The organism is bacterium SCSIO 12827, assembly GCA_024397995.1.
Taxonomy (GTDB): Bacteria; Pseudomonadota; Alphaproteobacteria; order Rhodospirillales; family Casp-alpha2; genus UBA1479.
In genome coordinates, this window is record CP073746.1 from 2,295,202 (window position 1) to 2,352,872 (window position 57,671).

At 62.7% G+C, this 57,671-nt stretch carries 49 protein-coding genes and 2 pseudogenes (1 of these 51 running past the window's edge); 16 read left to right on the plus strand and 35 right to left on the minus strand.

Going from position 1 to position 57,671, the window contains the following annotated elements:
* Together KFF05_10795 and KFF05_10800 are read left to right on the plus strand one after the other, a co-directional pair.
* Positions 1–2,065, plus strand: partial view of a GAF domain-containing protein gene (locus KFF05_10795; GenBank protein UTW50449.1) — the 3' portion only. It extends 308 nt beyond the left edge of the window; the window shows 2,065 of its 2,373 coding nt (coding positions 309–2,373); its start codon lies off the left edge, out of view; its stop codon occupies positions 2,063–2,065.
* Positions 2,066–2,168: 103 nt separating this feature from the next.
* Positions 2,169–4,853, plus strand: a complete 2,685-nt coding sequence (locus KFF05_10800) for a bifunctional acetate--CoA ligase family protein/GNAT family N-acetyltransferase (protein UTW50450.1) — start codon at positions 2,169–2,171, stop codon at positions 4,851–4,853.
* Here KFF05_10800 and KFF05_10805 read toward each other — a convergent pair whose 3' ends face one another.
* A complete protein-coding gene (locus KFF05_10805) occupies positions 4,854–7,211 on the minus strand; it encodes an adenylate/guanylate cyclase domain-containing protein (GenBank protein UTW50451.1) in 2,358 nt (785 codons plus the stop codon). It lies immediately after the preceding gene.
* Positions 7,212–7,523: 312 nt separating this feature from the next.
* Between KFF05_10805 and KFF05_10810 the strand changes: the two are divergent.
* From KFF05_10810 to KFF05_10825, 4 genes and pseudogenes are all read left to right on the plus strand, one after another.
* Positions 7,524–9,353: pseudogene (locus KFF05_10810) on the plus strand (ATP-binding cassette domain-containing protein).
* A 654-nt stretch (positions 9,354–10,007) separates the two neighbouring features.
* Positions 10,008–11,324 (plus strand): HlyD family type I secretion periplasmic adaptor subunit, encoded by a 1,317-nt coding sequence (locus tag KFF05_10815; GenBank protein UTW50452.1) that lies wholly within the window; start codon positions 10,008–10,010, stop codon positions 11,322–11,324.
* A 186-nt stretch (positions 11,325–11,510) separates the two neighbouring features.
* Positions 11,511–12,305: a MotA/TolQ/ExbB proton channel family protein gene (locus KFF05_10820; GenBank protein ID UTW50453.1), complete on the plus strand. Its 795-nt coding sequence runs from the start codon at positions 11,511–11,513 to the stop codon at positions 12,303–12,305.
* 51 nt (positions 12,306–12,356) lie between these two features.
* Positions 12,357–13,214 carry an OmpA family protein gene (locus tag KFF05_10825; GenBank protein UTW50454.1) on the plus strand — a complete coding sequence of 286 codons (858 nt, stop codon included), beginning with the start codon at positions 12,357–12,359 and terminating at the stop codon, positions 13,212–13,214.
* A gap of 98 nt (positions 13,215–13,312) precedes the next feature.
* Here the strand turns inward: KFF05_10825 and KFF05_10830 are convergent, their stop codons facing one another.
* From KFF05_10830 to KFF05_10845, 4 genes are all read right to left on the minus strand, one after another.
* Positions 13,313–14,143 (minus strand): MBL fold metallo-hydrolase, encoded by an 831-nt coding sequence (locus KFF05_10830; GenBank protein UTW50455.1) that lies wholly within the window; start codon positions 14,141–14,143, stop codon positions 13,313–13,315.
* Positions 14,144–14,277: 134 nt separating this feature from the next.
* Positions 14,278–15,042 (minus strand): SAM-dependent chlorinase/fluorinase, encoded by a 765-nt coding sequence (locus tag KFF05_10835; protein ID UTW50456.1) that lies wholly within the window; start codon positions 15,040–15,042, stop codon positions 14,278–14,280.
* 143 nt (positions 15,043–15,185) lie between these two features.
* A complete protein-coding gene (rpoH, locus tag KFF05_10840; GenBank protein UTW50457.1) occupies positions 15,186–16,070 on the minus strand; it encodes an RNA polymerase sigma factor RpoH in 885 nt (294 codons plus the stop codon).
* A gap of 419 nt (positions 16,071–16,489) precedes the next feature.
* A complete protein-coding gene (locus KFF05_10845) occupies positions 16,490–17,314 on the minus strand; it encodes a VacJ family lipoprotein (GenBank protein ID UTW50458.1) in 825 nt (274 codons plus the stop codon).
* Between the two features lie 321 nt (positions 17,315–17,635).
* Between KFF05_10845 and KFF05_10850 the strand changes: the two genes are divergently transcribed.
* Positions 17,636–18,280: an ABC transporter substrate-binding protein gene (locus KFF05_10850; GenBank protein UTW50459.1), complete on the plus strand. Its 645-nt coding sequence runs from the start codon at positions 17,636–17,638 to the stop codon at positions 18,278–18,280.
* A 77-nt stretch (positions 18,281–18,357) separates the two neighbouring features.
* The gene (locus KFF05_10855) at positions 18,358–18,984 is read left to right on the plus strand and encodes an ABC transporter substrate-binding protein (GenBank protein ID UTW50460.1); all 627 of its coding nucleotides are present in this window, start codon (positions 18,358–18,360) and stop codon (positions 18,982–18,984) included.
* A gap of 2 nt (positions 18,985–18,986) precedes the next feature.
* Here the strand turns inward: KFF05_10855 and KFF05_10860 are convergent, their stop codons facing one another.
* From KFF05_10860 to KFF05_10870, 3 genes are read right to left on the minus strand one after another with little or no spacing between them, the layout of a single operon-like run.
* Positions 18,987–20,045 carry a flippase-like domain-containing protein gene (locus tag KFF05_10860; GenBank protein UTW50461.1) on the minus strand — a complete coding sequence of 353 codons (1,059 nt, stop codon included), beginning with the start codon at positions 20,043–20,045 and terminating at the stop codon, positions 18,987–18,989.
* Positions 20,042–22,660 (minus strand): MMPL family transporter, encoded by a 2,619-nt coding sequence (locus KFF05_10865; protein UTW50462.1) that lies wholly within the window; start codon positions 22,658–22,660, stop codon positions 20,042–20,044. The genes KFF05_10860 and KFF05_10865 overlap by 4 nt, the downstream gene beginning before the upstream one ends.
* The gene (locus KFF05_10870) at positions 22,657–23,280 is read right to left on the minus strand and encodes a CDP-alcohol phosphatidyltransferase family protein (protein ID UTW50463.1); all 624 of its coding nucleotides are present in this window, start codon (positions 23,278–23,280) and stop codon (positions 22,657–22,659) included. The genes KFF05_10865 and KFF05_10870 overlap by 4 nt, the downstream gene beginning before the upstream one ends.
* 147 nt (positions 23,281–23,427) lie before the next feature.
* On the opposite strand from KFF05_10870, the gene KFF05_10875 reads away from it, so the two are divergent.
* Entirely contained in the window at positions 23,428–24,186 is a 759-nt protein-coding gene (locus KFF05_10875; GenBank protein ID UTW50464.1) for a phytanoyl-CoA dioxygenase family protein, read from the plus strand.
* A gap of 6 nt (positions 24,187–24,192) precedes the next feature.
* On the opposite strand, the gene KFF05_10880 is transcribed toward KFF05_10875, so the two are convergent.
* Together KFF05_10880 and KFF05_10885 are read right to left on the minus strand one after the other, a co-directional pair.
* The gene (locus tag KFF05_10880) at positions 24,193–24,975 is read right to left on the minus strand and encodes a phosphocholine cytidylyltransferase family protein (protein UTW50465.1); all 783 of its coding nucleotides are present in this window, start codon (positions 24,973–24,975) and stop codon (positions 24,193–24,195) included.
* A 128-nt stretch (positions 24,976–25,103) separates the two neighbouring features.
* Positions 25,104–26,105, minus strand: a complete 1,002-nt coding sequence (locus KFF05_10885) for an NAD-dependent epimerase/dehydratase family protein (GenBank protein UTW50466.1) — start codon at positions 26,103–26,105, stop codon at positions 25,104–25,106.
* A gap of 170 nt (positions 26,106–26,275) precedes the next feature.
* Here KFF05_10885 and ispH point away from each other — a divergent pair, with 170 nt between their 5' ends.
* Both ispH and hpnH read left to right on the plus strand, forming a co-directional pair.
* Positions 26,276–27,235 (plus strand): 4-hydroxy-3-methylbut-2-enyl diphosphate reductase, encoded by a 960-nt coding sequence (ispH, locus tag KFF05_10890; protein UTW50467.1) that lies wholly within the window; start codon positions 26,276–26,278, stop codon positions 27,233–27,235.
* A gap of 16 nt (positions 27,236–27,251) precedes the next feature.
* On the plus strand, positions 27,252–28,388 hold the full coding sequence (hpnH, locus tag KFF05_10895) for an adenosyl-hopene transferase HpnH (protein UTW50468.1): 1,137 nt from the start codon (positions 27,252–27,254) through the stop codon (positions 28,386–28,388).
* A 12-nt stretch (positions 28,389–28,400) separates the two neighbouring features.
* Here the strand turns inward: hpnH and KFF05_10900 are convergent, their stop codons facing one another.
* From KFF05_10900 to KFF05_10930, 7 genes and pseudogenes are all read right to left on the minus strand, one after another.
* Positions 28,401–29,087 carry a hypothetical protein gene (locus KFF05_10900; GenBank protein ID UTW50469.1) on the minus strand — a complete coding sequence of 229 codons (687 nt, stop codon included), beginning with the start codon at positions 29,085–29,087 and terminating at the stop codon, positions 28,401–28,403.
* Between the two features lie 13 nt (positions 29,088–29,100).
* Positions 29,101–31,068 (minus strand): annotated as a pseudogene (shc, locus tag KFF05_10905) (squalene--hopene cyclase).
* A gap of 131 nt (positions 31,069–31,199) precedes the next feature.
* Positions 31,200–32,465: a hydroxysqualene dehydroxylase HpnE gene (gene hpnE, locus KFF05_10910; protein ID UTW50470.1), complete on the minus strand. Its 1,266-nt coding sequence runs from the start codon at positions 32,463–32,465 to the stop codon at positions 31,200–31,202.
* 8 nt (positions 32,466–32,473) lie between these two features.
* On the minus strand, positions 32,474–33,343 hold the full coding sequence (gene hpnD / locus KFF05_10915) for a presqualene diphosphate synthase HpnD (protein UTW53677.1): 870 nt from the start codon (positions 33,341–33,343) through the stop codon (positions 32,474–32,476).
* Positions 33,344–33,403: 60 nt separating this feature from the next.
* Entirely contained in the window at positions 33,404–34,588 is a 1,185-nt protein-coding gene (locus tag KFF05_10920) for a glycosyltransferase (GenBank protein UTW50471.1), read from the minus strand.
* Positions 34,589–34,598: 10 nt separating this feature from the next.
* Positions 34,599–35,510 carry a squalene synthase HpnC gene (gene hpnC / locus KFF05_10925; protein UTW50472.1) on the minus strand — a complete coding sequence of 304 codons (912 nt, stop codon included), beginning with the start codon at positions 35,508–35,510 and terminating at the stop codon, positions 34,599–34,601.
* Between the two features lie 57 nt (positions 35,511–35,567).
* Positions 35,568–36,194 (minus strand): ABC transporter substrate-binding protein, encoded by a 627-nt coding sequence (locus tag KFF05_10930; protein UTW50473.1) that lies wholly within the window; start codon positions 36,192–36,194, stop codon positions 35,568–35,570.
* A 183-nt stretch (positions 36,195–36,377) separates the two neighbouring features.
* Between KFF05_10930 and KFF05_10935 the strand changes: the two genes are divergently transcribed.
* Positions 36,378–36,926, plus strand: a complete 549-nt coding sequence (locus KFF05_10935; GenBank protein UTW50474.1) for an HD domain-containing protein — start codon at positions 36,378–36,380, stop codon at positions 36,924–36,926.
* A gap of 18 nt (positions 36,927–36,944) precedes the next feature.
* Here the strand turns inward: KFF05_10935 and KFF05_10940 are convergent, their stop codons facing one another.
* Positions 36,945–38,249 (minus strand): FAD-binding oxidoreductase, encoded by a 1,305-nt coding sequence (locus KFF05_10940; GenBank protein UTW50475.1) that lies wholly within the window; start codon positions 38,247–38,249, stop codon positions 36,945–36,947.
* Positions 38,250–38,357: 108 nt separating this feature from the next.
* Between KFF05_10940 and KFF05_10945 the strand changes: the two genes are divergently transcribed.
* Together KFF05_10945 and KFF05_10950 are read left to right on the plus strand one after the other, a co-directional pair.
* Positions 38,358–39,767: an FAD-binding oxidoreductase gene (locus KFF05_10945; protein ID UTW53678.1), complete on the plus strand. Its 1,410-nt coding sequence runs from the start codon at positions 38,358–38,360 to the stop codon at positions 39,765–39,767.
* Between the two features lie 122 nt (positions 39,768–39,889).
* Positions 39,890–40,438 carry a hypothetical protein gene (locus KFF05_10950; GenBank protein ID UTW50476.1) on the plus strand — a complete coding sequence of 183 codons (549 nt, stop codon included), beginning with the start codon at positions 39,890–39,892 and terminating at the stop codon, positions 40,436–40,438.
* Positions 40,439–40,508: 70 nt separating this feature from the next.
* On the opposite strand, the gene KFF05_10955 is transcribed toward KFF05_10950, so the two are convergent.
* The 7 genes from KFF05_10955 to comD form a co-directional block, all read right to left on the minus strand.
* Positions 40,509–40,796, minus strand: a complete 288-nt coding sequence (locus tag KFF05_10955; GenBank protein ID UTW50477.1) for a type II toxin-antitoxin system RelE/ParE family toxin — start codon at positions 40,794–40,796, stop codon at positions 40,509–40,511.
* On the minus strand, positions 40,783–41,040 hold the full coding sequence (locus tag KFF05_10960; GenBank protein ID UTW50478.1) for a type II toxin-antitoxin system ParD family antitoxin: 258 nt from the start codon (positions 41,038–41,040) through the stop codon (positions 40,783–40,785). The genes KFF05_10955 and KFF05_10960 overlap by 14 nt, the downstream gene beginning before the upstream one ends.
* Before the next feature lie 94 nt (positions 41,041–41,134).
* Positions 41,135–42,223 (minus strand): Ldh family oxidoreductase, encoded by a 1,089-nt coding sequence (locus tag KFF05_10965; GenBank protein UTW50479.1) that lies wholly within the window; start codon positions 42,221–42,223, stop codon positions 41,135–41,137.
* A gap of 65 nt (positions 42,224–42,288) precedes the next feature.
* Positions 42,289–43,332: an Ldh family oxidoreductase gene (locus KFF05_10970; GenBank protein UTW50480.1), complete on the minus strand. Its 1,044-nt coding sequence runs from the start codon at positions 43,330–43,332 to the stop codon at positions 42,289–42,291.
* Positions 43,333–43,337: 5 nt separating this feature from the next.
* The gene (locus tag KFF05_10975) at positions 43,338–44,270 is read right to left on the minus strand and encodes a hydroxyacid dehydrogenase (protein ID UTW50481.1); all 933 of its coding nucleotides are present in this window, start codon (positions 44,268–44,270) and stop codon (positions 43,338–43,340) included.
* 157 nt (positions 44,271–44,427) lie between these two features.
* The gene (gene comE / locus KFF05_10980) at positions 44,428–44,991 is read right to left on the minus strand and encodes a sulfopyruvate decarboxylase subunit beta (protein ID UTW53679.1); all 564 of its coding nucleotides are present in this window, start codon (positions 44,989–44,991) and stop codon (positions 44,428–44,430) included.
* 2 nt (positions 44,992–44,993) lie between these two features.
* Entirely contained in the window at positions 44,994–45,491 is a 498-nt protein-coding gene (comD, locus tag KFF05_10985) for a sulfopyruvate decarboxylase subunit alpha (GenBank protein UTW50482.1), read from the minus strand.
* Positions 45,492–45,766: 275 nt separating this feature from the next.
* Here comD and KFF05_10990 point away from each other — a divergent pair, with 275 nt between their 5' ends.
* Positions 45,767–46,510, plus strand: coding sequence for a GntR family transcriptional regulator (locus tag KFF05_10990; GenBank protein ID UTW50483.1), 744 nt, complete (start codon positions 45,767–45,769; stop codon positions 46,508–46,510).
* Between the two features lie 9 nt (positions 46,511–46,519).
* On the opposite strand, the gene KFF05_10995 is transcribed toward KFF05_10990, so the two are convergent.
* Entirely contained in the window at positions 46,520–46,951 is a 432-nt protein-coding gene (locus tag KFF05_10995) for a cyclic nucleotide-binding domain-containing protein (GenBank protein ID UTW50484.1), read from the minus strand.
* A gap of 222 nt (positions 46,952–47,173) precedes the next feature.
* Positions 47,174–47,737 carry a hypothetical protein gene (locus KFF05_11000; protein UTW50485.1) on the minus strand — a complete coding sequence of 188 codons (564 nt, stop codon included), beginning with the start codon at positions 47,735–47,737 and terminating at the stop codon, positions 47,174–47,176.
* Positions 47,738–48,537: 800 nt separating this feature from the next.
* On the opposite strand from KFF05_11000, the gene KFF05_11005 reads away from it, so the two are divergent.
* Positions 48,538–49,119 (plus strand): hemerythrin domain-containing protein, encoded by a 582-nt coding sequence (locus tag KFF05_11005; protein ID UTW50486.1) that lies wholly within the window; start codon positions 48,538–48,540, stop codon positions 49,117–49,119.
* A 7-nt stretch (positions 49,120–49,126) separates the two neighbouring features.
* Here KFF05_11005 and KFF05_11010 read toward each other — a convergent pair whose 3' ends face one another.
* The 8 genes from KFF05_11010 to KFF05_11045 all read right to left on the minus strand — a co-directional run bounded on the left by KFF05_11010 (position 49,127) and on the right by KFF05_11045 (position 57,361).
* Positions 49,127–49,864, minus strand: a complete 738-nt coding sequence (locus KFF05_11010; GenBank protein ID UTW50487.1) for an SDR family oxidoreductase — start codon at positions 49,862–49,864, stop codon at positions 49,127–49,129.
* Positions 49,865–49,872: 8 nt separating this feature from the next.
* Entirely contained in the window at positions 49,873–51,369 is a 1,497-nt protein-coding gene (locus tag KFF05_11015) for an aldehyde dehydrogenase (protein ID UTW53680.1), read from the minus strand.
* A gap of 90 nt (positions 51,370–51,459) precedes the next feature.
* Positions 51,460–52,494 carry a HAMP domain-containing histidine kinase gene (locus KFF05_11020; GenBank protein UTW50488.1) on the minus strand — a complete coding sequence of 345 codons (1,035 nt, stop codon included), beginning with the start codon at positions 52,492–52,494 and terminating at the stop codon, positions 51,460–51,462.
* A 116-nt stretch (positions 52,495–52,610) separates the two neighbouring features.
* Positions 52,611–53,027: a nuclear transport factor 2 family protein gene (locus tag KFF05_11025; protein UTW50489.1), complete on the minus strand. Its 417-nt coding sequence runs from the start codon at positions 53,025–53,027 to the stop codon at positions 52,611–52,613.
* A 32-nt stretch (positions 53,028–53,059) separates the two neighbouring features.
* Positions 53,060–53,668, minus strand: a complete 609-nt coding sequence (locus KFF05_11030; protein ID UTW50490.1) for an aldehyde dehydrogenase — start codon at positions 53,666–53,668, stop codon at positions 53,060–53,062.
* Positions 53,669–53,683: 15 nt separating this feature from the next.
* On the minus strand, positions 53,684–54,205 hold the full coding sequence (locus KFF05_11035; protein ID UTW50491.1) for a phosphonopyruvate decarboxylase: 522 nt from the start codon (positions 54,203–54,205) through the stop codon (positions 53,684–53,686).
* A 97-nt stretch (positions 54,206–54,302) separates the two neighbouring features.
* The gene (locus KFF05_11040; protein UTW50492.1) at positions 54,303–56,276 is read right to left on the minus strand and encodes a TRAP transporter permease; all 1,974 of its coding nucleotides are present in this window, start codon (positions 56,274–56,276) and stop codon (positions 54,303–54,305) included.
* Positions 56,277–56,341: 65 nt separating this feature from the next.
* Positions 56,342–57,361 (minus strand): TRAP transporter substrate-binding protein, encoded by a 1,020-nt coding sequence (locus KFF05_11045; GenBank protein ID UTW50493.1) that lies wholly within the window; start codon positions 57,359–57,361, stop codon positions 56,342–56,344.
* Positions 57,362–57,671 lie beyond the last annotated feature (310 nt).

A 57,671-nucleotide genomic window follows, 5' to 3' on the forward strand; every position in this document is an offset into this window, starting at 1 on the left:
CGTCGCCCAGGGCAATTTCCAGCGCGAAATCCGCATCCTCAACAACACCGGGATTGCTGGCGCCGTGTTCACTTCAGGTATCGGCGAGACCATCGACGACGCCTATCAGGACAAGCGCTTCAACCGCTCCGTCGATGAACAGACCGGGTTCAAGACCGACACGATCTGCGCCGCCCCGGTGAAGACGGTGAAGGATGAAATCATCGGCGTCGTGCAGTGTCTGAACAAGAAAAACGGTGAGGCTTTCGACGACGACGACCTGGCGTTGCTTGAGGCCATCACCACTCAGGCAGCCGTCGCCCTGCAGAGCACGCAATTCGTCGAGAGCATGAAGAAAAGCCGGGAACAGGAAATGAAGTTCCTGGATATGGTCTCGGACGTTACGTCGAACCTGGAACTGGGCTCGTTGCTGTCGCGCGTAATGTCCGAAGCGACCCGCATGCTGTCGGCAGATCGCTCGACCCTGTTCCTCAACGACGAAAAAACCAACGAGTTGTTTTCCCGCGTCGCCATGGGGGATTCCTTAGGCGAAATACGTCTGCCCAATCATCTGGGCATCGCCGGGGCCGTGTTCTGTTCCGGCGACACCATCAACATTCCCTACGCCTACGCGGACCTGCGCTTCAACCCGGCCTTCGACAAGAAGACGGGCTATTTCACGCGCTCGATCCTCTGCGTGCCCGTGGTCAACAAGGCGGGCAAGATGATCGGCGTGACCCAGGTCCTGAACAAGCGTGGCGGGCCGTTCACGGAAGAGGACGAAACGCGGCTCAAGGCGTTCACGGCGCAGGTCTCCATCGCGCTGGAAAACGCCAAGCTGTTCGAAGACGTCCAGAACATGAAGAACTACAACGAAAGCATGCTGGAAAGCATGTCCAACGGCGTGGTCACCATCGACGAGGACGGCAAGGTCGTAACCTGCAATGCCGCGGGCCTGCGCATCCTGCAGTGTGAGGACGAGGACGACATCATCGGCAAGGAGGCGAAAGAGTTCTTCGCCATCGAGAACCCCTGGATCAACGAGCGTCTGGACCTTCTGGAGGAAACCCAGGAGCCCGACATCACCATGGACCAGGAACTCAAGCAGGGTGCTGAAACCAAGTCCGTCAACGTGCACTTCCTGCCGCTCACGACCGAGGAAGGCAAGAAGCTCGGCTCTATGCTGATGCTTGAGGACATTTCCTCGGAAAAACGCATGAAGTCGACCATGTCGCGCTACATGGACCCGGGCCTGGCCGACCAGTTGATGAAGGGCGGCGAGGACATCCTGGGCGGCAAGAGCCTGGAAGCGACCATCCTGTTCTCGGACGTGCGCAGCTTCACCACCCTGACCGAAAGCTTAGGCCCGCAAGGCACGGTGCAGATGCTGAATGAATATTTCACCATCATGGTGGACTGCATCTCGCGCGAGAACGGCATGCTCGACAAGTTCATCGGCGACGCCATCATGGCCGGGTTCGGCGTGCCACTGCCGCTTGAGGATTGCGAAGACCGCGCACTCCGCGCCGCCATCGCCATGCTCCGCGAACTGGACGAATGGAACGTGACCCGCGTGAAAAAGGGCGACATGCCCATCGACATGGGCATCGGCCTGAACACGGGCAACATCGTTTCCGGGAACATCGGATCGCCCAAGCGCATGGACTTCACCATGATCGGTGACGGCGTCAACCTGGCCGCGCGCCTGGAAAGTGCGTGCAAGCAGTATTCGGCCAGATTGCTGATCTCGGAATTCACCTACCGCAAGCTCAAGGGCACCTACCGCATCCGCGACATCGACAAGGTCATCGTCAAAGGCAAGACCGAACCGGTCGGCGTCTATGAGGTTCTGGACTTCCACACGGACGAAACCTTCCCCAACCTGATGGAGGCGGTGAACCACTTCAAATCCGGACGCGGCCATTACGACAAGGGTGATTGGGACAAAGCCACCAAGGCCTTCAAGGAAGCCATTGCGCTTAATCCCAACGACAAGCTGGCGGAAACCTATATCGAGCGTTGCGAGCTGTTGAAATCGGACCCGCCCGCCGACTGGAACGGCGTCTGGGTCATGACCTCGAAATAACGGGGTCCGGTCCACTGCCCGTGTCCTTCCATCATTTCCGATCTGTGATCGCTCTGCAACATTCCAAAGCTACCATCGGCGGCAGATCAACACGCGCGGAACCATGACCGTCAGAAACCTCAGAAAGCTGTTCCACCCCACCTCCGTCGCCGTGATCGGCGCGTCCGAGCGCAAGGGGGCTGTCGGCAATCTGGTCATGCACAACCTGCTCGAAGGCGGCTTTGATGGCCCCATCATGCCGGTCAATCCGAAGCGCCGGGCCGTCGCCGGCGTCCTAACCTACCCGGACATTGCAAGCCTGCCGGTGATCCCCGACCTTGCGGTCATCTGCACACCGCCCGCCACCGTGCCGAAGATCATTGATGCGCTGGGCCAGCACGGCACCCGCGCCGCCATCGTGCTGACGGCCGGGCTCGGGGCCACCCAGGCGTCCGACGGCCGCGGCACGGCACAGGCCGAGGTTTTGGCGATAGCGCAAACCTACGGCATGCGCCTACTGGGTCCCAACTGTCTCGGCCTGCTGGTGCCGGGGATCGGGCTTAACGCCAGCTTCGCCCACCTGCCTGCCCTGTCCGGCAACATCGCCTTCGCCAGTCAGTCGGGCGCCATGTGCACGGCCGTGCTGGATTGGGCACGGGCGCGGGGTATCGGGTTTTCCCATTTCATCTCCATGGGCGACGCGCTGGATACGGATTTCGGTGACGTTCTCGACTATCTGGGCAGCGATCCGGGCACGCGGGCGATCCTGCTATACGTGGAATCGATCCATGAACGGCGCTCCTTCATGTCGGCCGGGCGGGCGGCGTCACGCAACAAGCCCGTCCTGGTCATCAAGGCGGGGCGCAGCGATGCCGGCGCACGGGCCGCGCAATCGCATACCGGCGCCCTGGCCGGAAGCGACGCCGTCTACGACGCCGCCTTCCGCCGCGCCGGCATGTTGCGCGTCGACACCATCGAAGAAATCTTCGCCGCCGTCGAAACCCTGGCCCGGGCGCCGAAGTTCCCCGGCGACCGGTTGGCCATCGTGACCAACGGCGGCGGCATCGGTGTGATGGCGGTCGACCGGCTGGCGCAAACTGGCGGACGATTGGCCGAATTTTCCGATGCCACGCTGGCCGCCCTGGACAAGGTTCTGCCGGCATCCTGGTCACACGGAAATCCCGCCGACATCATCGGCGACGCGCCGCCGGAACGCTATGCCGCCGCCATGCGGACCGTGCTGGCGGCGAAGGAAGCGGATGCCGTTCTGGTCATGCACGCGCCGACGGCGACGGCATCCAGCACCGCCGCCGCCCAGGCGGTCATCGATGTGGCGAAGGAAACCAAGGCCCCCGTGCTGGCCAATTGGGTCGGCCAGGAAGCGGTCGCACCCGCCCGCAAAATGCTGCGCGATGCGGGTGTGCCGACCTATGACACGCCGGGCGAAGCCATCGGCGCCTTCATGCATCTGATCACCTACAAACGGAACCAGGAGATGCTGACGGAAACGCCGACGTCCCTGCCCGCCCAGTTCAACCCGGCATCGGCGGTCGCGCGGGTGATGATCGAAGGTCATCTGGCCAGCGGCGACGCCATGATGAGCGAACCGGCCGCCAAGTCGGTGCTTGCGGCCTACGGCATCCCGACGGTGGAAACCCATATCGTCACCACGCCCGCGGAAGCCGCCGTCAAGGCACAGGCCATGGGCTTCCCCGTGGCCTTGAAGATCCTGTCACCGGACATCACCCACAAGTCGGACGTCGGCGGCGTCGACCTGTTCCTCGACACGGCGGAGGCGGTCACGGCCTCTGCGGAACACATGCTGAAGATCATCGGCGAGAGGTTTCCCGACGCCCGCATCGAAGGCTTTACCGTACAGCGCATGGCCGACCGCGCGAAGGCACACGAACTGATCATCGGCGTCACCTGCGACGCGATCTTCGGGCCGGTCATCCTGTTCGGCCAGGGCGGCACGGCGGTCGAGGTCATCGCCGACCGGGCGGTGTCTCTGCCGCCGCTCAACATGCATCTGGCGCGCGACCTGGTGTCCCGCACCCGCGTCTGGCGCCTTCTGCAGGGCTACCGCGACCGCCCGCCGGTGAACATGGATGCCCTCTGTCTGACCCTGGTCCAGATATCGCAGATGATCGTCGATATCCCCGAGATCATGGAATTGGATATCAATCCGCTGCTCGCCGATGAAAACGGCGTGCTGGCGCTGGACGCCCGCATCCGCGTCACCCGCCCCACGGGCGACCGGTCGCGCGACCTGGCGATCCGCCCGTATCCGGCAGAGTTGGAGGAACCCTTCACCTTGCACAACGGCCTTGAGGTCTTGCTGCGCCCGATCCGGCCCGAGGACGAACCTGAGCATCGCGAATTTCTCAGCCAACTGACGCCCGAGGATATCCGCTTCCGCTTCTTCGGCTTGGTCCGCGAATTCCCCCATTCGGAAATCGCCCGCCTGACGCAGATCGACTACGACCGGGAAATGGCCTTCATCGCCTCCGCCCCCAAGGCCGACGGCTCGGGCCGCGAGACCCTGGGCGTCGTGCGCACGGTCACGGACCCGGACAACGAAACCTGCGAATTCGCGATCATCGTGCGCTCGGACCTCAAGGGTCAGGGCCTGGGTTACAAGCTGCTGGACAAAATGATCGGCTATTGCCGGGCGCGCGGCACGAAGACCATGACCGGTCAAGTCATGGCGGGAAATCACCCCATGCTGGACATGGTGCGGGCACTGGGATTCCGCGTGAAAAGATTGGAAGACGAGCCGGTGATGGAGACGACCCTGGACCTTGCCTGATTACTTGCTGGTGGCGACGAACACGCCGTTCCAATCGGCCGGCGGCGGGTTGACCATGTATTCGTCGATGCGCTCGTCATAGATGTCGCAAAGCGCCTCAAGGTCAGCCTCGAGGTCCCAACATTTCGGATAGGCCCTGATCTCCGCGACCATGCGTTTCGCGGTCTCGAAATCCATGGCCCGGTAGGTATCCATCATCTCTTTGATCATGCCCTGCACCTTCCGGAACTCCGGCTTTTGCAGCACATCCGTGTCCCCCAGGAGACCGTAGATATAAGTTCCCTCGGTCTTGCCCTTGACCTGAATGAAATCGAGATCGATCGTCGCCAGTTCGTCCTTCACCGCTTCATTCGTTGACGGCCCAAGGACGACGTTCATGCCATAGGTCTTGCTTTGGCCCTCCAGGCGGGCCGCCAGGTTGACGCAATCCCCCAGTACCGAATAGTCGAAGCGCTGATCCGACCCCATGTTGCCGACAACCGCCGGGCCGGAGTTCAAGCCGAGCCCGACCTTCAGCGGAATGTGCTTGCGGCCTTCTTCCTTGGCCTCGATTTCCAGGCGCGCGTTCAAGGGCTCCATTTCGGCCAGCATGGCCAGCGCCGAACGGCAGCCGTCCATGGCGTGGTTCGGGTTGTCCAAGGGCGCGTTCCAGAACGCCATGATGCAGTCGCCCATGTACTTGTCGATGGTGCCCTTGCGCTGCAGGATCGCATTGGTCAGCGGCGTCAGCAGTTTGTTGATCAGGGCGGTCAGCCCAACGGGATCGAACTGTTCCGAAATCGTCGTGAAGCCGCGCACGTCGCAAAACAGCAGCGTCAGCTCGCGCATTTCACCGCCCAGTTTCAAGCTATCGGGATTGTTGGCCAACTGCTCGACCATGTCCGGTGACAGGTAGTGGGCGAAGGCGCCACGCACCTGTTTCTTCGACGCCTCTTCGCGGACGTAGTTGAGATAGGTCAGCGTGGAATACAGAAGGAAAATGGCGACCAGGGTGAAAACCGCGTCGATCAGCATTCGGTATTCGGCGAAGGCATGCCAGCTTCCGAACCCGACGCCGGCCGTGGTCACGCCGAACACCATGAAGGTCCAGAGGGCGCCGACCCAAGGTACCAGGACGATCATCGCCAACCCGCCGAACAGGATAACCGATAGTTCCAAGCCTCGGGCGAAGTTGGGACGGGTCAGGTAGGCCTTGTTAAGCACGGTTTCGATGATCTGCACATGGACCTCGACCCCCGGAATGTTGCTTTCCGTCGGGATGGACCGAATATCCTTAAGACCAATGGCGCTGGTGCCAAGGATGGTCAGCTTGCCTTTGATCATCGCCGGGTCGGCGGTGCCGTTCAGCACATCCACGGCCGATACGTACTTGGCCTTGTCGGACTTCGAGAAATAGGGCCACATTCGGCCGTTCTGATCCGTGGGAATTTCCAGGCCCCGGGCGATGCCCAGCGATTTGATACCCGCCTGATCGACCTTGACCAGGATCGTCGGCCGTCCGGTGGCGAGGCGCAGCATCTCGACGCTGAGTGCGGGGAACATATCCTTGCCCTGAACGAACAGTGATGGAATGCGGCGGATGATGCCGTCCTGTTCGGGAATGATCGAGAAAATGCCGTGCCCACCGAACCGCCCGCCGGCCGCCTGTTCGATGATCGGCACGTTGCGCACCAAAGCCGGGAAGCTGGGCAGCAGATCCAGGGGATCGGGCACGTTGGGCCCGTATTTGCGAATGGCGATGGATTTCTTCACCGGTGGCAGCTTGACGCCTTCAAGCTCGTTTTCCACGGTCGACTGGCCCAGCACGACGCGCGAGCGCTTGATGGTTTCGGCGAAGATTTCATCGTTGGATTTGAACTGGCGGATCTTGTTCTTGGTGTCTTCGTCCAAACCTTTCAGCGATTCGGCGATGGCAGCCGGATTCATTCTGTCGGGTTCGGCGAAGACAATATCGAAGGCCACCACCACGGCGCCCATCTTCATCAGGTTTTCGACCAGTTGTGCCAAGATGTTGCGCGGCCACGGCCATTGGCCGACCTCGCCCAGGCTTTTTTCGTCCAGATCGATGATGGTGACGGGTTTGCGCTCAGGCGGCGGAATTTCGCGCGGCTTCATCTGCTGAAAAAAGTCGAAGCCCTTCAGGCGCATGAACTGAACGGGCTTGGGATCGGCAATGTAAAGCGCAAGGAAGCCGAACAGCAGGACATAGCCGACAACACGTTCCAGCCGGACAGCGCCCCGGAAGAACCGATAGAGCCCACGGCCGATGGCGCGCAGAATGCGCATCGCCACGCCGGGCTTGTTCGGTCCTTTCGGTACCGTCGGCGGGATAACGTCCGCGCGGCCTTCGTCAGGCAATTCTGAGCTCCCCTTTCTCGCCCCTCCCCGGTTTCGTCTTGGACGCTTCCGGGCAGGCTACTCCCGTCCCCTGACGGCACCGGCAATTGGTTGTGCCCGGCATTCCGCCCGCAATGTGGGAGTTACCGCCACATTATCACAGGTTCCCGCCCATGCCGCCAGCCCGAAAGCCCACATACGCGGAAATTCAGAGCATCGAAACGCCGTAAATCCGGGCCGTTCGGGCTGCGTCATACGCGCATCCCCTGTTCATCCCGTGTTTACCATCATACATTAGTCTGACGCTGGGATATTAGGAGCAGCGGGAATTCCATGGCGGAACCCAACAATACGGCGTGGCTGAAGCCCTTCGTCAAATCACTCATGCCGACCTTCCGAGAGGTCGTGCTGATGTCGGCCTTCATCAATCTGGTGGCCCTGGCGACGCCTGTGTTTTCCATGCAGGTCTTCGACCGCGTCGTGTTCCATAAGGGCATCTCGACCCTGTGGGGATTGGTCATCGGCATGATCGCCGTGATCATCTTCGACTTGGTATTGAAGCTGGCACGATCACGCGTCATGCAGACCGTGGCGCTGCGCGTCGACGTGCTGGTCGGCCGCCAGTTGTTCGATAAGTTGATGTCACTGCCCCTGTCCGAACTGGAATCCAAGCCCGCCGGCCATTGGCAGGGTCTGTTCCGCGACGTCGATACGGTGCGCAACACGCTGTCCGGCGGCTCGGCCGTGCTGATCACCGACCTGCCCTTCGTCCTGATGTTCCTGATCCTCATCATCGTCATCGCGCCGCCCGTGGCGCCGGTGCTGCTGGTCATCCTGCCGCTGTTCATGTTCGTCGCCTGGAAGTCGGGTAACGTCATGGCCGCCGCCAACCAGGAAGAACGCCAGTCCTCCATCTCGCGCGATCAGTTGATCGCGGAAATGATCCAGGGACGAACCACCATCAAGGCCCTTGCCCTCGACCAGGCCATGCGCCCCCATTGGGAGCAAAGCCACGCCGACAACATCGAGAAGTCGGCGGTGCGCGGTGCCAAGACCGATTTCTATTCGAACCTGGGCGGCTCGCTGACCATGTGCACGACGCTGCTGATGACGACCGTCGGTGCGCTGGCCATCGTCAATCAGGAAATGACCATGGGCTCGCTGATCGCGGCCAACATGCTGTCGGGCCGGCTGCTTGGTCCCCTCAACCAACTGGTCAACCAATGGCGAACATTCAATTCGTTCAAGCAGGCCGCCGACCGCCTGGGCCAGACCTTTGATACGACCAGCGAACGCTCGGAGTCCGAGATCGAATTGGAAGCGCCCAAGGGCGAGCTGCGCACGGAGAACGTCGTCTTCAATTACGTCGAAGGCACCAAGCCGATCCTCAGCAACGTCACCATAAGCCTGCCCGCGGGCGGCATTCACGCCCTTGTCGGGCGCAACGGGTCCGGCAAGACGACGCTGTTGAAGGTGCTGCAAGGCCTGTACCGGCCAACCAGCGGCCGCGTTCTGCTCGACGGTGCCGACATTGCCCAGTTCACGCGCCACGAACTGGCCGACTGGATGGGCTACGTGCCGCAGGAATGCGTGCTGTTCGCCGGCACCATCCGCGACAACATCGCCCACCGCCATGCCGACGCCTCGGACGAGCAGGTCATCAAGGCGGCGACCCATGCGGGCGTTCACCACTTCATCATCGACATGCCGGATGGCTACGCCACCGATATCGGCGAAGCGGGCTCACGCCTGTCGGGCGGCCAGCGTCAACGTATCGCCGTCGCCCGGGCCCTACTGGGTGATCCATCCGTCTTGATGATGGACGAGCCGTCGGCCAGCCTGGACCGCCAGGCGGAGCAAGCCCTACGGGATACCTTGCGTGAAATTTCCAAGACCCGCTCCGTCATCCTGGTGACCCACAGCCCGATCCTGCTGGCCGCCTGTGACGATCTGATTGCCCTTGACCAGGGCCGCGTGGCGCTGGCCGGGCCGTCAGCGGAAATCCTGCCGCGCCTGTTCGGCCAACAGCCCATGGAACGCCCGCCCGAAGACGCCGTGAAAAGCGACGCACCGAAGCCCGATGCCGGCAAGCCTAAGGCGCCCGAGGCCGCCGCCCCGGCCAAGCCTGCCGCGCCAAATGCGACGCCGGCCGCACCCGCAGCCGCCAAGGCGCCCGCCGCACCCGCAACGCCCGCCCCCGCCAAGCCTGCCTCCGCCAAGCCAACAGGCGCGACAGCCGCAAAACCGCCCATGCCCGACATGTCCGCCGCCCTGGCCAATGCCGCCCGTCAGGCCGCCCAGGGCGGGAAACCGCCTGCCCCTGGCGGACGCGTCGAACCCGTGCCGCCCAAGCGCCCGGCCCCCGCCACGGCACCCTCGCCTGCGCCAAAGCCGGCACCGCAACCGGTCGCTGCTCCGACGGCCCCTGCGAAACCGGCACCGGCGCCCCAGGCCGCGCAACGCCCGGCGCCGGCCGCATCGGCGCCGCGTCCCGCAGCACCTGCGCAACCGGCGGTGAAGCCAGCCCCGACCCAGACGGCGCCGCAAGCCATACCGCAGGCAACGCCGCGTCCAACCGCCCCTGCACCCGCCCAACCGGCGGCCGCGGCCAAGCCACGGGCTCAAACGCCCGCACAGGCCCCTGCTCCTGCTCCTGCTCCTGCCCCGGCACCTGTCCCCGCCAAACCGGCAGCCAAGGCATCTACCGCTTCAAGTAACGACCCATACGCTGATATACTGAAAGCCATGGAGCACGAGCGCGGCCCGCGGTAGGCCGGGAACTTTCCCGGATAACCGTGCCGGCGCTGGAGCCGAGACATGCAACACCAAGCGAACCCGCCCATTGCCTCTCCGTTGGATGAGCTGTTGGTCAAACGGCCGATGCCGTCCTTGCGCGTTGCGGCTTGGCCGATCATGATTCTGATCACGGCGGTGCTGACTTGGGCCAACTTCGCCAAGCTGGACGAGGTTTCCGTCGCCTTGGGCAAGGTCGTGCCGCTGGGCAAGACCAAGGTTGTCCAGCATCTGGAAGGCGGCATTGTTCAGGAAATCTACGTCTCCGAAGGCGATACGGTGTCGATTGGCCAAGATCTTCTGCTGCTCGATCTGGCGTCGGGCGGCACCAACCGCGAGGAACTGCAGGTTCGCCTCGACAGTGAGTTGGCGGCGCGCGCGCGCCTCCAGGCCGAGGCCGAGGGCCGCAAGCTCAAATTCCCGCGATCCCTGGAAACCCGGCAGCCTGCCCTGGTCGAAGCCCAGCGCCAGGCCCATGATGCCCGCCAGCGCGAATTGAAGGCGTCGATCAGCGTGCTGACGTCGCAGATCAAGCAACGCGAACTGGACGTCAAGGAAATGCAGGCCAAGAAAAAGGCGACGGAGCGTAACTACTCCCTCGCCCGGGAACGCTTGGCCATGTCGGCATCACTGCTAGCCGAGGGCCTGACGGCGCGCATCGAGCACCTGAAGCTGGAGGCCGAGGTCGAAGACCTGGACGGCCAGTTGAAGGGTCTGGTGCCGGCCATCCCCCGCGCCCAGGCGGCGGTCGAGGAAGCCAGAAAGCGCGTGTCGGAATCCGAAGAAGGGTTCCGCCGCGAAGCGCGCGAGGAACTGAACAAGGTCGAACAGTCGATCGCCCGCATTCAGGAACTGATCTCCGAAGCCGAAAAACAAGGGGCCCGATCTGCGATCAAAAGCCCGATCAACGGGATCGTTCAGAAGATGGTCGTCAACACGGTCGGCGGCGTCGTCAAAGCCGGTGAGCCGATCATGGAAATCGTGCCCACGGGCGACAAGCTGGTCGTCGAGGCGCGCCTGAACCCCACGGAACGCGGCTTCATCGTCGAAGGCCAACCCGCCGTGGTCAAGATTTCCACTTATGATTTCGTGCGCTACGGCGGCCTGGACGGCCGGGTGATCGCCGTCGCCCCCGACGCCTCGACGGACGAAAACGGCGCGCCCTACTTCCGCGTCGTGGTTCAGACCGACAAAACCTACCTTGGGAAAACCAAGGATCTTCTGCCGATCACGCCCGGTATGGAAGCCACCGTCGATATCCACACGGGTCGCAAGTCGGTCATGGATTACCTGATCAAGCCCGTCCTGAAGTTGAAGGACGAAGCCTTCCGCGAACGCTGACCCTGGCTCTGTCAGCGGCTGCCCGGTCACGCTCGGTTCCCGGGCCCGGACGACGCTGAACACGCTAACTATTTGTTATTTTGTGCCAATCTATTATAAACGATAGTCACTAGGGGAGTTCACCGCACACCGCCCGAGCCATTGTTGGTGAGGTACGGCGCGCGTTGGTAGGGGTCCGGGGAAGACATGTCGTTTACCACACTCGTCGGGTTGCTGGCCGCATTCGGCCTGTTCATCGGCTCAGTCATGATGAGCACCGACAATTTCCTGATTTTCCTAAGCCTTTCGAGCCTTTTAATGGTTGTCGGCGGCACCCTTTCCGCGACGTTCATCTCTTATGAGCCCCGCTACGTCATGCTGTCGTTGAAGCTGATTTGGCGCATCCTGTTTTCGCCCAAGGTCGGGCGTAACGTGCTGAAGTCCGAGGTTGGGCGAATCATTCGCTGGGCCTACACGGTTCAGAAAAGCGGCCCACCGGCGCTTGAGGCCGAGGCCAAGAAAGCGGTACGCGGCGACAAGTTCTTGAAATTCGGCGTCGATATGGTGATTTCCGGCTACACCGGCGAGGAAGTCCGCGAAATCCTGACCAACGCCATCGAATCGACCTTCGGGCGCAATACCGTGCAGGTCGACATCCTGCGCAGCATGGGCGGTGCCGCGCCGGCGTTCGGCATGATCGGGACCCTGGTCGGCCTGATCATCATGCTCGACAACCTGGGCGGCGATCCGACGCAGCTGGGCGCAGGCCTTGCGGTTGCGCTTTTGACGACCCTCTACGGCGTCATGTTCGCCCGCATGATTTTCATTCCCGCCGCGACCAAGATTCAACAGCGCGAGGAAATCGTGCGTTTCCGCAATTACCTGATCGCCGAGGGACTGTCGCTTCTGGCCGACAAGAAGAACCCCCGCTACATCGCGGACCGCATGAACAGCTTCCTCGACCCGGCCATCCACTTCAACATCGACAAAATGAAGAGGTAGCCATGCCACGGCAGGTATTTACGCACTTGCCGGTCTGCGCGGGCTGACGCCATGGGAGTTCCTGTCAAACTCGTTCCCCAAGAGGAAAAAGAAGACTGGCTGGTCACCTATGCCGATGCCATCACGCTGCTGATGTGCTTTTTCGTGATGATGCTGACCTTCGCCGAGTTCGACATTCCCGCCTTCGAGGAAGCAGCCGCCGCGATCAAGGATAAGATCGGATCGTCCGACGACAACGCATCGCCCACCGAAAAGCTGAAGATCGACCTGGAAGACGTCGTGTTCCAGATGCAGGCCGACCGCGCCGTGCAGGTATCCAAGGACTCCAAGGGCGTGGTCATCGAATTATCGTCCGGCGCCTTCTACAAGCCCGGCTCGGCCGAATTGCGCGAAGAAGCCGTTCCCTATCTGGAAAAGATCGCCCAGACGATCAGCGCGCCGCGCTACGCCACCTACAACGTTCAAATCGAAGGCCACACCGACGACGAACCCATCTCGACGGAACGCTTCCCGTCAAACTGGGAATTATCGACGTCGCGCGCGGCGACGGTCGTCCGATTCTTCGCGGACCGGCAGTTTGTCGATCCCCTGAAGATGAGCGCCACCGGTTTCGCCGACCAGAAGCCGAAGGTGCCGAACCGCACCGAGGAAGGCGTTCCGATCCCGGAAAATCAGATGACCAACCGGCGCACGTCGATCCGCGTGACCGCAATGTCCCTGAAGGAGCGCGAAGTCTGGTACCAGCACCTTGCCATTATTCGCGCCAAGGCCGAGGCGGAGAAGCGCGCCAAGGAACAGCAGGGCGAAGGACAGCCGCCGCAGGAAGGCCAAGCCCCGCAGGAAGGCCCGATACCCCAAGAAACACAAGCCCCCGCCGCCGAGAGCCAGCCGGCCCCCGCACAGCAATAAGGGCGTCGCAACGGGCCGGTGAAGGCCGGCGCGAACAATCCAATCTCAATTGATGAAGCTCGGATTCGGCGCTTACGCGTCGGCCGCGGGCCGGACGATCACTCGATGATCAGTTCCATGCCTTCGCGGCAGACGAAGTTGCCTTCCCAGGCCGCCTCGGCCTCAACCGCCAATTTGTCCATGAAGGCATCGTCGTGCTCCGGATCATGGTGGAAGATCGCCATACGCTTGACGTTGGCAGCCCGGCACAGGCGCATGCCCTGATTCCAGGTCGAATGGCCCCAGCCGACCTTGGCGGGAAATTCTTCCTCGGTATAGGTGCTGTCATAGATCACCAGATCAGCGCCTTCGATCAGACCCAGGATGTTTTCATCCAACGTCCCCGGTATGTGTTCCGTATCGGTGACGTAGCAGATCGCCGCACCATCGTGTTCAACCCGATATCCGGTGGCGCCGTTGGGGTGGTTCAGAGGCGCTGTCTTGACCGTAATGTCCGACGGCAGGGAAAAACTATCGCCCGCGTCGAAGTCCTCGAACCGCAGCTTGGCCTGCATAGCCTCCAGCGGCACTGGGAACATCGGGTTATGCATCTGGGTCGACAGGATGTCCTGAATGCCCTCGTCGCCGCGGCTTTTCAAATGGCCGGCCATGATGTGGATGGCGTACTCGGGATTATAGGCAGGCACGAAGAACGGAAACCCGTTGATATGGTCCCAATGGGTGTGGGTCAGCAGTAAGTGGGAGCATTTCGAGCCGGACTGAAGAAAGGAGTTGCCGTAGGACCGGATGCCGGTGCCCGCGTCCATGACGAATCGGTAATCACCCGCTTCAACTTCAATGCAACTGGTGTTGCCGCCATACTTCATATGCTGCGGCGTGGCGCAGGCAATGCTTCCTCTAACTCCCCAAAATTTCAGACGGATGGCCATGATCTCATGCAGACTTTCGCGGTCTGTTCACGCGCGTGAACGAACGCAGCGGTAAACTCCCTTGCGGACAGGCCCTCGGTGGCACACGGCTTTATCTGTACCTTTGCGGTACGGTTAATTCCCTGTATAGGCCATCAAGTAACGGCTGTCACAGATTGATTTCCAACGACACGAACCCCCGTTCCGACCGACAATCCCAGGCGCCGGTCCGCCCGCCCTCGATTACAGGCGATTTCGACCAGACCGCTCGAATTCGCATACCAGAACAAGCTGTCCGGCGGAACCGAGGCGAAGGTCTTTTCGCCTTTGATTTCAACATTGTGAACTAAAATTCGGTGGTTTGGCGAGAGATTTTCCGCGCGCATGCCGGAAATTGCATTGCCATAGCCATCGACGTATACAATTCGCTCTAATTCATCCGGCCAATCGGGCCGATCGATCTCCTGCAGAGCGATTTGCCGACCCTTTCGCGCATCGTCGAAGATGTCGTCTACGGCGATCTCCGCCGCCACCGGCGCGAACAGGTCGCGGCCGTGAAAACTGGCTGAAAGCTTTTCCGGACGCCAGGTAATTTCCCATGCCCGCGCCACAGCCGCCCGACGAACCGTCAGCGCGAAAAGACCGTTGTCGGGCCCGATGAACCAGCAACCGTCCGCTTCCACGACCAGCGCACGGCGATCCGTTCCCACACCCGGGTCGACGACGGCCAGAACCACAGCCCCGGGCTTGAGATCCCCCACCAACGCAGCCAACAGATAGGCGGAAGACTGGGGATCGAAGGGCGGCGCATCATGCATCAGGTCGACCACTGGGACACCGGGTGCGCCCATGTGCAGGACAGCCTTCATCTGCCCCACGTAGGGACCTTGGAAACCGAAATCGGTATACAGGACAAGCATGACACGGAGGCTCTCAAACGCATTCTGACAGACTGTTTGGACCCTAACAGATACCCCGAACGCAATCACCCGGCGCCGCATTTTGCGGCGCCGGGTGCGCTATGGGTATTCATGGCACGAATGCGCCTAAGACAGGCTGGTCCCTAGACGGCGCCAACCGTGTCGGCAAGGGCCCGAGTTACGTGCTTCTGGACCTTTTCAAAGGCCCGGTTTTCGAGCTGACGCACCCGTTCCCGGCTGATGCCATACTGGGTGCCCAAGTCCTCAAGGGTCGCGGGCTCGTCCGTCAGGCGGCGTTCAACGAAGATCTCGCGCTCGCGCTTGGGCAGGGCCGCCATGGCTTCCTGAACCAGGGTCCGGCGGAAGTTGCCTTCTTCCGTGTCGCCGAACATGGCTTCCGGGCTGGGGCGATCGTCGACCAGGGTATCCTGGAATTCGACGGCCCCCTCTTCCTGGGTCACCGGAGCGTTCAAGGACATGTCGCGGGCCGCAAGACGCCGGTTCATGTAGGTGATGTCATCGGTCGACACCCCGACTTCCTCGGAAATGCGCCGGGCGTCTTCAGGGTTCAGTTCACCCGAATCCATGATCTTCAGACGGCCCTTCAGGCTGCGCAGGCTAAAGAACAGCTTTTTCTGCGAAGAGACGGTGCCCATCTTGACCAGGGACCATGACTTCAGGATGTATTCGGTGATCGCCGCCTTGATCCACCACATGGCGTAAGTGGACAGACGGAAACCGCGCTCCGGCTCGAACTTCTTCACGGCCTTCATAAGGCCGATGTTGCCTTCGGAAATCAGATCCGCGACCGGCAGGCCGTAGCCCCGGTACCCCATGGCGATCTTCGCCACCAGGCGCAGGTGCGAAGTAACCAGCATGTGGGCGGCGTCAACGTCGCCATGCTCGGTCCAGCGCAGCGCTAACCTCTGCTCCTCTTCCTTCTCCAAAAGGGGGAACTTCCAGATCTCGCGGAAATACTGGCTCAGGCCTCCTTCGGTCGGAACGGCAGGTACTGTCATCGTTGTCATTTTCTCTTCTTCCCTGTTGGGGCGGTGTGGGGCCGCCCAAGGACATGATTTGAGTTCTAGATTTCGAATACGGCGGCTCTATGGCAGGTCAGGGGCATGCCGAAGGCATTTCCCGACGCCGGGCGGCGCGCGGTAAGCGCTGCGTTCCGCAGAAACGGACGCATATCCAGACACAAGGCCAAATACAGGGAAGGATGAAATCGTGCGCTCAAAGCACAGGTACGCGTTCATGCCTTATCCTCCTTATGAAGCAATATGGCGTCTTCAGACGATAACGGCCTGTCGGCCGAAACGCCTGTCCTGCCCGCCGTTAAGCCGGGCAATTCAGGGCTGGCCCCATACGGGCACCAACCTCGTTACTATAGCGAGACTCGTCTGAAATTTCAAGATTTCAGGGAAAATCCCCAGGCCGCGACCCGTTACTGGACGGTCTGATCCAGCTTCGCGAACGAGGAATCCAGTCCGCCACCAGCGGGCAGTTCGCTGCGGATTTCCGGCGCAAGATCGGGAATCGGCGGCAGGTCCAGATTCTGGCCATTGGAGATTTCCGCATTGCGCTTCTGGCGATAGAGCGAGCGGATCGCCGCATAATAATCGACCGAGGTCTTCTTGATCTGGTCCAGTTCCTCGACCACATCGGCATATTCCAGAAGGCCGTCGACGACATCAAGGGCCAGGTCGACCTCATCCGCATCGACATTGTCCAGATAGTAGCCCAGCGGATCGAAATAGCTGTCGATCAACAGGCGTCCGATCGCATCGCGCGGATTGGACGGCCCCAGGATCGGCAATACGACATAGAAGCCCTCGCCCACGCCCCAAACACCCAGGGTCTGGCCGAAATCCTCGCTGTGCTTCTGAAAGCCCATCTCGGACGCCATATCGACCATGCCGGCCATGCCGACCGTCGTGTTGAGGAACGTGCGCATGAAAGTCACCAGCGCGCGTTCGAACTCGAACTGCAGCACGTCGTTGACGAAGGTGATCGGCGACGACAGATTGTCGAACATGTTCTTGAGGGCCTGACGCCCGGTCGCCGGAACCGTTGAATTGTAGGTATTGACGATCGGCCGCAGAAGGCCTTCCTGCACCCCTTCGTTGAAGGAGAAGATGACCCGGTTCACGCTTTCCAGCGGATCATTGCCGTTATCGTCCGCCTGGGACAGCTGGATGTCCGACTGCGCGACCAATCCGCCCTGGTACGACAGAACCCGCGCTTGATCATCCGCCTGAGCAGTTCCCAAGAACAAGCCAGCCGCAAAAATCGCGCCGATCGCGAAATTTCGAAACCTACCGGTCAAAACCCAGCCCCATTTCCTCGTCACGACCACCTTACTTCGGCGGTCGGTTGAATCTGCTTGGCAATGTGACATGCTCAGGCACGCCATCTGTTGCCGTGAAGTAATAAGTGAAGTTGCCACCCCCCGCAACCGATTCAAAGTAATTTATTTACCGTTGACCGCTAACTAAATCGTGATTTCAGCGTGTGCCCAGGCCCAACGCCAGGGTGCTTGAACCTCTGGGAAAAATGCATATCCTGACACACCAGGGAGGCGCTCATAATCATGACCCCACTTCGCCGACAGGCCGTTAAGCTCGTACTCGCATGGGTGCTTATCGCCTTTGCCATGGCACCTTCGATCGTCCGCGCCGACACACCTGAGGCTGTTGTCGATGCGTTCCACAGCGACCTCCTCGCCGTCATGAAGGACAGCGATAATCTAGGAGTTTCAGGTCGTTATACGAAATTTCTCGATCATCTTGACCGCTATTTCCATATGCCCTTGATGGTCAGCTTCGTATCCGGCACGCATTGGGCCAAGGCCGATCAGGACGCTCGTCGCAAATTGAATGATGCCGCACGGCGCCTAAGCGCCGGTGAGCTTGCCGTGCTGTTTTCCGGATACGGCGGCGAAACCTTCAAGACGGTCGGCACGCGGCCCATCAAGGATGGTTCCGTCCTGGTTGAAACGGAATTGGAACGAAAGTCGGATTCGAACGTAAAAGTGACTTATCGCCTGCGCAGGTTCGACGAAAAATGGCGAATCATCGATGTTCTTCTCGACGGCACCATTTCGCAGCTCATCAAACGCCGGGACGAATATCGCCGAACCCTTGAAGACAGCGGGATCGCCGGCTTGACCAACCTGCTGAACGCAAAGGCGGACGAAATTCTCGCATCCGGCCGCACGGCCAAGGCCGGAAAGTAAAACGCCATCGCCGGGGGCATCGCCCCTGGCATGGCCGCGAAACCCGGCTTAAGTGTTCGCCTATGCGCAATCATTCGATGTCCATGTCCCTCACCGCCCCCATCATCGCGATCATGTTGCTGATCACGGGCACCATTCCCGCTGCGGCTCAGGCGACACGGACCAATCAGGCCGTTGAGGTGGTTAGCGCTTTCCATGCCACGCTGCTGGACGTCATGAAGCGCGCGGACGCACTCGGCGTGAAGGGCCGCTTCGAGACCCTGGCACCAGCCGTGGACAAGGCCTTCCACCTTGATCTGACAGCGCGTCAGTCGGCCGGCCGGCGGCCGTGGAAAGACGCCACGCAGGCGGAGCAGGCAGCGCTGCTCGACGTGTTCCGACGGTGGACCATCGGCACCTATGCCAATCAATTCGACGGCTGGTCCGGTCAAGCCTTCGTCGATCACGGCCAAAAACCGGGCCCGCAGAAAGGCACCGTGCTGGTCGAGACGGAACTGACCGGCAAGGAACCGGTCACGCTGACCTATCTTATGGTGCTCAAGGATGGACGCTGGGGCGTTTATGACGTTCTGGTGCGCCGTGGCACAACGTCAATCAGTCAGCTCGCCAAGCATATTTCCGAATTCAAGAGCATCGTCAAAAACGGCCTGCCCGCCCTGACCGATGCCCTGCAGGAAAAAACCCGGGTTCTTCTCGGCGGCTAGGCTCAGCCCGACGGCTGACCGTTACCTTCACCATCTCCGTCCTCGCTGCCGCGTTCGGCCGATTTCAGCAGACCGCGCAGGGAGTAGATCGACCCCAACGCGAATCCCCAGACCACGAAAACGATTTCACGGATGCGCTTGACCGCCGCCAAAGCCACGCCGGCCTCCGGCGACCCCGTGACGGCGCCGGCCAGAACAATCAATGCGCTGTCCTGGGTCCCCAAATTGGCCGGCACGAAGAAGGTCGCGGCACGCACCATCTGGTTCACGGATTCGATGATGAGGGCTTCGCCCGGCGTTACCGGATGGCCGAGGAAATAGAGAATCGCGTAGGTTTCCGCCGCCCCGACCACCCAGTTGGTAAGCGCGAGCAACACCGCCGGCACAAATCGCCAAGGACGTTCCGCATAGAAATGATGCAGCCGGTCCTCGACGTCGTGGATATGGCCAAGGACGGCGTTGATGCGCGCGCCCAGCCGCGTCCGTCCCAGGCGGGTGCCCGTGCGGGAGGTCGCGCGGAATTTCTGGACCGCGAACAGGACCCCAATCCCGAAGGTCAGGAACAGGAACCCGCCCAGCGCGAAGGGGCCGTATCGCCCGCCGACCTCGTGACCGGCCAGCAAGACCAAGCCAATCAGCATGAAGATGACCAAGCCGATCAGGTTGACCGTGCGTGCGAGAATGATCGACGCCGTGCCCTCACGATAGCTGACCGCATGGTGGCGCTTCAGCAAAACGCCCTTGATCGGCTCGCCACCAAAGCCGCCGGCCGGCAGCACGGTATTGAAGGCCTCGCCGACCATGCGGATACGCCACACGATATAGGACCAGCGCAGCGTCAAGGGCAGGCGCAGGATGGCCAAGTGCCAGGACAGGCTGTCGATATAGAAGGCCGCGAGATAAATCATGAAGGCCGCCGCCAATCCCTGCCAGCCCATATCAAGAATGCTGGCGAGGGCAACCTTGAAATCAACCTCGGCGACCACCCAGGCCAACAATGCCACGCCCAGCCCGACATAAAGCCAAGTCAGAAACCGCGTCACAGACCGGCCGCCGGTCATGTCCGCTCCCGGCCGCGCACCGCGAGCAGCGCCGGCAGTAGGACCAGGGTGCAGATCAGGGTCAAGGTAATCGCAATGGTCAACAGCACGCCCATGCTGGCCGTACCGGGATGGCCGGACAGCGCGATGGACCCGAACGAGCCGATGGTGGTGAGCGCGCTGAACAGCACGGCACGCGGAGTCGAAGTCGCGAAGGCATCGCCCGCCGCCATATCACCGTCGGCGCGTTCCTGGCGGTCACGCAGGACAAGGTGGATGCCGCTGGCGACGCCGAGTCCGAACAGCAGCGGCAGGACAATGATGTTGGCAAAGTTGAAGGGCACCTGGAACACGACCGAGCATAGCACCGTCAGCACCGCCGCCAGCCCCAGAGGAGCAAAGACGAAGGCCACGTCACTGACCCGGCGCAACAACAGGCCGAGCAGGATCAGGAGCGCCGTCACCGCGATGGCCCCGGCCTCAACGAAGGCCGACAGCACCGCCCGCCCCGCCTCGTAGATCGTGACCGGTGCACCCGACGCATCGGGGGTGACCTTGCGCAGCGCCGCGACGAACCGTTCGACGGCGTCGGGATCACGCAGGTCGTCGGCGGGAATGATTTCGAGCCGCGCCTGCCCGCCCGGCGCGACATAGCGCGCGCGGATATCAGTCGGCAGATCGGTCAATGTGAACGGCTCAGGGCTCAAACTGCCCCGCAGGCGTTCGACGGCGTCGGGGAATACGGCGAGAAGCCCCTGCCCCAGTCCTGCCAGGCCCGCGTCGTCGAGGGTCTTCAGCAGCACTGCCAAACGCCCGGCCGCGCGGGCAAGGTCCGGCCCCGCATTGGTGGCGTCCAGATTTGCCAAGGCCGCCCTCAGACTTTCGGCGGCGGCGCGGCGACGCATCGGGTCTCTGTCCCCCGTGCCGCCACCGGTCGCCAGCGACGGCAGCATGAACAGGGCAAGGTCGCGGACGATCTCGGCTTTTTCCTCTTGGTCGCCCGGCACGAAGCTCAAGACGGAGGCGACGCCCTTGACCTCGGGCAGGGCGGTGAGGCTTTCGGCCAGTCCGCGCGCCGCGTCCACATCGGGGGCCAGCACCGTGGCGCTGTAGGTCGACGCCCCCTTCTCCGCCGCCAGTTCATGGATCACGGCGACCGATTCCAGGTTTCGGTCCTGCAGGTTCAGGGGATCGAAATCGAACCGCGCCTGCGGTACGGCAGCCAGGCCGATAACCACCGCCGCCATGGCACCGATCAGCACCCGACGGGGATGACCTTGCAAGGCACGGCGCGCCCGGTCGGACCATCCCGCATGACCATCCCGAAGGACCGCCACGGCGGGCATCAAAGTCAGCAAGGCGGGCAGCACGGTCAGGTTGGCGGCCAAGGCGATGAACATGCCCGATCCCGCGATCAGGCCCAATTCAGCCAGGCCCACGTAATCGGTCGGCAGGAAGGAATAAAAGGCGATGGCCGCCGCGACGGCACACAGCGTCAGACCGCCGCCGCCCGCCGCCGCCGTCGCCTCCAGCGCCGCCCCATTGTCATGGCCCCGGGCGCGATGCTCCCGATAACGCAGCGCGAAGTGGATACCGAAATCGACGCTGAGCCCGATGAACAGCACGGCGAAGGCCACGGAAATCAGGTTGAGGGCCCCAAGCGCCCAGATCGCGAACCCGGCCGTCCAGATCAGCCCCAGAATCAGGGTCGCCAGCACGGCGACGACCATACGCAGCGACCGCAGGCCAAGAACCAGCAGCACCAGAACCAGGGTAAACGACAACATCCCGGCCAAGCCCATGCCCTGCTCGACGCTTTTCAATTCATCCTGCTGCAGGGCGGCAGAGCCGGAGATGCGCAGGCGCACGGGCCCCGTCCCGTCCAACGTCAATTCCCGGCGCAGGTCCTTGAGGGCGGCGATCGGCTTGCCCGCCGGCTGCAACGATGCGAAATCCAACGGCGGCTTAAGCACGATGAACCGCCGCGCCGTCGCGTCATCTTCCCCGGCCAACAGCCGTTGCCAGGACAGAATCGCATCCTCGCCTTTGGCGCGTTTCTCACCGACATCCGCCAACAGGTTAAGCACTTTGGCCAGGGCCACGGGCGGCGTCTTGCCGTCAAGCTGCTGTTCGATGCCCTGGCGCAGCAGGTCGAACAGGGTCGCCAGACTGGCGTCGCCCCACAGACTGGCCAGGAAGGGCTGCGCTTCGGCCAGACGGCCAGTCAGATCTTCCAGTTCCCTAACCTCGAGGAACAACAGGCCATTCTGCTGCAGGAACGGATCGCCTTCGGGATCGAACAGGGCACCGAAGGTTTTCGGCTGTGCCTTGAGCCTACCGGCCAATTCCCGCGCCGCGCGCGCGACCTGCTCCGGCACGGCGCCGTCCAGGACCAGCAGGATGTTGTCACTCAGTTGCGGAAACAGGCGGCTGACTTCGCGATTATTCATACGGAACGGCAGGTCGGCGGACAGCATGTCCGTGGTGTCCGTATGGATCGCCAGATTGCGCTGCAGATAGGAAAGCGTCAGCCCCGCGCCGACGATGGACAACAGCACGACCACCCAGGCGCCGCGCCGGACCAGACCGACCCAGGCCCGGAACAGACTTCCCGGAAACGCGGCGGCCTCCGTCATCCCTCCTGCTTTCCGCCCTCGGCCAGGGCGCGACGGCGGGCCCGGTATTTGATCCCCCATTGGACGGCGAACAACAGCGCGAAGCCGGGCGCGCCGATGGTGGCGGCGACCAGAAGCAGTTCCTGATACCCCAGGAACACCAGGACCGGCACCGCCAGAATGGCGTCGTCGGGATCGAAGCCCATGAACGATCCCAGTTCGGCGCTGCGCGCCCCCGCCAGGCTTTCCATCCGCATGACCAGCCATAGGATAAAGGTCACCGAGGCGCCGGCAAGAATGCCCATGGGGATGGCCAGCATGCCCCACTCGCCCCCCCGGAGCCCGATGCCGAGGCCGACGAAGATGACGGCATTGCAGACGGCATCGGCGATCAAGTCGAACTTGTGACCGGCGGCGCTGGTCTGTCCCGACACTCGAGCATAGTCGCCGTCGCCCCGGTCCAGCACCATGGACAGGATGAACAGGCCCGAGCCGATCTGCCACCACGGCAGCCCCAACCAGGAGGACGGGCCGAGGGCGAAAGCAACCGCGGCGGCGATGCCCGTGGCCAAGCGCACGACAGTCACCTGGCTTGGCGTGATCTTGCTGCCCGCCGCCATCAAGGGTTTGGTCACGGTCACGCGCGCGACCTTGTGGATCCAGGTATTGTGACTAATGGTCTTGCCTCCGGTTGCGGGCGGGTCTACATGGGGCGATAAGGATAGCCCGGAACATCATGAAAATTGCGGCAAAAGGCAACCGGCATCGGCACCGCCGTTGAAGAAATCATGCTGAATACACCCGTCCTCACCGACGCCCAGATCACACAATTCGCCGACGATGGATACCTTGTCCTGCGCGGCGGGTTTTCTTCCGACGAGATGGCGCGCATCGCCACATGGACCGATGAGGTCCTGGCCCTGCCCGAGGTTTCGGGCCGCCATTGGGTATTTCACGAGAAAAGCCAGAAGAACCCGGGCGACAATTTGGTCAGCCGGATCGAGCGCATTTCCCCCTTCCACGACGGGTTCGGCGCCCTGGCCGAGGCCCTGCGCGGCCCGGTCGGCCAGTTGCTGGGCGAAGACGCTGCCCTGTTCAAGGAAAAGATCAATTTCAAGATGCCGGGCGGCGATGGTTTCAAGCCGCACCAGGATTCCCAGGCCGGCTGGGACGTCTATACGGATTTCTTCATCTCGGCGTTGGTGTCGATCGACGCGGCGACGGAAGAAAACGGCTGTTTGAAGATGGTTCGCGGTCATCACAAGAAGGGCATGTTCGCCTCGTGGGAACCGATGTCCGATGCCGACATGGCCGATATGGATTTTCAGCCCGTGCCGACCAACCCGGGCGACGTCGTGTTCTTCGATTCCTTCGCCCCTCATTCCTCGGAACCGAACCTGAGCGACAAGATCCGCCGCATCTATTACGCCACCTATAACCGGGCGTCGGCGGGCCAGTTCATGGACCGCTACTATGCGGACAAGCATAAGAACTACCCGCCGGACATCGACCGTGACCCGGCGAAGCAATACGTGTTCAGAGTCTAGCTTGAACTATTCGGCGGCGTCGCCGACACGCTCGGCCATGGGTTTGTAAGCCGCGATCTTGGCGTGGATTTCCGTGGCCGCGCGCTCCCGGTCCTCGGGAAAATCAATCTCGATCCACGGAATGCCCGTTACGTCCTCATACCCGAAGGTGCCCGGTTCCGACGCCTTCATAACGTCGCAGAACGCGTCTTCGTAGACGAAGCCCGGCATGTCGCCCTGGGACAGTTCGTCCGCCCGGTCGGCGACCCGCTGCGCGATGTCCGGCGCCATGGTCAGGAAGCCCGGCCATTCGCCGACCGTGTCATGGGGCTCGAACACCTTCTTGCCGAAGTCCACCAAGACGCCGTCACGCACACAGGTCTTCACAGGCTCGGCGCCCGGCACGAAATCCTGATCCAGGATGATGCAGGTCTCATGGCGGCTACCGATCAGGGCCTTCAGCAGGTCGTCGTGATAATAAACATCGGCATCCATGAACAGAATGCGCTCGCCCGACCTTAGAACCTCGCCCGCCCGCGCCAGGGACAGGATCGGGCTTTCCTTGAACCGGGGGTTGAACAGAGTGCGCGCGAAGCCCTTGGGTGCCACGCGGGCCAACTCGTCCTCGATCATCTCTTTCTTGTGGCCGACGACAACGATCAGTTCCTCGACGCCAAGCTGCGTCAGGACCTCGATATGCCGGGCCAGGAGGGTCCGGTCACCGAATTGCAGAAGCGCCTTGGGAGGATCGTCGTTACCGTCGCCGAAAAGACGCCGGCCGACGCCGGCGGCAAGCATGACTGCTTTCATTTTCTCGTAACTTCCCGGTTACCGTTTCGTTGCGCAATAGGTGCGCATGTGACATGTGCTTGTCAATATCGTGAAATCGCGGAGAAACATGCGCTGGGCGCATGGCAACGACCCCGGCGCATCGTTCGTTAAGCGATGTAGCCGTTGGCGCGGAACCAGGCGACGGCATCGGCCAGGGCGTCGCGCGCCGGGCGGGGCGCGTAGCCCAGTTCCCGGGCCGCCTTGTCCCAGCGGAAAAACATCTTCTTTTTCGCCATGCGCACCGAATCCGGGGCGACCATCGGTTCCACCCCGCCGGTCATCCGGCACCAGGCTTCGGAGATATGCGCGATCGGCATGATCAGGCCCGTCGGCACCCGGAACAACGGCGGCCGGCCGCCGGTCAATTCGGCAATCACGCCGAGAATCTCGCTGAGCCCCATGTTCTCGCCCCCCAGCACATAGCGTTCGCCAATGCGTCCCTTGGCGAAGGCCAGCAGATGGCCTTCGGCCACGTCGTCGACATGGGCGACGTTCAGGCCCGTGTCGACATAGACCGGCATCTTGCCGTTGGCCGCGTCGACCACGATGCGGCCGGTCGGCGTCGGCTTCACGTCACGCGGGCCGATCGGGGTCGACGGGTTGACGATGACCACGGGCCAGCCTTCCTTGGCCGTCAGCTCGCGGATACGCTCCTCGGCCCGGAATTTGGATTGTTTATAGGGGCCGATCATGTCGCCATAGGCGACCGGGGTGTCCTCGTCGCCGACGCCGCCCGGCGGAATCCCCAGAACGGCGACCGACGACGTATAAACGATGCGGTCCGCCCCGGCCTCGGCCGCCGCGCGCACGATGGCGGCCGAACCGTCCACATTGGCGCGGAACATGGCCGCTGGATCGCGGGTCCAGATGCGGTAATCAGCGGCGACGTGATAAAGCGCCCGACATCCCTTGACGGCCGGATCCAGGGTTTCCGGCGCCAGCAGGTCGCCCTCCACCACCTCGACATCCAGGCCGGCGATATTGCGGCGGTCACTGCCTGGCCGCATGAGGACGCGCACCGCCTCGCCCGCGTCGAGCAGGCGGCGCACCACGGCGGCGCCGACGAAACCGCTGGCGCCCGTCACCAAATTGGCAGAGCCTTTTGTCATGGCCGGGATTTAGGCCTCATAAAAGTCACGATTTCCAGTGGTAATTGGCTGACATTCCGCCCGCCGCCCCTTAACAATAGCGGTGTGCCGCCCCATGTAGCCTAAAATGCCTGTTTGCGCTGCAATATCTCAAGGTTTACAAGGGCCCTCCTGAGGATTAAGTGATCACGATGACCAAAAACCTGAAGATCCTGCTCGCCAGCCCGCGCGGTTTCTGCGCCGGGGTGGAGCGCGCCATCGAAATCGTTGAACGGGCCCTGGAAATCCACGGACCGCCCGTCTACGTCCGCCACGAGATCGTGCACAACAAGCACGTCGTCGAATCTCTGCGCGCCAAGGGTGCCGTGTTCGTCGAAGAAGTGTCCGACGTGCCCGACGGCGCCGTCACTATCTTTTCCGCCCACGGCGTCGCGGAAAAGGTCGAGATCGAGGCCAACGACCGCGGCTTGCCCGTGATCGACGCGACCTGCCCGCTGGTCTCCAAGGTCCATAAGGAAGGCCAGAACCATGCGCAGAAAGGCCGCGAAGTCATTCTGATTGGTCATGCGGGTCATCCCGAGGTTGAAGGCACCCAGGGCCGTATTCCCGGTGGTGTCCACTTGGTGCAGACCCCGGAAGACGTGGCCCATCTCCAGGTCAAGGATCCGAAGGCGCTGTCTTACGTGACGCAGACGACCCTCAGCGTCGATGAAACCCGCGATACCATCAACGCCCTGAAAAACCGCTTCCCGGCCATCGTCGGCCCGGACGTGAAAGACATCTGCTACGCCACCCAGAACCGTCAGCAGGCGGTGCGTGAGTTGTGTACCAAAGTCGATCTGCTGCTTGTGGTCGGGGCCAAGAATTCGTCGAACTCCAACCGCCTGCGCGAAATCGGCGGCGAGATCGGCGTGCCCGCCTATCTGATCGACGACGCCAGCATGCTCGACCCCAAATGGCTCGACGGCGTGGCCACGGTCGGCATCACCGCCGGTGCTTCGGCGCCCGAGGAACTGGTGCAGGAATTGATCCGCCGTCTCGGCGAATTCGGCAACACCCAGGTCGAAGAACTGAAGGGTGTGCAAGAAAACATCGTTTTCAAACTGCCGCGCGAATTGAACGACGGCACAGGCCCCCACGCCGGGGCCTGAGATACCGGAGAGTTACATGGCAGTCCCCGTCATCCAGCAGGTCCGCGTCGGCGCCTATATCATGGGCAAGAAGCTGCGCGGCGTCGAGAAATACCCCCTCGTCCTGATGCTGGAACCCCTGTTTCGCTGCAACCTGGCCTGCCCGGGCTGCGGCAAGATCGATTACGAAGACGACATCCTGAACAAGCGCCTGTCGGTGGAAGAGTGCCTGAAGGCGGTTGATGACTGTGGTGCGCCCATCGTCTCGATCCCCGGCGGTGAACCCCTGATCCATAAAGAGATCGTGCAAATCGTCGAAGGCATCGTGGCGCGCAAAAAGTTCGTTTACCTGTGCACCAACGCCCTGCTTCTGGAAAAGAACCTCAGCAAGTTCACGCCCACGCCGTATCTGACCTTCTCGGTCCATCTGGACGGCATGGAAGCCCATCACGACAAGGCCGTGGCCCAGCCGGGCACCTTCAAGCGCGCCGTCTCCGCCATCCGCAAGGCGAAGGCCATGGGCTTCCGCGTCAACGTCAACTGCACCCTGTTCGATCAGATGTCGGCCACCGAAGCGGCCGAATTCTTCGATTTCTGCACCCACGACCTGGGGGTCGAGGGCATCACCGTATCACCCGGCTATGCCTATGAACGCGCCCCCGATCAGGAACATTTCCTGTCGCGCAAGAAGACCAAGCAGCTGTTCCGCGACGTGTTCAAGCACGAGGGTGCGAAGAAATGGCGGTTCTCGCAGTCGACCCTGTTCCTCGACTTCCTGGCCGGCAACCAGTCCTACAAGTGCACGCCCTGGGGCAACCCGACGCGCAACATCTTCGGCTGGCAGAAACCCTGCTATCTGCTGAACGAAGGCTATGCCGATACGTTTCAGGAGCTGATGGACAGCGTCGAGTGGGACAAGTACGGCACCGGCAACTATGAAAAATGCGCCGACTGCATGGTTCATTGCGGCTATGAGCCGACCGCCGTCACCGACACCGTGTCGCACCCGCTGAAGGCGCTGAAGGTCTTCCTGAACGGCGTCAACACGGAAGGTGAGATGGCCCCGGAAATCAATCTGGACAACCAGCGCCCGGCCGAATTCGTGTTCGAAGGCCTGGTCAAGACGCTGAGCCAGAAGATGGCGGAAAAGGCCGAAGGCGAAAAGGCGGCCTAAGAACAGGCCAAGTCAGCCGAAGGCAAGGCCGGGCCCAAGACGTCCCGCCGCGCCGCGCAGGACCTTCAACGCCCGCGTGCTGCCGCGCCCCAGCGCCAGCAGTTTCCCGATGTCGCCCGGATGGGTCGCCAGGTTTTTCAGCAGGCGCACGCCGTCCGTACCACCCGAGGTCGAGACGATTTCATCCGTCCATTCCGGCAACCGCGTATCCGACGTATCGGACACGGCGCGGATGATCGCGAAGGGCCGCCCCGCCTTGCGCGCCGCCCGGCCGACGGCATAGCTTTCCATATCGACCGCATCGGCCTCGGTCGTCGCCCGCAGCACGGATTTGCGCCGGGGCCCGGCGACGATGGTCGGCGAATGGGCCAGGGTGGCCCCCTTGCGCGTCACCATATCGCCCAAGGCGTCTTCCAGGCGCCCCGTCCAATCGGGGTCACAAGTCAGGCTCTTGCTTCCGGCGGCGATGACGCGGGTCGGCAGGATCAAATCCCCGGCCTTGAGCGCCGGGTCCAGGCCACCACACAGCCCGAAGCTGAGCATGGCGACCACACCCTGGGCGAACATCTCGTCCGCCAGTTCGCCCGCACGTTGGGGGTCAGCCCCGGACGCGCGCACGTCCAGGTCATCATTATCGGAAATGTCGGACAGGCAGGCGACCTCGCGCAAAACCCCGGTGATGATGCCGATACGGGCCATCACGCCGGGCCGGTCAAATGCCGTAGGCGGGGCGTTTGGTGTTACTGCGCTTCAGGTTGCGGTAGCGGGACAGCGTCCACAGCGGGAAATAGGCGCTATAGCCGTGATAGGTGATGTAGAACACCTTGGGAAAACCGACGGCGTTGAACATCGTTTCCTGCCATTTGCCGCCTTCACGCGGATGGTCCAGCAGGTAGGTGACGCCGCTTTCAACCTCGGCGCTGTCCAGTTCGCCCGCCGCCATCAGGCCCATCAGGGCCCAAGCCGTCTGCGACGGCGTGCTTTCCTTGGCCAGGCCCTTCTTCTCGGTCCAGTAGGTCGCGCAGTCCTCGCCCCAGCCGCCGTCGGCCATCTGGCGGCTTTTCAGCCAGTCGACGGCGCGGCGGATGTAGGGCTGGGACATATCCTCGCCCACGGCGTTGAGGGCGCTCAACACCGACCAGGTGCCGTAGACGTAATTGGTGCCCCAGCGCCCAAACCAGGACCCGTCTTCTTCCTGCTCGTCCTTCAGGAAGCGGATCGCGCGAGCGACCACGGCGTCATCCGCGCCGTAACCGAGCTGCGCCAGCATGCCGAGGCAACGCGCGCTGACGTCGGACGTCGGCGGGTCCAACAGCGCCCCGTGGTCGGCGAAGGGAATGTGGTTCAGGTGATAGGCTTCGTTCTCGGCATCGAAGGCGCCCCAGCCGCCGTTCTCGCTCTGCATGCCGATGATCCATTCGACGCCGCGATCGATGGCATCCTTGTAGCGCACGGGGTCGGCGCGGTGCAGGGCCATGATGACGACCGCCGTGTCGTCCACGTCGGGGTAATGGTCGTTCCAGTACTGGAAGGCCCAGCCGCCGGGGCGCAGGTCCGGACGCTTCTTGGCCCAGTCGCCCTTGACGTCGGTGATCTGGCGGTCGACCAGCCATTCGGCGGCCTTGTCGAGTACGACGTCGCCCGCTTCCATGCCGCTTTCCTGCATGGCGTGCATGGCCAGCCCCGTGTCCCACACGGGCGACAGGCAGGGCTGGCAATAGGCTTCGCCGTCGCGTTCCACGACCAGCTTTTCGATGGCCCCCCGCGCCGTCAGGAAATCAGGATGATCGCGGGGATAGCCCAGCACGTCCTAAGCCATGACCGCGTTGGCCATGGCGGGGAAGATGCCGCCCAGGCCGTCCTCGCCGTTCAGGCGCGTCTTCACGAAGTCCATGCACTTGGTGATGGCCTTCTTCTCCAGCCACTGGGGGATCATCGGCTGCACCAGCCGCGCCGCCTTATCGATGGCCAGGAACACGTTGCCCAAGACATGGCCCGTGGGATTGTGCAGGAAATCGGTCTGCTTGAACGGATCTTCGGCAAAGAGTTCGCGGATGCCAACGCCGCGCGGATTGCGCGCCTTGGGCCGGGTCGCGGCCAGCACGAACAGCGGAATCATCACCGTCCGCGACCAATAGGCGACCTTGTCGATATGGAACGGCGACCAGGACGGCAGCAGCATGGCTTCCGGGCGGATCACCGGCGCCGCGCGCCAGGGAACCTGTTCGAACAGGGCAAGTGCGATGCGCGTGAAAACGTTCGAGCGCGCAGCACCACCACGCGCCAGCACCGCCGCCCGCGCCTTGGCCATGTGGGGGGCGTCCGGGTCGTCGCCAATCAGCTTCAGGGCGTAGTAGGCTTTGACTGTGGCGCTCATGTCGAAATCGCCGTCATGGAACAGCGGCCAGCCGCCGTGTTTGCCCTGAATGCGGCGCAGATAGTTGCCCATCTTGGCCTCGATGGCCTCGCGGGGCTCGCCCAGGTAATGGTTGAGAAGAATGTACTCGGCGGGGATCGTCGCGTCCGCTTCCAACTCAAACGCCCAACTGCCGTCCTTGGCTTGCTGACCGGCCAGCCAGGCGCGGGCTTCGTCGATGGTGGCGTCCAGATCCGCCTGTGCGCGGCCATCAAGGGCCGCCTCGCCGGAACCGGCATTCGGCGTATCGTCCTCTGGCTGCATGGAGATGTCCATCACGTCACCGCTTGAATCTTTTGTTATCAGGCCATTAATCGCCCAGATGTACTCTTCGCAGGCGCAAAATTCAATGCCTGCGGCGATCCGGCCCCTTCTTTCAGAAAGGGCCTCTGGAATCAAGAAGATGACAAGGACGTGACAACCATGTCGGCGGCCCGGAAACCGGACCGGATGGAACCTTCGATGGTCGCCGGCAGGCCCGTGGCCGTCCAATCGCCGGCCAGGAGCAGATTATGCCAAGCCGTCCGCGGCGCAGGACGGCGGCGATCCTCGGCCGGAGTCTGGCTGATGGTCGCCCGCTTTTCCTTGACGATACGCCAGGGTGGCAGCGGGCCGTCCGCCAATCCCAGGGCCGCCCGCACCTCGGGCCAAAGGCGCATTGCGATCGCTTCGTTGGCCTCTGCCGCCAGGGCGTCTGCGGCGCTGACCGTGACCGAGGCGACATCGTCGCGCAGAAACACCCATTGCGCCGTGCCGCCGACCAGCCCGACCAAGGGGGGGGCCGCCGGCACCGGTTGCGTCAGCCGGAAATGGGCGTTGACGATGGCATGGCTGCCCTGCGGCCCGTTCAGGTCCGGCACGACGTCTGCCGCCGCCCATGCGGGCACGGCCAAAATAACTTGGTCATCCGGGTCCAGCACCACCGTGGCGCCGGCGAAATCGAGCGCACGGACTTGCCCGTCACCAAAGTCTAAAGCGCGCAAACGGTTGTTGAACCGAACCTCCGCCCCCTTCGCCGCCAGATAATCGAGCGCCGGATCAACGAAGCTGTCGCTCAACCCCACCCGCGCCATCAGGGGCTTGCAGGCGGCGCGGCCGCGGCCGAAGGTTTCCTTCACGACCGGCCACAACAGACGCGCCGACGCCGTGTCGACGGGCGTGTTCAGCACGCCGACGGCCAACGGTTCCCAGAATTTTTCAAACAACTTGCCCGGCCCGGCCAGGCAGTCTTGGACCGTGTCCTCCGGCCCCGCGCAGGCGAGATGACGGACCCGCAAGTATTCGCTCAAACAAGTTCTCGGCACCCGGCCGCCACCGAACAGGATGGACCAGGGCACCCGCCCCGAATCAGGTGTCACGGTCCAGGTGTCGCCGGTCCGTAAATCGCGGAACGGAAAGGACGCGTCCTCAGGCCCGGTCAAGCTGTCCGCCGCCCCCACCGTTTGCAGATAGTCGCGGATCGCCCAATTGCCGGACAGCATCAAGTGATTGCCGTTGTCGATGCGGCGCTCCAGATGAGCATCGAAATAGGAGCGGCAGCGCCCGCCGGCATGCCCGGCGCTGTCATACAGGACGACCTTGCGCCCGTCCTGGGCCAGGCGTACGGCGGCGGCCAGGCCCGCCACCCCGGCACCGATCACATGGATACGTCCGATTGCCATCCCCCGGGCTACAGCAGGCCGTAGCGGAAGGCGACCCAAAGCTTTTCCGCCTTGGACAATCCCGCCGGCTCCAGCACCCGGTGCCAGCCGCGCGCCCGCATACGGCGGAAGATGCGCTCATAGGCTTCCATCATCATGGTCGCGGGCTTGACCCGATCGGCCTCGCACTGGCCAAGCAGAATCCGCGCTTCGGCGAACTTTTCTCCGGCCAGGGTGCCGATCTCGGTCACGGCGGCAGTCAGATTGGCGTCGGCCAGAACGCCTTGCGGATCGCGGGCGGCAACACCGTGAGTCGCCAGCAGATCATCGGGCAGATACAGCCGGTCGCGCGCCGCGTCCTCGTCCAGATCGCGCAGAATGTTGGTCAGTTGCAGGGCGAGACCGAGCGCGGCCGCCAGCCGGTCCCCGATCTCAACCCCCAGGCCGAAGATGCGGCAGCTCAGCCGCCCCACGGCGCAAGCAACCCGGTCGCAGTACAGCAGCAGATCCTCGCGGGTGGCCAGGCGCAGGGTTTCCGACGCATCCGTTTCCATGCCGTCGATGACGGCCAGAAAGTCGGCCTCGGCCAGGCCGAAATGGGCAATCGGTTCCGCCAGGGCGACGGCGACCGGGTCCTTTGGCCGCCCCGAATAAAGGGCGCGGATTTCATCCCGCCAACGGGCCAGTTCGCGTTTTTTCACGTCGAGCGGATTAGGGTCGTCGGCGATGTCGTCGACGATGCGGCAAAAGGCATAGACCGCGAACATGGCGCGACGTTTTTCGCCGGGCAGAAGCCGCATGGCCCAATAGAAGGTCGTGCCCGAGGCGCGCACGATCTGCTCCACCTGTTCACGGGCGCGGCCGACTTCGACTTCGGAAAGGGTCACCAAGTTGTGCATGGGTGCAATGGATACACTGGGGGGTGCAGCCAAGGCCAGCCCCCAATGACGGGGCAACCGTCAGCCCCGGGAACCGGGCGCGCCCGGCCCGCCGGCATAGATGCGCCCTTTCCAGCCGCCGCCCCGGCCCAGGGCGTGACGGCGGGCGGAATCGACGGTCATCAGGGTGTAGAGGAATCCCGCCACGGGCAGCCCCAGCGCCGCCCAGGGCGGGCGCCCGTACAGGCGCAGGGTCGGGAAATAGGCGATGGCCATGGCGCACCACTCCACCGCCCCGACGGCCAGCATCGGCCAATTTCCGGCAACCAGCCCCCACAGCGCCGCCACCGGCGGCACCAGGTACAGCAACACCATCCCGGCGATGGTGCCCAGCAACATCAGGGGCGAATGGCCGAGTTGCTCATACGCCGTGCGCGCGACCATGCGCCACAATTCCCCCAATCCGTCGTATCGGCGCAGGCTCACCGTCTCGCGGCTGAGCCCCAGCCAAATCGCCCCCCTGGCCTTCAACAGCGCCGCCAGGGCGCAATCGTCGATCAGGCGGTCCTTGATCGCCTTGATCCCGCCGGCCGCATCCAGGGCGGCCCGCCGCACCAACATGCAGCCGCCCGCCGCCGCCGCCGTGCGCTTGACCGGATCGTTGACCCAGGGAAAGGGAAACAGCTTTTGGAAAAAGAACACGAAGGCCGGAATCAGCAGACGCTCCCACGGCGTCTCGCAGTTGAGGCGCACCATGAGGGAGACCAGATCACGGTTCTCCATCTCCGCCTTCTCGACCAGACGGCGCAGGTTGGCCGGGTCGTGGGCAATGTCGGCGTCGGTCAACAGAACATAGCGGGCTTCGGCTGCCGCCGCCCGCGCGGCCTCAAGCCCTTGATGAACAGCCCACAGCTTGCCCGACCAGCCCTCGGCCAGCGGCCGTCCGGTGACAAGGTGAAATCGGCCACCCCCGCCCGCCGCGTCAGCCGCCCCCCGGGCCAGGGCCGCCGTGCCGTCCGTCGAATTGTCGTCAACCACCACGACATCAAGGCGACCGGGATAATCCTGGGCGAACAGGGACGCCACGGTGCGGGCGATGCTGTCGGCTTCGTCACGGGCGGGGATGACGGCGGCGATGTCGGGCCAGCTTTCTTTGGGAGGCGTCTTGGCGGCGGGGCTCAGGTGTTGATCGGCGAACCAGAACCGCCCGCGGCAGAACAGGATTCCCGCCCAGACGGCGAGCGCCAGCAGGGCGGCCCCCGTCATTTCCCGGACCTCATCGCCCGTGCAGACCGATCAGTGCGGCCAAGGCGCCCTTGGCACAGCACCAGGCATAGCCACCCTTGGTCAGCGCCACCCGCCCGGCCAGCGGGTCGCGACGGCGCAACAGGCCCGTGAGCCGGCGGGCGATTTCCCAAATGGCGGCGGCTTCCATCCCCAGTCGGCGGCTGTGCATGCCGGAGGATATGGGACGGGCTTCTTCCAACAGTATTTCGGTCGCATCGAGGCAGCGGTCGATCACGCGGCGCAGTGCCGGGGTACAGGCCGGACGGTCGAGGTCTTCCACTACCGCCCCCTCCGCGGCCAGCCAATCGCCGGGCAGGTACACCCGGTCCAGGCTGCGGTAGTCGTCCTGACAGTCCTGCAGATGATTGATGACCTGAAGCGCGTTGCACAGCGCATCCGACGGGCCGTAGCCCAAGGACGATCCACCGTGCAGGTCGATCAGGTAGCGGCCCACGGGGGCGGCGGACCGGATGCAGTAATGCATCAGGTCGTCCCAGTCCTGATAACTGCCCTTGACCGCGTCCTGCTTGAAGACGTCGATCAAATCCTGGCAATGGCGCGGTGTGATGTCGGTTTCCGCCAAACTGTCGCGCATGGCATGGGCGGTGGCGAATTCGGGATCGCCCGGATGCTGGCCCAATAACGCCGCTTCGAAACCGGCCAGGCGGCGGATCTTGGTGTCCGCGTCCAAGGCCGTGTTGTCGGCAATGTCGTCGATGGCGCGGGCGAAGCGGTAGAACCGCGCCACATGCGGGCGCAGGTCGGCCGGCAGCAGGAACGAGCCGACGGGGAAGTTTTCGTAAGCGGCGTCTTTGCCCGACGGCGTTTCCACGCCAGGGCCCGACGGCGTTTCCACGCCGGTGCCCGACGTCGGTTCAGGAGAATCGGTGGGCTGCCCCATGACCGGAAAACACCTTCACTCGGATCAGCCGGCCCCAGGATCAGGCCGACCCCAGGATCAGCCGGCGGGCTTGGCCATTTCCCGCATTTTCTCCAGCAGGCTGTCGACGGAATTTCCGTTGTTCGAGATGACGGAATTGAATTCCTTCTGCTGGGTCAGGGCCATGGACAGGCCGTTCACGATGATGTCGACGATCTTGAAGATATGCTGACCGTCACGTTCGCCCACGCCGACACGCCAGCTGACTTCGACCGGCTGGCCGCCGGGGCGTTTCAGCATGGTATGGACGATGAAGTCATTTTCCTGGCGCTTTTCGGCGCGGCTGATTTCCAAAGACTCACCGGAATAATCCTTGAAGCCGTCGACATAGCGTTCCAGCAGCATGTTCTCGAACAGGGTCAGGTATTCCTCACGCTGTTCCGGGGTGGCGCGGCGCCAGTGGCGGCCCAGCACCCATTTGCCGATGGATTTCACCGCGAAGAAGTCGTTCACCAGCGCGCGGAAACGTTCCTTGCGCACGTCGCGGGCGATGTCCTTCCCGGTCAGGGAACTGATCGCCGACGAGGCCATGGTGTTGACGAAGGTTTTGACTTCGTCCGTCGTCACTTCGGCGCATACGGCCCGCGGCGCGAACGCCATCAGGGCGGTGGCCAGGAAAGCAGTAAGTATATGACGCCTTAGCATTGGAATCGTCTCCTCCAGGCGCGTTGCATACACCGGGCCATGCGGTAAGTTCAAGTGCCGCATGGATCAATAAAAGTTCATCTGATTGACATCAGACCAATATGATAAAATTGATGGAATCCCAGAACAGCATCGCCCCAGGCCCCATTCAGTGGACCAGATTCAGTTTACAGGAACCTGACCATGACGAAAAATCCTCTCTCAGAAGCCCTTGAAACGTATCTTGATTTGGGCCGCCGCCCATACACCGAGGTGGTGTCGCAGTTGGAACACGCGCTGCAATGCGCCTGGCTGGCGGAGCAGGAATCGGGTGATGGAGATCTGGTCGCCGCGGCCTTTCTGCACGACATCGGCCACATGATGCAGAAACACGGCCAGGCGGCCGCCGACCGCGGCATCAACGACAAGCACGAGGACATCGCCCGCGGCTGGGCCGCCCGCCATTTTAACGCCCGCGTGGCCCAGGCCGTCGGCCTGCATGTCGAGGCCAAGCGCTATCTCTGCGCCACACAGCCGGGCTATTTCGACACCCTGTCCCCGGCCTCGGTCAAATCCCTGGAATTACAGGGCGGGCCGATGAACGCGGACGAGGTCAAGGCCTTCGAGGCCCTGCCCTATTACGAAGATGCCGTGAAGGTCCGCGAATGGGACGACCGGGCCAAGATCGCCGGCCTGGAGACGCCGGACATCGACCACTTCCGCCCCTACATGGAAAGCGCCCTTGCGGCGTAATCCCGACCGCCCAGATTGCTAAAACCGGTCCGCCCGGAACGGCGTCAGGTCCACGTTCGGCGCCTCGCCCTTCAACAGCCGCGCGATCACGCGCCCCGTCGCCGGGCCGCAGGTCAGGCCCACGTGCTGATGGCCGAAGGCATGGAACAGCCCCGGTACCGTCGTTGAGGGGCCAACCACGGGCAGGCTGTCCGGCAGGGTCGGGCGGAAGCCCATCCACTGCGTCGACACCTCCGTCTTCACGCCGGGCAGCAACTTGGGCACCAGGTCGGTCATGACCTTTACCCGGGCGTAATCGGGCGGCGGCTCCAGCCCCGCCAGTTCGACTGTGCCGGCCAGGCGCAGCCCCATCTCCATGGGCGAGGCATAGAATGCGCGGGCCTTCCAGCCGACGGCGTGGTTCACCTGCACCCCCGGGTCGGCCAGAATGGCGTGGTAGCCGCGCTCGGTCCCCAGCGGGATTTTCTCACCCAGCAGGGCCGCCAGCTTGTGGGAAAAGGCCCCGGCGGCCAAAACAATCCGGTCCGCCTCGATGGTTCCCTCCGGCGTCTCGATCCGGAACCCGCCGTCGGGCTTCCGGACAAGCCCCCGCACCTCGCCCTGTTTCAGGGTGCCGCCGCGCTTAACAAAAGCCTCGGCCAGGACCTTGGTCAGGCGGCCCGGGTTGGTCGTGGTGCCGCCGCCGAGCAAGGCATGGGCCCATTTGAAATCGGGGCCGAGCGCCGGTTCCAGATCCGTCAGTTCCTTGCGGTCCAGGGCCTGATACTTGATGCCGTAGGTCGCGCGGAACGCCAGGTCGATCTCCGCCTTCTTGAAATCGCTCTCGTTGTCATAGACCTGCAGCACCGGGTCGCGGCGCACCAGTTCGGGCGCCCCGGCCTCCGCCGCCAAGGCCCCATAGGCGTCGGAGCAGCCGATGGTCAGATGGCGCAGGGCATCGGCGGCGCGGCGTTGGTGCGAGACGCTGGCGAAGCGCAGCATGCGCAGCAGCCAGGGCAGGATATGCGGCAGCCGCGACCAGCGGATGGTCAAGGGCCCCTTGGGATCCAGCAGGTAGCCCGGCACATTGCGCAGGACTTCCGGCCCGAAGGTCGGCACGAACGACCATTCCGCCAGGATGCCGGCATTGCCGAAGGAGCACGCCTCGCCGGGTTCGATGCGGTCGATCAGGGTGACCTTGAACCCCTCCTTCACCGCCGCCAGGGCGCAGTTGACGCCGACGATGCCGGCGCCGATGACGCAGACCGTGGTTTCCCCCGGCGTGCCGCCTTGCGGGACGCTTTTGGAATTCTCGGGCTTGGGTTGAGAAATTGTCGCGGTCATGGACGGGGCTCCGGCTTGTCGTTGGGCGGCCTTCGTGCCAAATATGACCTGAAACACCCCCAGTGACCATCGCCTTCAAGGAAAACGATCATGGCCGACGGCGCCCATATGCCCCCCCTTCCCGAACCCGTACGCCAGGCGTTGAAAGCCGCCGTGGGCGACAAGGGCTGGTACGAGACCGAGGCCGACATGGCCCCCTATCTGGCGGAGGAGCGCAATTACTACCACGGCGAAAGCCCCCTGGTGCTGCGCCCGGCCAATACGGACGAGGTTTCCAAGATCGTCACGATCTGCGCCGAACACGGCGTGACCATCACCCCCCAGGGCGGCAATACGGGCCTGTGCGGCGGGGCGGTCGCCCAGGGCGGCGTGCTGATCAACATGGGCCGCATGAATGCCGTGCGCGAGATCGACCCCGTCAACGCGACCATGACGGTCGAAGCCGGCTGCATCCTCAAGGATATCCAGGACAAGGCCGAGGCCGCCGGCCTCCTGTTCCCCCTGTCGCTGGCCGCCGAGGGGACCTGCCAGATCGGCGGGAACCTGTCGACCAACGCCGGCGGCATTCAGGTGCTGCGCTACGGCAACGCGCGGGACCTGGTGCTGGGGCTGGAGGTCGTCACATCCGACGGCCGCGTGTGGAACGGGCTGCGCGGCATCCGCAAGAACAACACGGGCTATGACCTGAAGCATGTCTTCATGGGGGCGGAAGGCACGCTCGGCACCATCACCGCCGCCGTCCTGAAACTGTTCCCCCGCCCGGCGGAAACGACGACGGCCCTGGTCGCCGCCAACGCGCCGGCCGACCTGTCGAACCTGCTCAACCGCCTGAAACGCGCCACGGGCGATCAGGTCACCAGTTTCGAATACATCTGCCGCGCGCCGCTGGATGCGGTGTTCGAACACATCCCCAACACCCAGGACCCCATGCAGCAGAAGTACGAGCATTATGCGCTCGTCGAAATGGCATCGGGGCAGAAGGGCGTGATCCGCGACCTGGCCGAGGAAGCCCTGGGCGAAGCCTTCGAAGCGGAAGAGATCATCGACGCCGTGCTGGCCGAAAGCGGCGATCAGGCGGCCAAGCTCTGGAACCTGCGGGAATCCATCCCCGAAGCGCTCAAGCATTGCGGCCCCTCGGCCAAGCACGACATTTCCGTGCCCGTCTCCAAGATCCCCGAGTTCCTCGCCAAGGCCGACCCCCATGTGCAGGCGGCGATCCCCGGCTGCACCATCATGGCCTTCGGCCACATGGGCGACGGCAACCTGCACTACAACCTGGTGATGCCCAAGGACACGACCCCGGAAGACGCCGAACGCCTGCGCCACGAAGTGCCCCCGGGCGTCCACGACATCGCCGATAGCCTCGGCGCCTCATTCTCCGCCGAACACGGCATCGGGCTGCTCAAGGTACACGAGATGGACCGCTACAAGACGGACGTGGAGAAACACCTGCTCCGCAGCATCAAAGCCGCGCTCGACCCCAAGGGCATCATGAATCCGGGGAAGGTGGTGCCTTAGCCAATTGATGTTTATTGCCTGTCTCCCAGGCTTGGCATCCTAGTTGTCGAAAGCATTCTAAAATATTAGTATTTTCATATGCTTAATCTTCAATTCATGGCAGACGTCATTGAATCGATTGCATGGCCAGCAACCGTCATCGGCATAGTTTTTTTCTCCGGGGGCATCTCCGAGAGCTCTTGCGGGAGCTATCTACATTTCGTTATGGCGACTTCGAGTTAGACTTTGGACGTAAGGTTCGGGACCTAGAGAGCAGAGCCAAAAACGCGGGCCTGAACATCCCCTCAAAGCCTACACCTAGCAGCCATTCACTTAATGCAGCCCAGATTGTTTCAGAGTCCCTACGCCTTGCGATCGACTTTCCTGCAGCAGCAGTCGGTGTCGCCTGGACTGCCGTTGAGCATGAGTTATTGAATGCCGTCGAGAGATTATCTCTAGCCGTAGATTCTCCTGCTAATTATTCCCCATATGGATGCATTAAAATGTTGGTCCAATCTGGGCACTTGAACAACAACACCGCTGAATTATTAGGCCAAATGAGACAGTTACGAAATAAAGCAGTACATCCAGCAGCTTCTCGTAGCCAAATTTCACCTGAAGAGGCCAGAGAGTTTATCGCCCTAACGGAGGGCATCATCAATAAGCTCAAGAGCCTTGAAAAAGAAAAATAGAAACTCACGACAAGATCGACAAATAATCTATACGGCAGATCGGTGCACTCTGCGTTGGCTACTTGTGCATTTACCCCAACTGCGCCACATCCTCGCGTCCAAGAATGCGCATAACCTCAACCATGCCATCGCCTTGCCGATAATAGATGGAATGAGCGCCGTAGACGCTGCGCCGATAGCCGGGGCGGATATGATCGACGGCTGCATAAAGGGTGGGATCGTCAGCGATCCGATCGAACAGCGCGATCAGGCCGTCGAAGTAACGGTCGGCCTGAGCCAATCCGAATTCTGTGATCCCCCGGCGGTAAAGACGCGCCAAGTCATCCTCGGCGGCTCGGCTGAGCCTATAGTCCGCCATCTTCCTTGAGATCAGCGAGAACCGCGCGGCGAATGTCCGCCGGTGACTTGTCGCTCATGCCACCGCTTTCCGCCTCGATCAGCGCTGCCCGGATGCGCGCGATCTCGTCGGCGCGCGTCTGCTTTTCCCGGATAGCTTCGCGGATCAGTTCACTGTCCGTGGCGTAATTGCCACTGGCGAGTTGCCCCTGTATCCAAGCTTCCTGCTGGTCGGTGACCGTGATGCTTTTCTTGACCATGGACATGGCCCAACACTCCCATGACGTACAGGCATCGAATGAGTAGGATATTATCCTACTACATCTTGTAACCGTGAGAAAGCACAGCGCGGCCGGAAAATTAAGCCGCCGCGCGGGCCTCAAGGTCCGCCAGCAGCTTGTCCGCTACCTCGACGCCCTCGGCATTCGCCTTGGCGCGGTTGGCCCAGCGGTCGACGCCGGGGAGCCAGGCGCCGTCCTGCTCGGTGATGGCCTGAACCAGGGTGCCGATGCGTTCGATGAAGCGGTTGTCGGCGGTTTCCTCGTCCTCGTGGGCGAAGGCCGAGGGGTCGATCAGGATGAAGAACTGGCCGACCTTGGGCGGCTCGCCGTCGGCGGCGAAGAAGCTGGAGGCTTCGAAGCCGTGGTTGGAGCCGGTGAGCGTCGCCGCCAGGATTTCCACCATCAGCACCAGGGCCGCGCCCTTGGCGTCGCCCATGGGGATCATCATGCCGCCGTCGAGGGCTTCCTTGGCGTCGGTGGTCGGCTTGCCGTGCTTGTCCGTGGACCAACCCTCGGGGATCGGCTCGCCCTTGTTGGCGGCCATCATGATCTTGCCGCGGGCGACCTTGCTGAGCGCCAGATCGACCAGGATGGGGTCGCCCCAGTCCGTGCCGTCGGCGTTGCGCCGCGGGCAGGCGAAGGCGATGGGGTTGGTGCCGTAAAGGGCGCGGTTGCCGTTCCACGGTGCGATGGCCGCCGGGGCGTTGAGGAAGCCCATGGCGATCAGGCCCTTGCGGGCGGCCGCTTCGACCGGGTGGCCGCCGACGCCGCCGTGGTGGGAATTGCCGATGGCCAGGCCGACAATGCCCGCTTCCTGGGCCAGCGTGATGGCCCGGCCCAGGCCCAGATGAATGGCCGGATAGGCGTAGCCGCCGTTGGCGTCGACCCGCAGGGCCGCCGTCGCCGTCTGTTCCAGGCGGGCGATGGCATGGCCGTCGACCTTGCCCGACTTGGCCTGGTCGGCGTAGCTCGGCACCCGCGACAGGCCGTGGGACGGAACACCGTCGGCTTCGGCCTGAACCAGGGCGCGGACGACATGGGCCGCGTTGTTTTCCGACACATTCGAATTCAGCGAGTTGCCCCTGTATCCAAGCTTCCTGCTGGTCGGTGACCGTGATGCTTTTCTTGACCATGGACATGGCCCAACACTCCCATGACGTACAGGCATCGAATGAGTAGGATATTATCCTACTACATCTTGTAACCGTGAGAAAGCACAGCGCGGCCGGAAAATTAAGCCGCCGCGCGGGCCTCAAGGTCCGCCAGCAGCTTGTCCGCTACCTCGACGCCCTCGGCATTCGCCTTGGCGCGGTTGGCCCAGCGGTCGACGCCGGGGAGCCAGGCGCCGTCCTGCTCGGTGATGGCCTGAACCAGGGTGCCGATGCGTTCGATGAAGCGGTTGTCGGCGGTTTCCTCGTCCTCGTGGGCGAAGGCCGAGGGGTCGATCAGGATGAAGAACTGGCCGACCTTGGGCGGCTCGCCGTCGGCGGCGAAGAAGCTGGAGGCTTCGAAGCCGTGGTTGGAGCCGGTGAGCGTCGCCGCCAGGATTTCCACCATCAGCACCAGCGCCGCGCCCTTGGCGTCGCCCATGGGGATCATCATGCCGCCGTCCAGCGCTTCCTTGGCATCCGTGGTCGGATTGCCGTGCTTGTCCGTCGACCAGCCCTCGGGGATCGGCTCGCCCTTGTTGGCGGCCATCATGATCTTGCCGCGCGCGACCTTGGACAGCGCCAGATCGACCAGGATGGGATCGCCCCAGTCCGTGCCGTCGGCGTTGCGGCGCGGGCAGGCGAAGGCGATGGGGTTGGTGCCGTAGAGGGCGCGGTTGCCGTTCCAGGGGGCGATGGCCGCCGGGGCGTTGAGGAAGCCCATGGCGATCAGGCCCTTGCGGGCGGCGGCCTCGACCGGGTGGCCGCCGACGCCGCCGTGGTGGGAATTGCCGATGGCGAGGCCGACGATGCCCGCTTCCTGGGCCAACGTGATGGCCCGGCCCAGCCCCAGATGAATGGCCGGATAGGCATAGCCGCCGTTGGCGTCGACCCGGAGTGCCGCCGTCGCCGTCTGTTCCAGGCGGGCGATGGCATGGCCGTTGACCTTGCCCGACTTGGCCTGATCGGCGTAGCTCGGCACCCGCGACAGGCCGTGGGACGGCACGCCGTCGGCTTCGGCCTGCACCAGGGCGCGGACGACATGGGCCGCGTTGTTTTCCGACACATTCGAATTCAGGAAGACCTTGAAGGCCAGCTGTTCGAGTTCTTCCAGGGTCTTGATCGCCATCGTGTTTAGTTCCCGTTCAGACAGTTGAGCACCGCATCAGCGGTGACGGTGGATACCTTGCCCTCGCCCTCTTCCGTGCGTGGGCCGACATGGGGCGTGCAATACAGGTTGGGCACGCCGTCGAAGATGTTGGGGGATGTCAGGGGCTCCTCGACGAACACGTCGGTGAAGCCGCCCCACAGCTTGCCGGATTTCAGCGCGTCGACCAGGGCCTGTTCATCGACGATGCCGCCGCGCGACAGGTTCAACAGCAGGGCGCGGTCCTTCATCTTGGCGATGGTGTCCGCGTTGAACAGGCCGCGCGTGTCGTCGGTCAGCGGCACGTGGATGGAGACCGCGTCGCATTTCGGCAGCAGGTCATCCAAGGTTTCCGCGCGCTCGACCTTGCAGTCGGCCCAGCGCGGATCGTCCTTCTTGACCCAGGGGTCGTAGGCGATGCGGTTCATGCCGTTGCCGCGCGCCCGCCAGGCGAGCGCCTGGCCGGTCCAGCCCAGGCCGATGATGCCCAGCGTCTTGCCCTGAACTTCGCGGCCCATCAGCTCGATGCGGGGCCACTTGCCGGCCACCACGTCCGGCGTCGCCAGGTAGGAGCGGCGGAACATCACGTAGATTGCCCCCATGGCCAGTTCGGCCACGGAATCGGAATTGGCGCCGGTGGCGGGAAATACCTTCACGCTCTTTGCGGCGCAGGCGTCCATGTCGATGTTGTCGAGGCCGACGCCGAGCCGTCCGACGCATTCCAGCTTGTCGGCGGCCTCCAGCACGGCACCCCGCACCTGGGTCGCGTTGCGCACGATCAGGCCGCGCACGCCGGGCATCAGGGCCGGGATCTTGTCCTGCTCGGCCACCAGGTCCGGCAGATAGGCCACGTCATAGCTTTCGGCCAGACGGGCGACCTGGGACTCTTCCATGAACTCGGTGATGAGGATGTCGGCCATGCTGTTGAATACTCCGGCGGCTGCGGCGGCCGGGCGGCCGCCAGTGAAAAGCCGGGAGACCTTAACGGTCCCCGAAGGACCCGCCAAGGGCGGGCGCGCGGCAATGGATGCCGACGCGCCCCGCCCCTGGCCGGGAGGACGCCGTGCTTAAGGAACTCTAAGCGTTGGCCGCTTCAAGCGCCTTCATGAAACGGTCGCGGATCACGACCTGGTCCATGGTGATGTTGGGAACCGGGATGTTGCCCGATTCACATTTGCAGACAATGACCGTCTGTTTCTTCGACGCGATGGCGTCCTTCATGACCTGGGCCGTGTCCTCGGCCTTGCACTCGATCACGTTGTCGCAACCGCAGGCCTCGGCGACCTTGGTCAGCGAGGTCTTCTTGCCGGCATAGGTCGGCTGATCGCCGGTCGAACCATAACTGCCGTTGTCGATGATCAGCAGGATAAAGTTGTCGGCCACGTTGTTGCCGATGGTCGGCAGGGTGCCCAGGTTGGTCAGGACCGAGCCGTCACCGTCGATGGCGATGATGGTCTGCTTCTGCGCCAGCGCCAATCCTAAGCCGATGGACGACGACAGGCCCATGGTGCCGAGCATGTAGAAGTTGGTCGGCTGATCGTCCAGCAGGTGGAGTTCCTGGCTGGGCAGGCCGATGTTGCAGACCACGAACTGATCGGAAATGACCGGGATCAGGCTTTTCAGAACTTCGGAGCGGATCATGGTCATTCCCCTTTCCAGAAGGTGGCGTCGGTCAGAATGGCCACCGGCTTGTTGCACATGAAGGTGTACTTGAGAATCTTGTCGAGCTCGCCCGCGTCTTCCCGCTTGTGGAAGTGGTAGGTCGGGATCAGCATCTGGTTCAACAGGGCCTTGGTGTGCAGGGCCATTTCAACCTGGCAGGCCACCGGCTCGCCCAGCTCGCCGCGGTAGCTGATCAGCATGGGCAGCGGGATGTGGTAGAACTGGATCAGCGTCGCCAGGGAATTGAGCGTCACGCCGAGCGCCGTGTTCTGCATGATGATGGCCGACCGCTTGCCGCCCATGAAGGCACCGGCGCAGAGGCCCATGCCTTCGTCTTCCTTGTTGCACGGCACGTGCATGATGCTGGGGTGGTTTTCGGCTTCTTCGATCACGCCGCCGAGTTGCTTACACGGAACAGTGGTGATGAACTCGATGTTGTTGTTCACCATGTCCGTGACGATCTGTTTATGAATCGACAAGACTTGTCCTCCGGGTCCAGGTTCCGCGCAAAACGCTGACCCCTGCCGCCGCCGCAGACGGATGCCTGAGACGAGGTCGGGGTGGCGGCCTTGCGCCGAACGGTATGGGTTCAGGGTGCGCCCTGGGTTTCCTCAAATGCTTAACGTGCGGGCTGGGATTGACGCTCCCTTTGTTGTTCGCCCGTACCCGCAATAGTCCTTGGCTCTTGCCCCCGTCAAGCAAGTCTTATAACTCTTATAGAAGACTTTGCGTTTTTTTGACGAAAGGACCGCGAATGCCTGAAACCTGGGGGGACCGCCCCCGTTCCGGCGATGGGCCGCTGTACCGGCAGGTCCGCGAAGCCCTGCTGCGCGAGATCGCCCAGGGCCGCCATCCGGTAACCGAGCCCCTGCCGTCCGAACAGAAACTGGCCGCCCGCTTCGGCGTCGCCCAGGGCACGGTGCGCCGCGCACTCGACGAAATGGCGCGGGAGAATCTGGTGATCCGTCATCAGGGGCGCGGCACCTTCGTCCATGCCCATGGCCCGGATCGCGACCGCTTCCACTTCTTCCACCTGCTGGCGGCGGATGGGGAGCGGCGCCTGCCGACCTCGCGGGTGCTGTCGATGACGCAGCGGCGGGTGACGCAGACCGAGGCCCTGGCCCTCCGGCTCTCCCCCCAGGCGCGGGTGGTTGAGATCAAGCGCGTGCGCGACCTGATGGCGCGGCGGGCGATCCTGGAACTGATCATCCTGCCCGACGACCTGTTCCCCGGCCTCGGCGACCTGAACAAGACGCAGCTGCCCAACACGCTCTATCAGCTTTATCAGGACCGCTTCGCCGTGATCGTCCATCGCGCGGTCGAAAAGATCACCGCCGAGGCCGCCGGCCCCGACGACGTGACCCATCTGGGCCTGGACCGGGGCGCGCCGCTGCTGCGCATCGAGCGCATCGCGCAGACCCTCGACGGCACGCCGGTGGAACTGCGCATCTCGCGCTGCGACACCACGCACCTGGCCTATTTCAGTGATTTGCTGTGAGAGCCCGGACTAGGTGCGCCAATTGCTCATGGAGCCGTAGGTGTTCAGGCCCCGACCGTGTTCCAGGACATGGCGCAGGCGCTTCACCGTGACGCCGTAGACCGCCCGCAACAAGGGGTCCATCGCCGCCGCGCGATCCTCGAATTCCTGTCGCGGCAACACACTGACCGTCGTGTCTTCCAAGGCGATCACCGATGCGGACCGTGTATGCGCGTCGATCAGGGAAAGCTCGCCGACGACATCGCCCTTGCCGAGCACGGCGATGGTCTTTGGCGAACAGGTCCGCATGCCTTTGCGGATTTCAACGCGCCCGCTCAAGATCAGATAAGCCTCGTCGCCAGGATCGCCTTCGCAGATGATCTCGTCTCCGGCGAAAAAGCTACGATGGTTTTTTTTGAGGGGCGCATGGGTGTCGGGCCCGAAGGCTGGCTGAGGGGTCATCGTATTCTCTGTTTTTTACGCGTCGCCCGACGCGCGGGGGCGTTTGTGATTTCAGGCCGAAGCCACTGTGAACCAGGCTGATGCCTGGCCATTCCCCTCGTACCGATGCACGCCATCCACCACAGTGATAAGAATCACTTTCCCCACCCAGCCAGAAGTATGGGGGCAGGCCTAAGAACGTGAAAACGTCGGCCTGCTAGGGGCCGTACGCGGCCTCTTGGGCTATTCCGCCGCCTGGAGCTTTTCGTTGTAGGTTTCGAACAAGGCCATGTTGCGCGGCACGTCGTAGGGACGCTCGGTCAGGTTCTGCGCTTCCCACTCGCTGCGCGGCTCCTCGAAGAAATTGCCGCCGTAGACGTGCAGGGCACCGGTCAGGCGATCGAGCGGATTCGTCACGGAATGGACGATGTCCTTGCCCAGCGGCGCCACATCGCCGGGACGCATGGCCTTGGCCCCGGCGGCTTCGATGCGGGTATGGCCAGGCTCGCCGTCGACCTTTTTCCAGAACACGTTATCCTCGGCCCCGGTGTACAGGCCGATGACCGCCCACATGTTGTGATTGTGCGGCAGCAGGGTCATGTAGGGGCCCCAGACGAGATTGAGGATCGTCAGTTCATCGGACACATAAATCTTGTCAGGGCCCGCCTTGGTCGGCTCACCCAGGCCGCGCAGCAGATCCGCCGGGTCGCTGCAGGCACGCTCGACCAGTTCCTTCACCGCGATGTGGCTATCGGTCTCGCGGATGGCCTCGAGACAATCCTGAGTGAAACGGTCACGGTCGAACATGGCGTGGGCTCCTGGGCGGTTAAGGGGTGTTCTTCCGGCGGGCGATTCTCCGCCAATATTGTGTACATTTCAGCTACCATCCCGCCCCCTTCGGGGCAAGCCTGATTGACGCATTAGACGTCGCCAATGGCGCGAACCCGCCGAATTTTCGCCGCGCACAGTGTGCGTATTTTTAATCCCTCCCTTGGATTCCCGCCACTAAGGCGCGCGAGATATCCACATTTGCCGCCGGTTGCCATTATTCGCCCTTTTTCACCTTCGCACCGGCCGCACACGGGATTCCGCCCTTTCCCGCGCCGAAATCCGCTCGGGCCTGTGAAGGAATGTAAAGCCGATCCCCTCAGCCGCCGCGCACCCGTGAACTTGCCGAGGAATTTCACCAACATGTGAAATCAAACCGGTCCGACGGTGGCGGCGACGGACGAACATGCCATTTTCACAATGCGAAAGGCGCGGTCAGCAAGGCGTTGGCGGCAATTCGGCTCCACGTCATTTCAATGCCCCTTGGCCGGCCGGCCGATTTTCCTGCGGCCGTTCCAGGCAATCCGGCATTGCGGAACCGGTCATGGGGTGGCACCTCATTCCCGCACGTCCGCCCCTTCACACCGGAGGCCGCGCAATCAACGCGCCCTGCCGCGCCTGACGCCTGACTCCGGCTCGACAAGCCTGCACTTGGCAAAAAGGCGCAAAACCAACATCTATCCCCAAAGTTATCCACAGCACCGCGCGCTTGACCCATATCAACGCGCCCGGGCCGCGCCGCCGCTAACCTGCCCCATCAGCGAGGTGGAGGGATACATATGTCCGACGTCATCTGGAAACTGCGCGACGACCATAAGAAACTTGCCTGTTTGATGGACCTGATCGCCCGCGAGTTGTGGGTTTTTGACGCCGGTGAGCTGCCCGACTACGACCTTGTCAGCAATATTCTGGACTACACCCAGAACTATCCGGACCTCTACCATCATCCCGTCGAAGACCTTGTCCTGGCGAAACTGCGCCTGCGCGATCCCGACGCCGCGGCGAGCGTCGGCGAACTGGATAAGGAACATGAGAAATTGGGCGCCTTGACGCGCCGCTTCGCGGCCGCCCTGCATAACGTCATGCAGGATGCGGAACTGCCGCGCGACTGGTTCGTCGACGTCGCAGGCGACTATTTGAGTTTCCAACGCCGCCACATGCAGATGGAGGAAGTGGTGTTCTTCCCGCTGGCCCTGCGGGCCCTGACCGACCCGGACTGGCAGGAAATCCGGGACGCCATCACCCTGCCCGGCGATCCCCTGTTCGGCGACGGCGAGGGACAGGCGAAATACGATCGCCTGCATCAGGAAATCCTGAAATGGGGGAAACCTCAGGACGTGACCGCCTTCGCCCGGCCGTGACGGCCGCCTAGCGCCCGCCGGCGACGTTCAGGACCGTGCCGGTGACATAACCGGCAGCGTCCGTGCACAGCCAATAAGCACCCTCGGCGATTTCCCGTACCTCGCCGATGCGGCCCATGGGAATGTCCGACTTCAGCGCGATTTCGAAGCTTGCCGCGATGCCGCCGTCCACCGCCATATCCGTCAGCACGTAGCCAGGGGCAACGGCATTAACACGGATGCCTTCCGCCGCGACCTCGCGGGCGAGGCCGTTGGTGAACACGTCGATCGCCCCCTTGAGCGCCGCATAATCCGCCCACTGCCCGGCTCCGCCCTTCTTGGTCGCGGTCGAAGACAGATTAACGATCACCCCGCCACGGCCGCCCGTGGCGGTCGACATGCGCTTGACCGCCTCGCGGCAGAACAGCACGGGGCCGATGAAGTTGATCCGGGTGACCTCTTCCAGGGTTGCCCGCGTGACCTCGACCGCCCGGCGGCGCGGCCCGGACACGCCCGCGTTGTTGATCAGCGCGTCGATCACCACACCTTCCCCATCCAATTGTTCGAACAGGGCCAGGATGTCGTCCTCGCTGCCGGAATCACAGCGGATCGCCCGAGCACCTGCTTCCGTCGCGACCTTATGTGCCGCCGCCGCACTGGAGACGAAGGTGAAGATGACCTTCCAGCCCCGTTCGGCGAACAGCCGCACCATGGCCTCGCCAATGCCGCGGCTGCCGCCGGTGATGAGGACGGTCTTCGCCACCACTTTGCCTCCTATCGCATCACGAACGGGTTCGGCACTTCGGTCGCCATGGAAATCCACACGGACTTGGTCTGCAGGTATTCCTCGATGGCGGCTTGGCCGCTTTCCCGGCCCAGGCCCGACTGCTTGTAGCCGCCGAACGGCGACATGTAGCTGACGGCCCGGTAGGTGTTCACCCACACGGTCCCGGCCTGCAGTTCCTGGGACATGATAAAGGCGCGGCGGATGCTTTCCGTCCACACGCCGGCGGCAAGGCCGTAGACCACGTCGTTACCGATGGCCAGCGCCTCTTCCTCATCCTCGAAGGGGATAACGGAAAGAACCGGGCCGAACACTTCTTCCTGAGCGATACGCATCTGGTTGTTGACGCCGGTGAAGATGGTCGGCTCCACGAACCAGCCGTCACCGCATTCGGGGCGCGTCGCCTTGCCGCCGCCGAGCACGGCTTCCGCGCCTTCCCCCTTGGCGATGTCCATATAGCCCAGGATCTTTTCATACTGGGGCGGCGTGGTGACCGGGCCGACCTGGGTGTCCGGGTCCATGGGATCGCCCATCTTGGCGGTCTTGGCGAGCGCCACCAGCTTGTCGACGAATTCGTTATGGATGGATTTTTGCACCAACAGGCGCGAACCGGCGATGCAGGTCTGGCCCGTGGCGGCGAAGATGCCTGAGATCACGCCCTTGACCGCGTTTTCCACGTTGCAGTCGTCGAACACGATGTTGGGCGACTTGCCGCCCAGCTCCAGCGACACCTTCTTGAACGACTGCGCCGCCGTGGAATAGACGTGCTTGCCCGTGGCCGACCCGCCGGTGAAGGCGATCTTGGCGACGTCCGGATGGCTGATCAGCGCTTCGCCCGCTTCCTTGCCATAACCCGTGACGATGTTGACCACCCCGTCGGGGAAGCCGGCCTGCTTGACCAGGTCCATGAATTCCAGGGCGGAGGCCGAGGTGAATTCCGACGGCTTGAGAACCACCGTGTTCCCGGCAGCCAGGGCCGGCGCCAGTTTCCACGCCGTCAGCATCAGCGGCGAATTCCACGGCGTGATCATGCCGATAACGCCAAGCGGCTCCTTCCGCGTGAAGTTGAAGGTGTCCGGCTTGTCGATGGGGATGACGGCCCCTTCAATCTTGTCGGCCAGGCCGCCGAAGTAATAGTACCACTGCGGCGCGTACTTAAGCTGCAAACCCATTTCGGCGATCAGCTTGCCGTTGTCGCGGACTTCTGTAGCGGCCAGGCTTTCGGCGTTTTCGGCGATCAGGTCGCCGAGCTTGCGCATCAGGTGGCCGCGCTGGGTCGCGATGGTTCTTCGCCAGCCGGGCAGTGCCGCCTTGGCGGCCTTGACGGCGCGGTCGATGTCTTCCGCGTTGCCGCGCGGGATTTCCGCCCAGGCCTTGCCCGTGTAGGGGTTTTCGGTTTCAAACCATTCGCCCGAGGCCGGATCGACCTTCTTGCCGGCGATAGTCATCTGATAGCGTTTGAGGTTCCCCACGGTCGTCTCCTCCATATTGGTCGTGTTGGAGGCGATCCTATCAGGCAAGACCCGGAATCCAATAGGGGCAACGTCGGCCACGCGCCCTGCCATGGGGAGAGGTGTTTAGCAGGCGATTTTAAACGCCTCTGAATCCGCGGCTTCGATGCGCGTCGACGGAATTTCCAAGATGACACGGAAACCATGGCCGGAACCGGATTTGATCGAGAAATCGCAGTCATGGGCTTCGGCAATTTTCTTGACGATCCAAAGGCCAAGGCCGGCGCTGTCGATATAGGCATCGGGATTGTCGCTCATCCGCGAATAGCGTTGCGCGGCCCCCGCCAGACGGCTGTCGTTCAGCCCGACCCCGTTGTCATAGACCGTCAGATACACGCGGTTTCCAGGCCCCGCGCAGAGCACATGAACGCCGACATCAGCATCCTGGCCCGCGTACTTCACCGCGTTCGTCAGAAGATTGATGACGTAGCGGCGGAACAGAGTCCGGTCAAAAACAATATCCACCGGCGGAACATTTCCGGAGACGGTGACCGTCTGGCGCCCGCCCTTCCATCCGACAATCAGTTTGCGGCAAAACCGTAGTTCGTCCATCAGATTGAACCGCTCTTCGCGAATGACAAACCGGTCTTCGGAACTCAGCCGCGAAATATCGAGAATTTGCGAAATCGTCAGATCCAGCATCTGCGACGCCCGATTGATGTCCTCGGCGTATTCGGCATATTTCTCATGCCCCAGGGGGCCAAAGACCTCCGTCTGCATCAATTCGGAAAACCCCATGATGCTGTTAACCGGTGTTTTCAGATCGTGGCTCATCGCCGCGAAAAACCCATCACGGGAGGCAAGGGCTTCGCGCAATTGATTTTCGACCACCATTCGGCGGCGGTTATCCGCCTTCGTCCGTTCGATCAGGCTCCGGTTGATGCGCATTTGCCCGAACAACAGGATGAACACATAGATCGCCAGCGATACGGCGATCAGCGGAACTTCGTCCAGTTCCCAGTTTTCATGATCATTAGCGAACTCATGCCATCGTTCCATCGGGTCCATGTCGGCGGCCAGAAGATGGGTGAGAAAGATGATCAAAATCCCGCCAATAATGACCAAGATAAGGTTGTTGGGATTGTTTTTCATGTGGCTCACGTTGCTCGATCCGATTTGCAATATGCTTATGAACACGCACAACACGCGTTCCGCAGACCACACTCAGCAACATGCATGCCAGAAGGGCCAAAATGCCCGAAACCTGTACTTAAGGGCTAGACCATTGCCGTGAAGACGTCGTCTTTCGTCGCAAATTCGCGAGTCAGACAATAGGTCTTGGCGATGATCTTCCATTCGCCGTCGATGCGGATACAGGCCAGAAAGTCGGTAAAGTCACGCTTTCCGACCAGAACCTCGACCTTCACATTGGCCGTGTCCGCCCCGGCGAAATCGATGGAAACGATGCGCTCCTTACGGGGAAACCCCGCGGCCTCGGGCGATCCGCGCTCAAGGATCACCTTTTCGAACTCGGCCATGGTCCAATGGATACGCTCACCGCCCACATCGGCCGCGTTCATGCGGGCATCCGGATGAAATGCCGTCTTGAACAGCAGTTCCGTATCGCCTTTATAGAGACCGTCAAGATAGGCCTGGATACAGGCCTGTACGCCTGCCAGATCGTTGCCGCTCATGGATGTCTCCTCCTGCTCGACTTTCAGGCACCTTAAAGCAGGCTGTCCGGCCCCAACAGCTTTTCCCGGAACCGGTTCTTCAGATGCACCCCGTCCTTGGTCGGCAGGATGAAAGGCAGCGGCTCGGCCTTGACCTTGATGTCGACGAACACCGGCCCCTTGGTTTCCTTGATCAGCGGCAGGGCCGCCATCAGTTCGGCTTCGGTCTTGACCGTGGCCGTGACCGGAAAGCCGCAAGCCTTGGCGACGGCGGCCATGTCGACGGGGCCCGCCGTATGGGTCGCCTGCATGCCCGTTTCGCCGTAGCGTTCGTTGTCGAACACGACGATGGCGAGGTTCTCGACCCCTTGGGCGGCGATGGTCGCGAAGCTGCCCATGGCCATCAACATTTCCCCGTCGCCGGTCATCACCATGACCCGCTTGGTTGGCTGCGCCGTGGCAAGGCCCAGGCCCATGGTGGCGGCTCCGCCCATGGCACCCCAGAGCGGGAACGTCAGCGGATGGTCACCAGCGGCGGTGGCGTCCCAGTTGGGGGAACCCAGGCCGGTGACGACCAGAAAGTCATCGGTGCGATCCTTCAGCAGGGTCTTGGCGACCTCGCGGCGGTGCAGTTCGTAATTGTCGGCGCGTTGCTTGTCCATGTTCGTTTCCCCGCCTTATTTGCCGAAGGTTTTCACGGGCATGAGCTTCTGATGCAGAAGCACCGCCGCCATGTCCGGCCAGCCATAGGCCTGTTCACCCGCCGAGCGCACGGTCTCGCCGACCTGGTCGGGGTCGTCCACTTGCGTGACCTTCACGCCCATGGCTTCCAGGGCCGGGCGCGTGCCCTCGCCCATGGGTTTCTGCCAGGGATTGAACTCGCGCCACTGGGCCCGCATGGTGACCAGCATCAACAACGGAAAGCGGCAGGTATTGGCCAGCGAGATCATGTTGATGCAATTGCCCACGCCCGAAGACTGAAGCAGCATCACCGCCCGCTCGCCACCCAGCCAAGCGCCTGCGGACAGGCTGATGCCCTCTTCCTCTGTCGTCAGCGGGATGCAGCGCATGGCGTTGTCGGCCTCGCACATTTTGAGAAGGCGGGCATGGCCCGCGTCGGGGACGTAGGCGACCTGGCGCACATCCAGATCCTTGAGGACGTCGTAGATATCCGGCGCCCAGGCGTAATTCTCTGTCATGGTTCTTGGCTGTTCCGTCCGTTGCGGGTGTGATGACTTTAAAAACGATGTCCCCTGCCCGCCAATTGAGATTATCTGGGCACGGGTTGAGATTTTATCAGCCGGGTGCCTTGGCGGCCCTGATTTGCCGTGGCCGCTGGTACAGTACCCAGGCGGCGATGATCAGCAGAACCGGCACGCAGGCGATGGCCGCAATGGCGTCATCCGGATACAGCAGCGCAAACAGGGACACCACCATCAGCACGCCACGTGCCGTCAAATTCCTTATCCGGTCCGTGGCGAAGCGGGCTTGAATGGCAAACACGATGCCCAAGGTCGGCACAAGAATGAGGCCGAGTGCGGCAAGCTGATCCACCCCGGGCTGCTTGACCAGTTCCGGGCGGATGAAGACGCCCGCCATCAGGGTGAACAGGGAAACACAGAGCATAAGCGCACGCCCCAACGTTCGCATGAACGACGCATCCGCAATCTTCGCCGTGACCGCCGCAACCACCGAAGTGGGCGGCGTCAATTCCCCCCAGACCGCCAGGAAAAAGGCGTAGAAATGGACGACCCAAGGATCGACGCCGGCCTTGATCATGGGCGGCGCGATGACCAAGGCGGTCAGGATATAGGTCGGGGCCGGCGGCAGGCCGGTGCCGACCAGGGCGCCGAATAGGAAGGCAATCACCGCCATGGCGATCAGGTTGATGCCGGCGGCTTCCAGCATCAGCACGCCGACCTTGGTCGGAATGCCGGTAATGACGAACACGCCTGTCATGATGGACAAGGCTGCAAGCAGCAGAGTCAGGTCCGCCGTCATGGACGAGAACGCGTCGATCATGCGCCCGATCGGGGTCAATAACTGGCGGATCGACGGTCTGCCTTCCACCTTGAAACGACGGTAGGCATCAATGCTGAACATGACCGGCGCCACCATCACGAAGATGGTCAAGGCGGCGATCATGGCCGCCATATGGGTGACCGCCATCAGCCCGATCAACCCGAACACGACCATGGCGAACACACCGATGTTGACGGCGTCACCGACGGTGAAGGTGCCACCGGGCAGCGTTACCTCGGTGTCGGCGCGGTAGTGGACCGACAGCAGGTAAACCGACGCGATCAGCGCGACGAAGTAGATGACGGCCGGTGCGTAGCCACGGGCGACCACATCGAAATAGCTTTCACCCAGGAAATCAGCCATCAGAAAAGCGGAAATCCCCATGATCGGCGGCATCAACTGCCCGCCGAGGGACGACGCCGCCTCGATCGCCGCGGCCGTCGCGCGCGGCAATCCCGACTGAATCATCGCCGGAATGGTTGCCGATCCCGTCGCGGCGGCGTTGGCCGCGCCAGAACCACTGACCGTCGCGACACCGAGGGACCCAATGACCGCCGCCTGCGGCAGGGCATAGGGTGATTTCGCCGAAATCAGGCCGGCGCCCAGAAGAATTGATTCAACCCCGCCGAAGGCGCGCAGAACGCTAAGGACCAGAATGAACGAGCCGATCAGGGTAAGCGCCAATTGTGGCAGCCGGGAGTAAACCCCCGTCGTCATTTCCAGGCTTGAGGCCGTTACGATGCGCTCCCAACTCATACCCGGATGGTGGAACATGCCGCCGATATGATTGCCGTAAACGGCATAGAGAATCAGCACGACGTTGAGGACCAGGATCACGAAATACCGCTTGCGCGTATATTCCAGGATCAACAACGACATGATCCCGCCCATGATCATGTCGGTCGTGTTCCAGAATCCGGCGCGGTCGGTGCGGATCGCGAAGAATTCGGAGCGGATGTAATACAGCACAGCCAATGCCAGGCCGATCTGAACGGCGCCGATGGCGATGTTCGTCATGGGACCAAGGCTGGGGTACAGGTCATTCGTGCGCAGCGCCTGCAGAATAAACAGGACATAGCACACGGGCACCATGGTCACCGCGAGGACCGTCGGACCACCTTCGCCACTGATGAAGTAATTGAATAGATAAACAAAAAAGACGGTTGCCGTAATCATATAGAGGCCGTCAAGAGCGGCCGTCAGACGCTTCGGATAAGGGGAGGCGGACATGCTGATACCTGTCGACATCACGCGGGGCGGGCGCCAAGGGCACCCGCCCCTGATTTTCGTGGTGGCCGCAAAAGCGGCGGTTACTACTTGGCGATGCGGCTATCCCACTTGGCGTCCCAGACGCCCTTTTCCTTCATCCACTTGGCCAGCCCGGGATGGACGGGAACCAAGTCGATCGAGGATTCGACACCGCGGCGCTGCATGCCCTTCATATCCTTCAACTGGGCAAAGGCCTTGTCGAGCTTGACCAGCTCATCGACGTTCTTTTCGATGATGTTCAGCATGCGATAGACGTCCGCTTCCGGAATTTCCATTCCGACATGGAAGCCATAGTAGAACGGCAAAAGCTTGGCCGATGGGGAGCCGATGTCCCGCTTGAAAGCGGAGGCCGGGACGTCAACAACGGCGAGGCCGGCCTGCTTCAATTTGGCTTCCTCTTCCTTGGTCGGGTTCAAGGCGACCCAGTTGGTGGCCAAGCCCGCCTCGGTGATCCAAGGTGCCGTGGTGGATTCCGCATTGGTATAGATGATGAACCCGTCAAGACGCCCGGATTCCATCAACGACCCGGCGGTCGACAGATCGACTTCGATGTATTTGTGTTTGGTGCCCACGGCGGCAAGGCCACGTTCAAGCTGCGCCCGGGTATCCCAAGGCAGAGGCCCGGAAAACACCTGCTTGTCCGTAAGATCGCTCCAAGACTTGATCTTGTCCTTGTCGCGCTCGTGGATGGCCGCACCGACCTCGACCGTGAAGGCCCAGAACGATTGCACGGGCTGGCGCTTCATCTGATCCTTGAAGCCCTTGAAGCGGTTGGTCCCGTTCGCCAATTCGAAGAAGGCAATGTCGGCGCCGTAGTAACCGAGCGTCTTGCCCGCGGCGTAGCTTTTCACCGAAACAATGGCGCCCGGCATGGGCTGCACGGTGACCTGATAGTCCTTCATTTCCTTGTTCAGGACGGTCGACAGATTGACAAGGGCCCGGTGTCCGGAAGAACCGACCGCCGAGGTTCCCCAAGTGATATCCGTCTGCGCCATGGCAGGGGTCGCCAAGCTGGTCGCGAACATGATCGACAGCGCGGCAATCGAACGATTGAGCTGATGCATATGTGGTTTCCTCCCAAAGAATGCATATAAGCAGCGTTGTGCTCGCAATAGCGTACTGCGGGCGTTGACCGCCCATAAGCGTACGATGGCAGAAACGGTAATCCGATGCGGCGCCTTCGACAAGTTCAAACCGACCCGATATCAATTGTCTCTTCTACATAGTTTGTATTGCCGACCTCGGCGTTTCTGGCCCTGCAGAGGGCCGCATGCCATTGGCGGTCGTCAGCCTATTGCGGGCCGCCAGCGAAGGGGATAGGAAAGAGTGCGCATCGGCGCGCACGCCCACCTCCTTCCGAAAGGTTTCCCGAAC

Bases quoted from the DNA above. Each gene is read 5' to 3' on its own strand.
- KFF05_10800 (UTW50450.1), top strand. From the start codon at position 2,169: ATGACCGTCAGAAACCTCAGAAAGCTGTTCCACCCCACCTCCGTCGCC.
- KFF05_10815 (UTW50452.1), top strand. From the start codon at position 10,008: ATGCAACACCAAGCGAACCCGCCCATTGCCTCTCCGTTGGATGAGCTG.
- KFF05_10820 (UTW50453.1), top strand. From the start codon at position 11,511: ATGTCGTTTACCACACTCGTCGGGTTGCTGGCCGCATTCGGCCTGTTC.
- KFF05_10825 (UTW50454.1), top strand. From the start codon at position 12,357: ATGGGAGTTCCTGTCAAACTCGTTCCCCAAGAGGAAAAAGAAGACTGG.
- KFF05_10830 (UTW50455.1), bottom strand. From the start codon at position 14,143: ATGGCCATCCGTCTGAAATTTTGGGGAGTTAGAGGAAGCATTGCCTGC.
- KFF05_10835 (UTW50456.1), bottom strand. From the start codon at position 15,042: ATGCTTGTCCTGTATACCGATTTCGGTTTCCAAGGTCCCTACGTGGGG.
- rpoH (UTW50457.1), bottom strand. From the start codon at position 16,070: ATGACAACGATGACAGTACCTGCCGTTCCGACCGAAGGAGGCCTGAGC.
- KFF05_10850 (UTW50459.1), top strand. From the start codon at position 17,636: ATGACCCCACTTCGCCGACAGGCCGTTAAGCTCGTACTCGCATGGGTG.
- KFF05_10855 (UTW50460.1), top strand. From the start codon at position 18,358: ATGTCCATGTCCCTCACCGCCCCCATCATCGCGATCATGTTGCTGATC.
- KFF05_10860 (UTW50461.1), bottom strand. From the start codon at position 20,045: ATGACCGGCGGCCGGTCTGTGACGCGGTTTCTGACTTGGCTTTATGTC.
- KFF05_10865 (UTW50462.1), bottom strand. From the start codon at position 22,660: ATGACGGAGGCCGCCGCGTTTCCGGGAAGTCTGTTCCGGGCCTGGGTC.
- KFF05_10875 (UTW50464.1), top strand. From the start codon at position 23,428: ATGCTGAATACACCCGTCCTCACCGACGCCCAGATCACACAATTCGCC.
- KFF05_10880 (UTW50465.1), bottom strand. From the start codon at position 24,975: ATGAAAGCAGTCATGCTTGCCGCCGGCGTCGGCCGGCGTCTTTTCGGC.
- KFF05_10885 (UTW50466.1), bottom strand. From the start codon at position 26,105: ATGACAAAAGGCTCTGCCAATTTGGTGACGGGCGCCAGCGGTTTCGTC.
- ispH (UTW50467.1), top strand. From the start codon at position 26,276: ATGACCAAAAACCTGAAGATCCTGCTCGCCAGCCCGCGCGGTTTCTGC.
- hpnH (UTW50468.1), top strand. From the start codon at position 27,252: ATGGCAGTCCCCGTCATCCAGCAGGTCCGCGTCGGCGCCTATATCATG.
- KFF05_10900 (UTW50469.1), bottom strand. From the start codon at position 29,087: ATGGCCCGTATCGGCATCATCACCGGGGTTTTGCGCGAGGTCGCCTGC.
- hpnE (UTW50470.1), bottom strand. From the start codon at position 32,465: ATGGCAATCGGACGTATCCATGTGATCGGTGCCGGGGTGGCGGGCCTG.
- hpnD (UTW53677.1), bottom strand. From the start codon at position 33,343: ATGCACAACTTGGTGACCCTTTCCGAAGTCGAAGTCGGCCGCGCCCGT.
- KFF05_10920 (UTW50471.1), bottom strand. From the start codon at position 34,588: ATGACGGGGGCCGCCCTGCTGGCGCTCGCCGTCTGGGCGGGAATCCTG.
- hpnC (UTW50472.1), bottom strand. From the start codon at position 35,510: ATGGGGCAGCCCACCGATTCTCCTGAACCGACGTCGGGCACCGGCGTG.
- KFF05_10930 (UTW50473.1), bottom strand. From the start codon at position 36,194: ATGCTAAGGCGTCATATACTTACTGCTTTCCTGGCCACCGCCCTGATG.
- KFF05_10935 (UTW50474.1), top strand. From the start codon at position 36,378: ATGACGAAAAATCCTCTCTCAGAAGCCCTTGAAACGTATCTTGATTTG.
- KFF05_10940 (UTW50475.1), bottom strand. From the start codon at position 38,249: ATGACCGCGACAATTTCTCAACCCAAGCCCGAGAATTCCAAAAGCGTC.
- KFF05_10945 (UTW53678.1), top strand. From the start codon at position 38,358: ATGCCCCCCCTTCCCGAACCCGTACGCCAGGCGTTGAAAGCCGCCGTG.
- KFF05_10950 (UTW50476.1), top strand. From the start codon at position 39,890: ATGGCCAGCAACCGTCATCGGCATAGTTTTTTTCTCCGGGGGCATCTC.
- KFF05_10955 (UTW50477.1), bottom strand. From the start codon at position 40,796: ATGGCGGACTATAGGCTCAGCCGAGCCGCCGAGGATGACTTGGCGCGT.
- KFF05_10960 (UTW50478.1), bottom strand. From the start codon at position 41,040: ATGTCCATGGTCAAGAAAAGCATCACGGTCACCGACCAGCAGGAAGCT.
- KFF05_10965 (UTW50479.1), bottom strand. From the start codon at position 42,223: ATGCCTGTACGTCATGGGAGTGTTGGGCCATGTCCATGGTCAAGAAAA.
- KFF05_10970 (UTW50480.1), bottom strand. From the start codon at position 43,332: ATGGCGATCAAGACCCTGGAAGAACTCGAACAGCTGGCCTTCAAGGTC.
- KFF05_10975 (UTW50481.1), bottom strand. From the start codon at position 44,270: ATGGCCGACATCCTCATCACCGAGTTCATGGAAGAGTCCCAGGTCGCC.
- comE (UTW53679.1), bottom strand. From the start codon at position 44,991: ATGATCCGCTCCGAAGTTCTGAAAAGCCTGATCCCGGTCATTTCCGAT.
- KFF05_10990 (UTW50483.1), top strand. From the start codon at position 45,767: ATGCCTGAAACCTGGGGGGACCGCCCCCGTTCCGGCGATGGGCCGCTG.
- KFF05_10995 (UTW50484.1), bottom strand. From the start codon at position 46,951: ATGACCCCTCAGCCAGCCTTCGGGCCCGACACCCATGCGCCCCTCAAA.
- KFF05_11000 (UTW50485.1), bottom strand. From the start codon at position 47,737: ATGTTCGACCGTGACCGTTTCACTCAGGATTGTCTCGAGGCCATCCGC.
- KFF05_11005 (UTW50486.1), top strand. From the start codon at position 48,538: ATGTCCGACGTCATCTGGAAACTGCGCGACGACCATAAGAAACTTGCC.
- KFF05_11015 (UTW53680.1), bottom strand. From the start codon at position 51,369: ATGGAGGAGACGACCGTGGGGAACCTCAAACGCTATCAGATGACTATC.
- KFF05_11025 (UTW50489.1), bottom strand. From the start codon at position 53,027: ATGAGCGGCAACGATCTGGCAGGCGTACAGGCCTGTATCCAGGCCTAT.
- KFF05_11030 (UTW50490.1), bottom strand. From the start codon at position 53,668: ATGGACAAGCAACGCGCCGACAATTACGAACTGCACCGCCGCGAGGTC.
- KFF05_11035 (UTW50491.1), bottom strand. From the start codon at position 54,205: ATGACAGAGAATTACGCCTGGGCGCCGGATATCTACGACGTCCTCAAG.
- KFF05_11040 (UTW50492.1), bottom strand. From the start codon at position 56,276: ATGTCGACAGGTATCAGCATGTCCGCCTCCCCTTATCCGAAGCGTCTG.
- KFF05_11045 (UTW50493.1), bottom strand. From the start codon at position 57,361: ATGCATCAGCTCAATCGTTCGATTGCCGCGCTGTCGATCATGTTCGCG.